At 50.7% G+C, this 57,671-nt stretch carries 41 protein-coding genes and 2 pseudogenes (2 of these 43 cut by a window edge); 20 read left to right on the plus strand and 23 right to left on the minus strand.

Annotated elements, in window-relative coordinates:
* Together feoB and AC2A06_RS10240 are read left to right on the plus strand one after the other, a co-directional pair.
* Positions 1-2,190, plus strand: partial view of a Fe(2+) transporter permease subunit FeoB gene (feoB, locus tag AC2A06_RS10235; protein ID WP_484380231.1) — the 3' portion only. It extends 123 nt beyond the left edge of the window; only the last 2,190 of its 2,313 coding nucleotides appear in the window; the start codon falls outside the window, past its left edge; it ends in the stop codon at positions 2,188-2,190.
* On the plus strand, positions 2,190-2,426 hold the full coding sequence (locus AC2A06_RS10240; RefSeq protein WP_023490083.1) for a FeoC-like transcriptional regulator: 237 nt from the start codon (positions 2,190-2,192) through the stop codon (positions 2,424-2,426). The genes feoB and AC2A06_RS10240 overlap by 1 nt, the downstream gene beginning before the upstream one ends.
* A 34-nt stretch (positions 2,427-2,460) precedes the next feature.
* Here AC2A06_RS10240 and bioH read toward each other — a convergent pair whose 3' ends face one another.
* Entirely contained in the window at positions 2,461-3,258 is a 798-nt protein-coding gene (gene bioH, locus AC2A06_RS10245; protein WP_484380189.1) for a pimeloyl-ACP methyl ester esterase BioH, read from the minus strand.
* A gap of 68 nt (positions 3,259-3,326) precedes the next feature.
* Between bioH and gntX the strand changes: the two genes are divergently transcribed.
* Together gntX and nfuA are read left to right on the plus strand one after the other, a co-directional pair.
* Entirely contained in the window at positions 3,327-4,010 is a 684-nt protein-coding gene (gene gntX / locus AC2A06_RS10250) for a DNA utilization protein GntX (protein ID WP_484380190.1), read from the plus strand.
* 58 nt (positions 4,011-4,068) lie between these two features.
* Positions 4,069-4,644, plus strand: coding sequence for a Fe-S biogenesis protein NfuA (nfuA, locus tag AC2A06_RS10255; RefSeq protein WP_473196560.1), 576 nt, complete (start codon positions 4,069-4,071; stop codon positions 4,642-4,644).
* Positions 4,645-4,700: 56 nt separating this feature from the next.
* On the opposite strand, the gene malQ is transcribed toward nfuA, so the two are convergent.
* Positions 4,701-6,782, minus strand: a complete 2,082-nt coding sequence (malQ, locus tag AC2A06_RS10260) for a 4-alpha-glucanotransferase (RefSeq protein ID WP_484380191.1) — start codon at positions 6,780-6,782, stop codon at positions 4,701-4,703.
* 9 nt (positions 6,783-6,791) lie between these two features.
* Complete coding sequence (gene malP / locus AC2A06_RS10265) at positions 6,792-9,197, minus strand: maltodextrin phosphorylase (protein WP_484380192.1); 2,406 nt, start codon at positions 9,195-9,197, stop codon at positions 6,792-6,794.
* Positions 9,198-9,698: 501 nt separating this feature from the next.
* Between malP and malT the strand changes: the two genes are divergently transcribed.
* A complete protein-coding gene (malT, locus tag AC2A06_RS10270) occupies positions 9,699-12,413 on the plus strand; it encodes an HTH-type transcriptional regulator MalT (RefSeq protein WP_484380193.1) in 2,715 nt (904 codons plus the stop codon).
* Between the two features lie 117 nt (positions 12,414-12,530).
* Here the strand turns inward: malT and AC2A06_RS10275 are convergent, their stop codons facing one another.
* The 5 genes from AC2A06_RS10275 to AC2A06_RS10295 all read right to left on the minus strand — a co-directional run bounded on the left by AC2A06_RS10275 (position 12,531) and on the right by AC2A06_RS10295 (position 19,028).
* Positions 12,531-13,568, minus strand: a complete 1,038-nt coding sequence (locus tag AC2A06_RS10275; RefSeq protein ID WP_484380194.1) for an Ldh family oxidoreductase — start codon at positions 13,566-13,568, stop codon at positions 12,531-12,533.
* A gap of 21 nt (positions 13,569-13,589) precedes the next feature.
* Positions 13,590-15,194 carry an APC family permease gene (locus AC2A06_RS10280; protein ID WP_484380195.1) on the minus strand — a complete coding sequence of 535 codons (1,605 nt, stop codon included), beginning with the start codon at positions 15,192-15,194 and terminating at the stop codon, positions 13,590-13,592.
* A gap of 25 nt (positions 15,195-15,219) precedes the next feature.
* The gene (locus AC2A06_RS10285; RefSeq protein WP_484380196.1) at positions 15,220-16,815 is read right to left on the minus strand and encodes an aldehyde dehydrogenase (NADP(+)); all 1,596 of its coding nucleotides are present in this window, start codon (positions 16,813-16,815) and stop codon (positions 15,220-15,222) included.
* Between the two features lie 39 nt (positions 16,816-16,854).
* On the minus strand, positions 16,855-17,778 hold the full coding sequence (locus AC2A06_RS10290) for a dihydrodipicolinate synthase family protein (protein ID WP_484380197.1): 924 nt from the start codon (positions 17,776-17,778) through the stop codon (positions 16,855-16,857).
* A 398-nt stretch (positions 17,779-18,176) separates the two neighbouring features.
* Positions 18,177-19,028 (minus strand): AraC family transcriptional regulator, encoded by an 852-nt coding sequence (locus tag AC2A06_RS10295; protein ID WP_473196554.1) that lies wholly within the window; start codon positions 19,026-19,028, stop codon positions 18,177-18,179.
* 177 nt (positions 19,029-19,205) lie between these two features.
* Between AC2A06_RS10295 and AC2A06_RS10300 the strand changes: the two genes are divergently transcribed.
* From AC2A06_RS10300 to AC2A06_RS10315, 4 genes are read left to right on the plus strand one after another with little or no spacing between them, the layout of a single operon-like run.
* The gene (locus AC2A06_RS10300; RefSeq protein ID WP_484380198.1) at positions 19,206-20,156 is read left to right on the plus strand and encodes a 4-hydroxyproline epimerase; all 951 of its coding nucleotides are present in this window, start codon (positions 19,206-19,208) and stop codon (positions 20,154-20,156) included.
* Complete coding sequence (locus tag AC2A06_RS10305; protein WP_484380199.1) at positions 20,153-21,301, plus strand: NAD(P)/FAD-dependent oxidoreductase; 1,149 nt, start codon at positions 20,153-20,155, stop codon at positions 21,299-21,301. The genes AC2A06_RS10300 and AC2A06_RS10305 overlap by 4 nt, the downstream gene beginning before the upstream one ends.
* 5 nt (positions 21,302-21,306) lie before the next feature.
* On the plus strand, positions 21,307-21,555 hold the full coding sequence (locus AC2A06_RS10310; RefSeq protein ID WP_484380232.1) for a 2Fe-2S iron-sulfur cluster-binding protein: 249 nt from the start codon (positions 21,307-21,309) through the stop codon (positions 21,553-21,555).
* On the plus strand, positions 21,552-22,841 hold the full coding sequence (locus AC2A06_RS10315) for an FAD-dependent oxidoreductase (protein WP_484380200.1): 1,290 nt from the start codon (positions 21,552-21,554) through the stop codon (positions 22,839-22,841). Before AC2A06_RS10310 ends, AC2A06_RS10315 begins: the two co-directional genes overlap by 4 nt.
* Here the strand turns inward: AC2A06_RS10315 and araD are convergent.
* A pseudogene (araD, locus tag AC2A06_RS10320) lies at positions 22,841-22,963 on the minus strand (L-ribulose-5-phosphate 4-epimerase); the annotation flags it as partial. The gene AC2A06_RS10315 and the pseudogene araD overlap by 1 nt on opposite strands.
* A gap of 277 nt (positions 22,964-23,240) precedes the next feature.
* On the opposite strand from araD, the gene glpE reads away from it, so the two are divergent.
* From glpE to glpD, 4 genes are all read left to right on the plus strand, one after another.
* Positions 23,241-23,567: a thiosulfate sulfurtransferase GlpE gene (gene glpE / locus AC2A06_RS10325; protein ID WP_484380201.1), complete on the plus strand. Its 327-nt coding sequence runs from the start codon at positions 23,241-23,243 to the stop codon at positions 23,565-23,567.
* 144 nt (positions 23,568-23,711) lie between these two features.
* On the plus strand, positions 23,712-24,548 hold the full coding sequence (gene glpG / locus AC2A06_RS10330) for a rhomboid family intramembrane serine protease GlpG (RefSeq protein ID WP_023489095.1): 837 nt from the start codon (positions 23,712-23,714) through the stop codon (positions 24,546-24,548).
* Positions 24,549-24,575: 27 nt separating this feature from the next.
* On the plus strand, positions 24,576-25,334 hold the full coding sequence (locus AC2A06_RS10335) for a DeoR/GlpR family transcriptional regulator (protein ID WP_037385481.1): 759 nt from the start codon (positions 24,576-24,578) through the stop codon (positions 25,332-25,334).
* A 197-nt stretch (positions 25,335-25,531) separates the two neighbouring features.
* Positions 25,532-27,040, plus strand: a complete 1,509-nt coding sequence (gene glpD, locus AC2A06_RS10340; RefSeq protein ID WP_484380202.1) for a glycerol-3-phosphate dehydrogenase — start codon at positions 25,532-25,534, stop codon at positions 27,038-27,040.
* Positions 27,041-27,097: 57 nt separating this feature from the next.
* Here the strand turns inward: glpD and glgP are convergent, their stop codons facing one another.
* The 6 genes from glgP to asd form a co-directional block, all read right to left on the minus strand.
* On the minus strand, positions 27,098-29,545 hold the full coding sequence (gene glgP, locus AC2A06_RS10345) for a glycogen phosphorylase (protein ID WP_484380203.1): 2,448 nt from the start codon (positions 29,543-29,545) through the stop codon (positions 27,098-27,100).
* A 24-nt stretch (positions 29,546-29,569) separates the two neighbouring features.
* Positions 29,570-31,003: a glycogen synthase GlgA gene (gene glgA, locus AC2A06_RS10350; protein ID WP_484380204.1), complete on the minus strand. Its 1,434-nt coding sequence runs from the start codon at positions 31,001-31,003 to the stop codon at positions 29,570-29,572.
* A 110-nt stretch (positions 31,004-31,113) separates the two neighbouring features.
* The gene (gene glgC, locus AC2A06_RS10355; RefSeq protein WP_484380205.1) at positions 31,114-32,391 is read right to left on the minus strand and encodes a glucose-1-phosphate adenylyltransferase; all 1,278 of its coding nucleotides are present in this window, start codon (positions 32,389-32,391) and stop codon (positions 31,114-31,116) included.
* Between the two features lie 12 nt (positions 32,392-32,403).
* A complete protein-coding gene (glgX, locus tag AC2A06_RS10360; RefSeq protein WP_484380206.1) occupies positions 32,404-34,407 on the minus strand; it encodes a glycogen debranching protein GlgX in 2,004 nt (667 codons plus the stop codon).
* Positions 34,407-36,590 (minus strand): 1,4-alpha-glucan branching protein GlgB, encoded by a 2,184-nt coding sequence (glgB, locus tag AC2A06_RS10365; protein WP_023489088.1) that lies wholly within the window; start codon positions 36,588-36,590, stop codon positions 34,407-34,409. Before glgB ends, glgX begins: the two co-directional genes overlap by 1 nt.
* Positions 36,591-37,013: 423 nt before the next feature.
* Positions 37,014-38,117 (minus strand): aspartate-semialdehyde dehydrogenase, encoded by a 1,104-nt coding sequence (asd, locus tag AC2A06_RS10370; RefSeq protein ID WP_484380207.1) that lies wholly within the window; start codon positions 38,115-38,117, stop codon positions 37,014-37,016.
* A gap of 385 nt (positions 38,118-38,502) precedes the next feature.
* Here asd and gntR point away from each other — a divergent pair, with 385 nt between their 5' ends.
* Entirely contained in the window at positions 38,503-39,498 is a 996-nt protein-coding gene (gene gntR, locus AC2A06_RS10375; protein WP_473196544.1) for a gluconate operon transcriptional repressor GntR, read from the plus strand.
* 44 nt (positions 39,499-39,542) lie between these two features.
* On the opposite strand, the gene AC2A06_RS10380 is transcribed toward gntR, so the two are convergent.
* Positions 39,543-40,238, minus strand: coding sequence for a pirin family protein (locus AC2A06_RS10380; RefSeq protein ID WP_484380208.1), 696 nt, complete (start codon positions 40,236-40,238; stop codon positions 39,543-39,545).
* A gap of 236 nt (positions 40,239-40,474) precedes the next feature.
* On the opposite strand from AC2A06_RS10380, the pseudogene AC2A06_RS10385 reads away from it, so the two are divergent.
* Together AC2A06_RS10385 and AC2A06_RS10390 are read left to right on the plus strand one after the other, a co-directional pair.
* Positions 40,475-40,912, plus strand: a pseudogene (locus AC2A06_RS10385) (type II toxin-antitoxin system HicB family antitoxin).
* A gap of 245 nt (positions 40,913-41,157) precedes the next feature.
* Positions 41,158-42,357 (plus strand): M20 metallopeptidase family protein, encoded by a 1,200-nt coding sequence (locus AC2A06_RS10390; RefSeq protein WP_484380209.1) that lies wholly within the window; start codon positions 41,158-41,160, stop codon positions 42,355-42,357.
* A 138-nt stretch (positions 42,358-42,495) separates the two neighbouring features.
* On the opposite strand, the gene AC2A06_RS10395 is transcribed toward AC2A06_RS10390, so the two are convergent.
* The 3 genes from AC2A06_RS10395 to AC2A06_RS10405 form a co-directional block, all read right to left on the minus strand.
* Positions 42,496-42,798, minus strand: a complete 303-nt coding sequence (locus AC2A06_RS10395) for a hypothetical protein (protein ID WP_484380210.1) — start codon at positions 42,796-42,798, stop codon at positions 42,496-42,498.
* A gap of 417 nt (positions 42,799-43,215) precedes the next feature.
* Positions 43,216-45,180 (minus strand): UvrD-helicase domain-containing protein, encoded by a 1,965-nt coding sequence (locus AC2A06_RS10400; RefSeq protein ID WP_484380211.1) that lies wholly within the window; start codon positions 45,178-45,180, stop codon positions 43,216-43,218.
* 830 nt (positions 45,181-46,010) lie between these two features.
* Complete coding sequence (locus AC2A06_RS10405; protein WP_484380212.1) at positions 46,011-47,210, minus strand: BaiN/RdsA family NAD(P)/FAD-dependent oxidoreductase; 1,200 nt, start codon at positions 47,208-47,210, stop codon at positions 46,011-46,013.
* A 269-nt stretch (positions 47,211-47,479) separates the two neighbouring features.
* Between AC2A06_RS10405 and pitA the strand changes: the two genes are divergently transcribed.
* On the plus strand, positions 47,480-48,985 hold the full coding sequence (gene pitA, locus AC2A06_RS10410; RefSeq protein ID WP_473196538.1) for an inorganic phosphate transporter PitA: 1,506 nt from the start codon (positions 47,480-47,482) through the stop codon (positions 48,983-48,985).
* A gap of 55 nt (positions 48,986-49,040) precedes the next feature.
* On the opposite strand, the gene uspB is transcribed toward pitA, so the two are convergent.
* The gene (gene uspB / locus AC2A06_RS10415) at positions 49,041-49,376 is read right to left on the minus strand and encodes a universal stress protein UspB (protein ID WP_037385425.1); all 336 of its coding nucleotides are present in this window, start codon (positions 49,374-49,376) and stop codon (positions 49,041-49,043) included.
* Between the two features lie 565 nt (positions 49,377-49,941).
* Between uspB and uspA the strand changes: the two genes are divergently transcribed.
* Together uspA and gdhA are read left to right on the plus strand one after the other, a co-directional pair.
* Positions 49,942-50,373 carry a universal stress protein UspA gene (gene uspA / locus AC2A06_RS10420; RefSeq protein WP_037385422.1) on the plus strand — a complete coding sequence of 144 codons (432 nt, stop codon included), beginning with the start codon at positions 49,942-49,944 and terminating at the stop codon, positions 50,371-50,373.
* 193 nt (positions 50,374-50,566) lie between these two features.
* Positions 50,567-51,910 carry an NADP-specific glutamate dehydrogenase gene (gdhA, locus tag AC2A06_RS10425; protein ID WP_484380213.1) on the plus strand — a complete coding sequence of 448 codons (1,344 nt, stop codon included), beginning with the start codon at positions 50,567-50,569 and terminating at the stop codon, positions 51,908-51,910.
* Between the two features lie 62 nt (positions 51,911-51,972).
* Here the strand turns inward: gdhA and AC2A06_RS10430 are convergent, their stop codons facing one another.
* The 3 genes from AC2A06_RS10430 to prlC all read right to left on the minus strand — a co-directional run bounded on the left by AC2A06_RS10430 (position 51,973) and on the right by prlC (position 56,800).
* Entirely contained in the window at positions 51,973-53,865 is a 1,893-nt protein-coding gene (locus AC2A06_RS10430; protein ID WP_484380214.1) for a bifunctional metallophosphatase/5'-nucleotidase, read from the minus strand.
* A 137-nt stretch (positions 53,866-54,002) separates the two neighbouring features.
* Positions 54,003-54,749 carry a 16S rRNA (guanine(1516)-N(2))-methyltransferase RsmJ gene (gene rsmJ / locus AC2A06_RS10435; protein ID WP_473196535.1) on the minus strand — a complete coding sequence of 249 codons (747 nt, stop codon included), beginning with the start codon at positions 54,747-54,749 and terminating at the stop codon, positions 54,003-54,005.
* Positions 54,750-54,757: 8 nt separating this feature from the next.
* Positions 54,758-56,800, minus strand: a complete 2,043-nt coding sequence (gene prlC, locus AC2A06_RS10440; protein ID WP_484380215.1) for an oligopeptidase A — start codon at positions 56,798-56,800, stop codon at positions 54,758-54,760.
* Positions 56,801-57,064: 264 nt separating this feature from the next.
* Here prlC and AC2A06_RS10445 point away from each other — a divergent pair, with 264 nt between their 5' ends.
* Positions 57,065-57,671, plus strand: the 5' portion of a protein-coding gene (locus AC2A06_RS10445) for a 23S rRNA (adenine(2030)-N(6))-methyltransferase RlmJ (protein ID WP_473196533.1). It continues 236 nt past the right edge of the window; only the first 607 of its 843 coding nucleotides appear in the window; its start codon is at positions 57,065-57,067; its stop codon lies off the right edge, out of view.

Here is a 57,671-nt window from a genome sequence, read left to right on the forward strand (position 1 = left end):
GAAGGTCAGTTCACCACTCCACAATCACAAGTGACGCTGGTTGACCTCCCCGGAACCTACTCGCTCACCACCATCTCAGCGCAAACCTCTCTGGATGAGCAGATTGCCTGCCACTATATCCTGGGCGGTGAAGCAGATTTGCTGATTAACGTGGTTGATGCCTCCAATCTGGAACGTAACCTCTACCTGACACTCCAACTGCTGGAACTGGGTATTCCTTGTATCGTCGCCTTGAACATGCAGGACATCGCCAAAAGTCAGAATATCGAAATCGACATCGACGCCCTTTCTGATCGCCTCGGCTGCCCGGTGGTCTCGCTGGTTTCCACCAAAGCCAATGGTATCGACAGCTTAAAGTGGACCATTGACCGTCATCAGTTTAACCAACTCAAACCACTGGTAAATTACCCGCCGCAGCTACAAGAAGAAATCGCCAAACTCACCGCTGCCATGCCACAGAATTTGCCAACGGAACAGCGCCGCTGGCTGGCACTGCAAATGCTAGAAGGTGACATCTACAGTGTTCAGTTGGCAGGTGATGCGGTGAACATGCTGCCGCAGGTCAAACTGACGTTACAACAACACCTTGATGACCCAGCGCTGGTGATTGCTGATGCCCGTTACCAATCCATCGCTACCATTTGCAATGCCGTCAGCAACGCTCAGCAAGCTCAGCCCAACCGCCTGACCGCCGCCTTGGATCGCGTGATCCTCAACCGCTGGCTAGGTGTGCCGATCTTCCTGCTGGTGATGTACCTGATGTTCCTGTTAGCGATTAATATCGGTGGCGCACTACAGCCGATTTTCGATCTCGGCTCAGCAGCGATCTTTATCCAGGGTATCCAATGGGTCGGCTACACGTTGCACTTCCCGGAATGGCTCACTATCTTCCTGGCACAAGGTGTGGGGGGCGGTATCAATACGGTTCTGCCACTGGTGCCACAAATCGGCATGATGTATCTGTTCCTGTCATTTCTGGAAGACTCCGGTTATATGGCGCGCGCGGCGTTTGTGATGGATCGCCTGATGCAATTACTTGGGCTCCCTGGCAAATCTTTCGTCCCACTGATTGTCGGCTTTGGTTGTAACGTGCCGTCGATCATGGGTACTCGCACGCTGGATGCCCAACGTGAACGGTTGATCACCATCATGATGGCACCGTTTATGTCATGTGGTGCACGCTTGGCAATCTTCGCCGTATTCGCTGCCGCCTTCTTCGGCCAACATGGTGCGAGTGTGGTGTTCTCACTCTATATGCTGGGAATTGCGGTTGCTATCCTCACCGGCTTGGTATTGAAATACACCATCATGCGCGGTGAAGCCTCACCCTTTGTGATGGAATTACCGGTCTATCATGTGCCACATTTAAAAAGCCTGCTGCTGCAAACCTGGCAACGCCTGAAAGGGTTTGTTCTACGCGCAGGAAAAGTGATCGTGATAGCCAGTATCCTGATTGGCGGCCTGAACAGCTTCTCATTCAATGGTAAACCGGTAGACAACATCAATGATTCCGCCCTGGCGTCCGTATCCAAAGTGCTCACGCCGCTGTTGCAGCCCATCGGGATTCACCCTGATAACTGGCAGGCTACCGTTGGCCTGGTTACCGGTGCAATGGCGAAAGAAGTGGTGGTTGGCACACTTAACACCTTGTATACCGCCGAACAGATCACTCAACAACCGTTTGATGCCGCCAGCTTTAACCTACTTGATGAACTGGGGGCCGCGGCCAAAGAAACTTGGCAGAGTATCAAGCAAACCTTCAGCCTCAGTGTACTCGCCAACCCCATCGAGGCCAGCAAAGGCGATGGGGAAATGGACAGCGGCTCAATGGGGGTGATGAGCAGCAAATTTGGTTCTGCAATCTCAGCCTACAGCTACCTGATCTTCGTGTTGCTGTATGTCCCTTGTGTTTCAGTGATGGGGGCCATTGCCCGTGAGTCTAGCCGTGGCTGGATGACCTTCTCCATTCTCTGGGGACTCAATGTGGCCTACTCACTGTCCACCCTGTTCTATCAAGTGGCAACCTTCAGCCAACATCCACAATACAGTATGGTGTCAATCCTGTTGGTGCTCCTGTTCAATGCACTGGTTCTGCTCGGTTTACGTAAAGCACGCAACCGCATCACCATTCGGCTACGCAGTGCAACCCCCGTGACATGCCACCAGCATCCACAAGGTGATTGTCATTAATGGCCAGCTTGCTACAAATTCGTGATGCGCTGGCCCTGCTGGGCAGTGCCCAGGCACAGCAACTGAGCCGCCAACTGGCGACACCGTTGCCACTGGTAGAGGCGATTCTGGAACGCTTGACTGCGATGGGCAAGGTGGAACGTATTGAACAAAGCAGTCAATCCTGCCTGAGCGGTAGTTGCCGAAACTGCCCCCAAGGCCAAGGTTGTAGCCTGGTGGTTTATCGTTTGAAATGAACATCGGGGGCATCTCATTGATACCCCAGTTCATTCAAGCGGCAGCAAATTGATAAATAATGCGGGCAAACTCCTCGGGGTGAGAAATAAAAGGGGCATGGGCCGCTTTGGGGATCACCACCGACGCCGAGTTTGGCCACAGTTCATCAAGCTGATGGGCCACTTTACGTGGGACCAGCCCGTCCAGAGCACCGTAAACGCGCAGTATGGGTAACGTTAAACTTATCAATTGCTGCCGCTGGTCTACAGTACGCAACATCTCCAATCCATTATCCAGGACTTCAACGCTCGGTATCGGTTGATTAAGCACCACCGTTTTCAACTGACGGGCATCCTGACGGGCACTCTCGGTACCCAAAGTCTGTAACGCCAGAAAACGCTCTACGGTCCGCTTGAAATCCTCGTTCAGCTGTTGCTGAAAGCGACTCAACACCTCGGGGAGGATCCCCGGCCACGGTGTTTGTGCGGTAAAACTTTGTGCGGTAAAACTTTGTGCGGTAAAACAAGGGGAAGAGGCGACGGTAATCAGCCCCATCACGCGTTCTGGCTGCATCCAGGCAACTTGCCCAGCCACCAGCCCACCGAGTGACCAGCCTAACCAGTAAGCCTGTGCGGGGGCTCGGGCCAATAAAATCTCGGCCATTTGTGGTAATGAAAGTGCCCCATACCCCTGGCTGCGACCATAACCGGGCAGGTCCACCAGATGCAGACGAAAATGCGGCGCTAATCGCGCTAGCGAGCAACCCCACACTTCCGCATTCAGTCCCCACCCGTGCAACAGCACAAGATCGCGATCGCCTTCACCTAATGTTTGCCAATACAACGCTGTCATCAATTATTGTCCTTACTACGCTTCGCCTTGCCACTTGCATGACGATGGATCTAACACAAGGGGGGACTATGCTACCAATCCACAGCCGCTGTTGGCTATGCCGACAACCATTACAGCTTAAGCAACAGGGTATATGCAGTTACTGCCTACGCTTATTACCCAGTAACCCCTGTTGTTGCCCCTGCTGCGGTCTGCCCAGTGGCGACCCACATCAGCCCTGTGGCCGTTGCCTACTGAAACCGCCTCCTTGGCAGTCTCTGGTTTTTGTGACTGATTACCGTCCTCCGCTCAGCTCGCTGATTAAGCGTTTCAAGTTCCAGCGCACACCCGCACTGGCGGCCACCTTGGCGCGTTTACTCCTGCTGCACTGGCTAAAGGCACGCCGCGAACACTCTCTGAACAAACCGGAGATCATTTTATCCGTCCCGTTGCAGAATAAGCGTTGCTGGCGGCGCGGTTACAACCAAAGTGACCTGCTGGCGCGGCCATTGGCGCACTGGCTAGGGTGTGAGTATCATCCTGCGGCCTTACGCCGAGTGAGAGCCACCTCACCACAACAGCAATTGATAGCACGCTTACGACGGCGTAATCTACGTGGAGCTTTTCGCTGCGATGAAAATCTGGCTGGGCGGCATGTGGCTTTGCTGGATGATGTCGTCACCACTGGTAGCACCGTGGCAGAAATCGCTACACTACTACAGAAACAAGGTGTGGCATCATTACAGATATGGTGTATTTGCCGCACATTGTAGTACCACAGCAATAGGCGTATTATACCCTACTATAGAAGTCAACTATTGAGCTAACACTATGATTCGTATAACCGATGCTGCACAGGAACACTTTGCCAAATTGCTGGCGAATCAAGAAGAAGGCACCCAAATCCGCGTATTTGTGATCAACCCAGGTACGCCAACGGCTGAATGTGGCGTTTCCTATTGTCCACCCGATGCGGTGGAAGCCACGGATACTGAACTCAAGTTCGACAAACTCTCTGCTTATGTTGACGAACTCAGTGCGCCCTATTTGGAAGAGGCTGAAATCGACTTCGTGACCGACCAACTCGGTTCACAACTGACGCTGAAAGCACCTAACGCCAAAATGCGTAAGGTGACTGATGACGCGCCCCTGATGGAACGCGTAGAGTATGTGCTGCAATCGCAGATCAACCCACAATTGGCGGGTCATGGCGGCCATGTGACGTTGATGGAAATTACTGACGACGGGCTGGCCATCCTGCAGTTTGGTGGGGGTTGCAATGGTTGTTCAATGGTTGATGTCACCTTGAAGGAAGGGATCGAGAAAGAGCTGCTACAGAGCTTCCCTGAACTCAAAGGTGTACGGGACCTGACCGAACATCAACGTGGTGAGCATTCATATTATTGATATTTAAGTCATCCCCCACTCATTTGACTGGGGGATGACTGATCAACCTGACAACGTTAAGCGACCGATACTTTCCTGCGTCGTTTATCTAAATCTTTCAATAAACGATTCACCTGCGGATCGGCAAACATCTCTTCCAGTGTATGGCTCAGTTTGCGCCGCCAGTTAGGATATTGATCACTGGTACCTGGAATATTCACCGGTTCCGCCATGTTCAACCAATCTTCCGGCTGTAGACCAAGCAACGCACTGGCACTGTCAGCCACATAACGCTGCAGACCACGGTTAAGTGTCGGGTTCATTGCCAGCAAGAGTGCCTTCTTGCTCACCTTTTGTGGCACACAACCGTAACGGTGCAGCCCATCCAGCAAGCCTTGCTTGGCGCGCTCTCGGTCAGCAAACAGTGTTTTAAGCACTTCGGCATCCGGGTAGAGCCCCAGTTTATTACCCAGCGTCAAATCACCACTTTGCCAATAACCACGCATTGTCGGCAGATCATGGGTGGTAATCGTCGCCATCGCCTGTACCGGGTAAGACTGCGGCGCACGGAACTGCTCTTCCTCATCATGCTCAAAATAGAGCACTTTGTAAGAGTAAATGCCGCTCTCACGCAATTTAGCGACAATCTCCACCGGTACCGTGCCAAGATCTTCACCAATCACCATACAGTGATGACGCTGGCTCTCTAACGCCAATAACGCCAGCAGATCGTCAACCGGATATTTTACATAGGCCCCCTGATCCGCCGTCTCACCGTAGGGGATCCACCATAAGCGCAACAACGCCATGACATGATCGATACGCAGAGCACCACAACTGGTCATGTTGGCACGGAGTAAGTCAATAAAAGGCTGATAGCCACGCGCCACCATGACGTGGGGATCCATCGGTGGTAACCCCCAATTCTGCCCCAGTGGACCAAGAATATCAGGCGGTGCCCCTACCGAAGCCTTCAGGCAATACAGATCCTGCTCACACCAGGTTTCAGATCCCCCTTCTGCCACCCCCACAGCCAGATCCCGATACAAGCCAATCGGCATTTCCCGTTGCTGGCTTTGACGGAAGCAGTCGCTAAACTGGCTGGCTGCCAGCCATTGCAACCACAGGTAGAACCTGACTTCATCCTCATGCTGTTGGCAGAATGCCAACACTGCCGGGCTGTTGCCTTGGCGATAGGCTTCAGGCCAGACCGGCCAGCCCCACATACTGCTGTCTTGCGCCAGAAGATGGGCATGCAGTGCATCAAAAGCCGCCTGCTGATAGAGGCTGCTGCCACCTTGCTCAACAAAATGGGCAAATGCCTGCTTCAGCGCATCCTCTTCCTGACGAGCCTGAAACAGTGGAAAAGCCAGCTTTAGCGCAGTCAGTTTCAATTGCATCACCGCGCTATAATCTACCCAGTCACTATTGCGCGCTTGCTCCAGTAACTGCTGTGTGGTGGCCTGATGCCACCACTGTTGGGCCCCTTCACTGCGTTTAAAGTCCTCTACTGCATTGACATCGATATACGCCACATTCAACCAGCGTCGGGAAGAAGGACTATAAGGGCTGGCACTTTCCGGGCTGGCTGGATAAAGAGCATGAATCGGGTTAAGCCCAACAAAGGCACCACCACGCTGCCCAACCTCATCGATCATCACGCGCAAATCGCCAAAATCACCGATGCCCCAATTACGTGCGGAACGCAACGTATAAAGTTGGACACAAGCCCCCCACAGCTTCTTGCCACTTAACAACACATCCGGTTCATAACAACGTTTCGGCGCGATAATCAGCCGGCAGGCCCATTGTTGTTCCCCCTGACTCAAGATGAGTTGATGATAGCCTAGTGGTAATTTGCCAGGCAGCGTCAAGGTTTTCCCCGCACTGGCGCGACCTTGTTGCTGGTGGCCATCTTCACAGTGCAACGTCCAGAGATATTCACCCTTGCCCGCTAGTGGCAAGGCCAACGGACTACCATGGTAAAAAATTTTAACATTCGGTAGTGGAGCCCCCTCGGGCTGCGATGGGTTGCCACGCATCGCAGCCAGCAACTTACGCTTGGTTTCCGGCGAAGTCGCCTGGCGTTTACCATGGGCATTCATGTAGTTGGCAGCAATTCCGGCCTGGGTGGCCGCCTGATCAATACCTTTACTCATTCGCTCTCCTTAACGCTTGGCCTGCCAAATGCGCTGCTGGTAGTCGCGAATCGAACGGTCAGAACTGAACATACCTACACGGGCTGTGTTAAGGATAGTACGTCGTATCCATTCACCGCTGTCACGATACAATTGATCCACCTGCTGTTGCGCCGTGCAGTAGCTAGCAAAATCGGCCAATACCAGATAAGGATCTCCCCCCGCCAACAAGCTGTGTAACATCATGTCAAAGGCGTGCTTATCACCATGGCTGAATGCGCCACTCGCCAACTCATCAAGCAGCGTTTTCAGGTGTTTATCTTTCTTATAATAACTACGCGGATCATAGCCTTTAGCCAGCAGGGCCTTCACCTGTTCCACCGTGTTACCAAAAATAAAGATATTATCCTCACCCACCTGCTGTGCGATCTCGACATTGGCACCATCCAGCGTACCGACGGTCAGGGCACCATTGAGTGCCAATTTCATATTACCGGTGCCTGAAGCCTCTTTACCCGCCGTAGAAATCTGTTCAGAAACGTCAGCGGCAGGGATCATCAATTCAGCGACAGAAACGCGATAGTCAGGAATAAAGACCACCTTCAGGCGTTCCTTGACGAGCGGATCGTTATTGATTTTTTCCGCTACCTGATTGATGGCGTAAATAATATTTTTCGCCAGGTCGTAACCCGGTGCCGCTTTGGCACCAAACAAAAACACCCGAGGCACGATATCCAATTGCGGGTTATCACGCAGTTGGCGATACAGCGAAAGGATATGTAGCAGGTTAAGATGTTGCCGCTTGTACTCGTGCAGGCGTTTGATCTGCACATCAAAGATGGCGTCCGGGTTGAGTGTCAGCCCCATCACCTGGTGAACATAGTTGGCCAACGCCACCTTGTTATCGCGCTTAATCTGCTGGTATTTGTCACAGAATGCGCCATCTTCGGCATATTTTTCCAACCCACGCAAAGCATCAAGGTCATTAGCCCACTCCACTTTCAAGGTGCTGTCGATAAGCTGTGACAACTGTGGGTTACACTGCTTGAGCCAGCGCCGTGGGGTGATGCCGTTAGTGACATTGTGGAACTTATTTGGCCATAGTTGGTGATATTCCGGGAACAGGTCTTTCACCACCAGGTCCGAGTGCAACTGTGCCACACCGTTAACCGCAAAGCCGCTGACAACACAGAGGTTAGCCATGCGTACCTGTTTGTTATGAACCACCGCCAGTTTGCCCCAAACCGTCTCATCACCCGGCCACTGCTTTTCCACCACCCGCTTAAAGTTGGCGTTGATCTGCATAATAATCGAGAAATGGCGCGGCAGCAGGCTGCGCACCAGTTTGGTGTCCCAACACTCCAGCGCCTCTGGCATCAATGTGTGGTTAGTATAAGCAAAGGTCTGGCTGGTAATCGCCCAAGCGGCATCCCAATCCAATTGGTGCTCATCGAGCAGAATTCGTAGCAGCTCAGGAATGGCGATGGTCGGATGGGTATCATTAAGCTGGATCACTTCGTACTTGGGTAAATCTTCGATCTTACGCCCAGCCTGATGGTGTTTACGCAGAATGTCAGCCACTGAGCAAGCGCATTGGAAATACTGCTGCATCAAGCGTAGGCGCTTACCCGCCTGGTGGTTATCATTCGGATAGAGCACTTGGGTCAGCTTGGCCGCTTCAACACCCTGTTTTTCCGCCTGCAGGAATTTACCCTCATTGAACGCTGCCAAATCAAACGGATGGGCATGGCTTGCCTGCCACAAACGTAGCGGCTGGGTGACGCCATTGCGGTAGCCGATCACCGGCAAATCCCAAGCCTCACCGCGCAGAGTGAATGCCGGATGCCATAACTCACGGCCATCGGCCAACTTCTCCAGCTTGCCACCGATACCCACATCCACTGACAACGCCGCATTATGGCGGAACCAGGGGTAACTCTCGCGCTGCCAATTATCCGGTGCCTCTTGTTGCCGCCCCTCTTTGAAGGATTGACGGAACAAACCATATTGGTAGTTCAAACCATAACCCGTAGCCGGTTGCTCAACGGTGGCCATTGAGTCGAGGAAACAGGCTGCTAAACGCCCCAAGCCACCATTCCCCAATGCCGGGTCAGTTTCCTGTTCCAATAGGTCCGCCAATTTCACATTCTGCTCTGCCAGTACGGTTTCTACAGTGTCATACCAACCAAGATTGATCAGATTATTGGCGGTCAGGCGGCCAATCAGAAATTCCATTGAGATGTAGTTCACATGGCGCAACGAAAGGCTGTTTTTACTCGGTGCTGGCTGTGCGCCCAATTGTTCGGCAAGAGCTGCACTCACAGCTTCCCACCATTGATGCTGAGTCATCTGCTGTGCGGAGATGAGGCCAAAACGCTGCCACTGACGAGTCAGCGCAGCCTGAAAAACACCCTTATTGAGCATAAGTTGTGGCATAAGAAAAACTCTCTATCGGATAAATGAGCCAATTTTTTCACTATCGTGCCGGGGAGAAGAGATAACAGCATCATCCCGCTTGAGGATTAGCTGGGGAGGAGGATTGGGGCGTAGCTGGAATTGTGATCTTGGACACTGTTTAACCCCCTTCTAGCGAAGCCATTAACTCATAAGAGTCATCAATGCACAGCAAAATAGCGGGCTGGTCTACGACATTAACCTATCCTTATTACCCTGTAATAGACAAGGGCATTACTACCTGTCTATACAACAAACTGCGATGGTGTCTACCTAAAAAATGTGATCAATAGCAATTAAACTCTAAGCCAAAACTTATCCTTGTTGCATTACGTTTGCTGATGTTCGAATTTAATAAGCTCTATTAATTACGAACCACAAAATAATTAGTGCAACTTCAGTAGTAAAACAGGATCATGTTACAAGGAGATGCTGTTAGCGACTCCTTCAGCGGCAGGGACCATACTTTACATCTGGAATATTATGCTGATTCCATCAAAACTGAGCCGCCCGGTACGGCTACAAAATACCGTGGTACGTGAACGTCTACTGGCGAAGTTAGCCGGTGCAGTGAACTATCGCCTGACGTTGGTCAATTGCCCCGCAGGATATGGTAAGACCACCTTAGTGGCACAGTGGGCCGCCGATAAATCTGATTTGGGTTGGTATTCTCTGGACGAGAGTGACAACCAGCCAGAGCGCTTTGCCAGTTATCTGATCGCCGCGCTACAGCAAGCGACTAACGGCCACTGCGTGAAAAGTGAAGCATTAAGCCAAAAACACCAGTACGCCAGTCTCTCCACACTCTTTTCACAACTGTTTATTGAGCTTTCTGATTGGCATCAACCTTTGTACCTGGTGATTGATGATTACCATCTGATCACCAATGACCTGATCCACGAAGCGATGCGTTTCTTCCTGCGCTACCAGCCAGAGAATCTGACGCTATTTTTGCTCACGCGCACCTTACCGCCAATTGGCATCGCCAACCTGCGCGTACGCGACCAATTATTAGAATTAAATACACAACAACTGGCGTTTACCCATCCGGAGGCCAAACAGTTCTTTGACTGCCGTCTGAGCTCACCTCTAGAACAAGATGACAGTAGCAGCCTGTGCGATGAAGTTGCTGGCTGGGCAACCGCACTACAGCTGATCGCCCTCTCGGCTCGCCAATCTCCCTCATCGGCTCAACAATCCGCCAAACGTCTGGCCCGGCTCAACGCTAGCCACCTTTCCGATTATCTGGCTGATGAAGTCCTGGATCGCGTTGATCCCCATTCCCGGGCATTTCTGTTGCGTTGTTCCGTATTGCGCTCAATGAACGACTCACTGATCGTTCGCCTGACGGGGGAAGATAATGGCCAACAGCGGCTGGAAGAGCTGGAGCGGCAAGGGTTATTTATCCATCGCATGGACGATACCGGTGAATGGTTCTGCTTCCACCCACTTTTCGCCTCATTCTTGCGTCAGCGCTGCCAGTGGGAATTGGCGCTGGAGTTACCAGACTTGCATCATGCCGCCGCCGAAGGCTGGCTGGCACTGGGTTACCCGGCAGAGGCCATTCACCATGCGTTGGCAGCCAGCGATGTCAGCATGTTACGCGACATCCTGTTGCAACATGCCTGGTCGCTGTTCCACCACAGTGAGCTGGCACTGTTAGAGGAGTGCTTGAACGCATTACCTTATGAACAACTGGTGCAGATACCCAAACTGGCGCTATTGCAAGCCTGGTTGGCACAAAGCCAACACCGTTACAACGAAGTCAACACCCAACTGGAGCGAGCTGAACAGGCCATGCGCCAGCAGCAACTCACCATTGACCAAACGTTGCATGCGGAGTTTGACGCACTGCGAGCCCAAGTAGCCATCAACGCCGGCAAACCGGAAGAAGCCGCGCGGTTAGCCAGCGAAGCCTTAAAATTCCTGCCACTGTCCAGTTATTACAGTCGCATCGTGACCACTTCGGTGACCGGTGAAGTTCACCATTGTAAAGGCGAGCTGGCGCGAGCGTTGCCGATAATGCAACAGACAGAACAGATGGCCCGTCGCCATCAAACTTATCATTATGCGCTGTGGGCTCTGTTACAACAGAGTGAGATTCTGATTGCCCAAGGTTTTCTGCAAGCCGCCTATGAAACCCAGGAAAAAGCCTTCGAACTGGTACATGAGCAGCATCTGGAACAACTGCCCATGCACGAGTTCCTACTGCGTATCCGCTCACAACTTCTCTGGTCATGGTCAAGATTGGGTGAAGCGGAAGAGGCTGCCCGTGAAGGATTGAAGATTTTAGCCAACTACCAACCCCAGCAACAGTTACAATGCTTGGCCATGCTGGCAAAATGCGCCTTGGCACGGGGCGATCTAGATAATGCCAACCGCTATTTGCAGCGTTGTGACGACCTGCAACAAGGCGCGCAGTACCACCGCGACTGGATCACCAATGCGGATAAACCACGCGTGATTTATTGGCAGATGACCGGTGATACCACTGCGGCGGCCCATTGGCTCCGCCATACCGAAAAACCCGGCATGGCGGACAACCACTTTATGCAGGGGCAATGGCGTAATATTGCCCGTGTGCAAATCCTGCTTGGTCAGTATGAAGAAGCAGAAGTGGTGCTCGACGAATTAAACGACAATGCTCGCCGCCTGCGCCTAGTAAGCGACCTCAACCGTAATTTACTGCTCAGCAATCAACTCTACTGGCAGATGGACCGCAAAAGCGATGCGTTACGGGTACTGATAGAAGCGCTTTCACTGGCTAATCGTACCGGGTTTATCAGCCACTTTGTTATCGAAGGGGAACCGATAGCCCAACAATTACGCCAATTGCTTCAGCTCAACACCTTACCGGAAATGGAACAACATCGTGCGCAACGTATTCTGCGCGATATTAACCAGCACCATCGCCACAAATTTGCCCATTTTGACGAAAACTTTGTCGATAAACTGCTGACGCATCCACAAGTACCGGAGCTGATCCGCACCAGCCCCCTGACCCAGCGTGAATGGCAAGTGTTGGGGCTGATTTACTCCGGTTACAGCAATGAACAAATCGCCAATGAACTGGATGTGGCTGCCACCACCATCAAGACCCATATCCGTAATCTGTATCAAAAGCTCGGGGTTGCCCACCGGCAAGAAGCGGTACAACAGGCACAACAATTGCTGAAAATGATGGGTTACGGCGCTTAGAACATCAGCATTTGAGCGCCTGGTTTGAGTCTGCTCAAATGCTGATGAGAAACGCCAAGTGTTTTTATCCTCGTCATCAATCTCAATAAAGCGGCGGCGCTGTTGAGCTTAAGTCTATTATTTAGCGTGTGAGGGTTGAATTAACCCTTTGATATCCTGATATAACGCCTGTGGGATCACCAAGCCCTGTTTCAGAGCCCGTTCACGCGCCAGGTAACGGCGCTGTCCGGGCAGCCTGGCCCCCTGGCTGACCATCTCGGCGAACATCTTTTCAGCTCGAGAAAAATGCTGCTCTTTTTCTGCCCCCAAAAAGCGCTCTGGATCAATGGCAATAATCAGTTCCCCACCACGTGGCGATGAGCGAGTCCCCTCATCAAAGGCCAGCGATTCAACGCTGGTCATATCGCCGATCAACGGACCGGCAATCAACTCAACCATGGCCGCTAACGCCGAGCCTTTATGGCCTCCAAAGGTCAGCATCGCCCCTTCCAGCACCGCAGCCGCATCCGTTGTTGCCTCGCCCTGAGCGGTGATCCCCCACCCTTCGGGGATCGGTTTCCCGGCTCGCCGATGCAGCTCAATCTCACCTCTTGCCACCATGCTGGTGGCCAAGTCAAAGATAAAAGGTGGATGGTTCGGCCGAGGCCAACCAAAAGCAATGGGATTCGTGCCAAACAGTGGACGATGACCACCCGCAGGGGTAACCCAAGCATGGCTGGGGGTAAATGCCAAAGCAACCAGACCCGCTTCAGTCAGGGGCTCAATGTCCATCCATAACGCAGAAAAATGGACACAATTATTGATCGCCAATACGCCAATGCCTAATTGGCGGGTCTGCTCAATCAATAAAGGAAGCGCTTGTCGATGCGCCAATAACGAGAATGCTCCCTGTGCATCCGCGCGTACCAACGCGGGTGTCTGGCGTGTAATCACCGGCATGGCATCCGCAGACACTTTGCCAGCCTTAAGCGAATGGACACAACCCAACAGCCGATAGAGACCATGCGAAGCACAACCGTCACGCTCACCCGCCGTGACATTTTCCGCCACCACCTGCGCATGCCGCTCGCTGAACCCATTCGATAACAGAGCTGAATAAGCTAATTGATGCACCTGCGCCACCGTCATCTGTACCGTACTTTCCCGATCTTTCATACACGCTGTCTCCATTGTTCATCAATCCTCATCGTCATGGGGCAAATTGACCTTCGGCAAACAAGTATGAGCCCCCCAATAAAACACCAGCAATGCGATCACCGCGACCATCAAGGTATCCCAAGGCTCAGGCACAATACCGCGCCCGCCAAAAGTCCCCAGGTAAGAAGCTGCCATCATCAGGGCATAAAAACCGATCAGCCAGAAAGACGAAAACACCTGTTGCTGAAAACTGACCTTATCTACCGGAACAAATTTCTTACACAGCACATACACCACAAACATGGCGATTTGCAGCCCTAAGAGCCAAGACACCGTGCCCCAGCCAGACCAGTAGACAATCAGGGCTGAAATAATAAATGACAGTGGAGCCAACACGGCGAACCCGCGTACATAGAAGGGGCGTTTCAGATCGGGGGCGTTGCGGCGCAGCCCTGCGGCCGTCACCGGGGCCAGCGCATAACTCAGTACCAGCGCGGCAGACACCACACCGATTAGGGTTTCCCACGAGGGGAAGGGAAGCGTCCAGAAAATCGACAGACCAAACGTCAGCCATAGAGCAGGGCGAGGGATGCCGGAGTCAGCATCAATCCGCGTGAAAACCTTAAATAAAGTCCCACTGCGGGCCCAACCGTACACCACTCGCGGTGTGGCATTCATGTAAATATTACCGGTACCACTGGGTGAGACCACCGCGTCACTCACCACTAAAAATGCCAACCACCCCACCCCGAGCATCAACGCAATATCGCGATAAGGCAGAGTGAAATGTTGCACTATCGAGCCCCAGCCATTGGCAAGTAACGCCGTAGGCACCCCACCAAGAAACGCCAGTTGCAACATCACATAGATAATTGTGGAAAGCACCACCGACAGGATCAGGGCGATCGGAATAGTACGCTGCGGATTTTCTACCTCACCGGCCACCGAAACAATGGGGGTCAGCCCCAGATAAGCAAAAATTATCCCACCCGCAGAGATCGCCGATTGCACCCCAGCAGCACCAAATGGCGCAATCCCTTGTACAGTGAGATTATCGGGGTTGAAAAAAGTAAACAGGACACCAATCACCAGTAGCGGCACCACAAACTTGAAAATACTGATGATGTTATTGGACTTGGCGAACGTTTTGACACTGTAATAGTTCAAGTAAAAGAAGAAGCAGAGCAGTGCCAACTGTACGCCCCATCCAAACAGGGTCGGGCTGCTGGAACCGACTTGTGTCAACGAGGGAAACCAGGCTGCCGCATATTGGCGCGCGGCGACCACTTCAATAGCGATCAGGCTGGAGAAGGCAATAAGGGTAATCGACCCCATTAAATACCCCATCAACTCGCCATGTGAAAAAACGGGGTAACGGATCACCCCGCCCGCCTTGGGCAAGGCCGCCCCCAGTTCACAATAGACAATCCCCAGAAGCAACACAGCCACCCCACCGATCAGCCAAGAGTAAATCCCGGCAGGTCCGGCAATGGCAGCCACATGGCTGGCTGCGAACAGCCAGCCGGAACCAAAAATGGCCCCCAGACCAATAAAGGTTAAATCGGTCAGCGTCAGCCGCTTTTTAAACCTTCCTTGAACAAGACCCTTACTCTGAATAGGTGTTTCGCATTGAGATAGTGACATTGATGTAACCCTCTATTGATGAGCTTCATAATGATTCGCGGGTATAAACGCCATTGACTAAACGCAATAAATTGAGTGGGTTGGTATCCTGCAAAGCATCCGGTAGCAGGATTTGAGGGTAATTTTGGAAGCAGACTGGGCGTAAAAAACGCTCAATCGCGAGTGTACCGACCGACGTCCCTCTGGCATCACTGGTGGCGGGATAAGGCCCACCATGAACCATCGCATCGCACACCTCGACGCCAGTCGGGTAACCATTGATGATTAATCGCCCGGCTTTATGCGCCAGTAGCTGTGTAAGTGAACGGGCTTGTGCAATTTCTGCCTCTTCACCAATCAGGGTGGCGGTCAGTTGTCCTTGCAGACCCTGTAAAGCCTGAAACAACTCGGCTTCATTGGCCGCTTCAACAACCACGGCAACCGGGCCAAAGACCTCTTCTTGCAACAGAGGAGACTGATCAAGCAACAAAGCAATATCCGCACGAAACAGTTGCGCCGATGCCTGCTCGGCAACACCACTCTGCCCAGCAATCCGCTCAATCCGCGGGTGCTGCTCTAAGGCGATGATACCCTGTTGAAAGCTCTGTAATGTCCCTGGGTTCAGCATGGTTTGCGCTGGGGAAGAAGTTACCTCTTGGCATAACTTATTGACAAAACGCTCAAAATTGCTGGACTGCACACCGATAATGACACCAGGCTTGGTGCAAAGCTGACCACATCCCAAGGTGAACGATGCCGCCAGATCCTGCGCAATCCGCTCGGCACCTGAACTCAACGCCTGCGGCATCACCACCACGGGGTTAATGCTCGACATCTCAGCAAAAACCGGGATCGGTTGCGGGCGACGCATCGCCAGATCAAACAACGCCCGGCCACCCGCCAGTGAACCGGTAAATCCAACCGCTTTGATTTCTGGATGTTGTACTAAATCAGCACCGATCTGACCGCCATACAGCATATTAAATACCCCAGCAGGCATAGCGTATTTGACTCTCGCCCGTTCAATGGCGCGCCCAACCCACTCTGCCGTCGCCATATGACCGCTATGTGCTTTAAACACCACCGGACAACCGGCTGCCAACGCTGCGGCGGTATCCCCCCCTGCGGTGGAAAAGGCCAGGGGAAAATTACTGGCACCGAATATCGCCACAGGCCCGATTGCTACGCGGTACTGGCGCAGGTCAGGGCGTGGCAGCGGTGTCCTGTGCGGCAATGCGCTATCAATGCGTGCGCCGTAAAAATCACCACGTCGCAATAGCGCTGCAAACAGCCGCATCTGCCCACTGGTTCTGGCACGTTCACCTTGGATCCTTGCTACAGGTAAGGCGGTCTCTGCCGCCACCAACGCAATAAACTCATCACCCAGTGCATCCAGCTCATCCGCAATACCCGCAAGAAAATCGGCTCTTTGTGCTGCATCGGTCTGACTATAGGCGGGGAAAGCCCGTGCAGCGGCTAACGCTGCACGATCCACTTCAGTGGCTGTCCCCTGATAAAAACGATATCCGCTAGGCTGGCCATTCGCCGCACAGAGACTGACCAGTTTACGTTCACCTTCAGCGACACGTTCACCGCCAATAAACTGCCGCCCGCTGTCTTGCTGCTCTGTAAAATGTGTCATTTACACTCCATTATTCAATTGGTTATTGAAAAAACACATTTAGAGTCCGACATCCGGCAATGTCGTTGGCCGGCAAGCCAGGGCTTTTTCAACCACTGACTTCACCTCAGCCAAGGTCTGACCTTCCAGAGGCAAACGTGGTGGCCGAGTGATGGCACTACCACGGCCGACCATTTCCTCACACAGTTTGATGCACTGCACCAGGTCAGGACGATAATCAAGGTGGAGCAATGGCATAAACCAGCGATAAAGTGCTAATGCCTCGTCAAAACGCCCCTGCTTTGCCAGGCGGAATAACGTTTCACCCTCGCGAGGGAAGACATTGGACATCCCAGAGACCCATCCGGCAGCCCCCACCGCGACACACTCCAGTACCACATCGTCCAGCCCCGCAAACAACACAAAGCGATCCCCCACGGCATTAGGAATATCAATGAAGGGGCGCGTGTTCCCAGAGGAATCCTTGAACGCCACGATGTTGTCACAATCGGCCATGGTCGTGAGTACATCGGGAGTGACATCGTTTTTGTAGATCAACGGGTTGTTGTAGAGCATGATCGGTAGGTCGGTTGAGGCGGCAATGGTACGAAAATAAGCAACGGTTTCACGGATCGTCGGGCTATACACCAACGGCGGCATCAGCATAATGCCATCCGCCTGCGCTTTACCGGCTTCCGCCACCATTTCACGCGCATTGGCGGTGGTCAGTTCCGCCACACCGGATAAGACCGGCACCTGACCAGCAGCGGCATCCACGGCAACTTCAATAACAGAACGTTTTTCTTGGGTCGTCATTGAGGTGTTTTCCCCCACGGTGCCATTGACCACCAAGCCTGAAACACCATCCTTCACCAAGTTTTTGATCACGCGATGTGTCGCGTCGAGATCCAAAGAGAAATCCGCTTTAAACTGAGTGCTTACCGCAGGAAAAACACCGTGCCAGTTCACTGTTTTATGGCTCATATTGTTACACCTATTCGTTAAGTCATGAGGTAAATGGATATACCTTTCATCCTTTAAGAAGCAGTGGTGTTGGCGGCTTCCACTCGCTTGCCGCCTACCTGCAACTTCATTGAACTTGGGCATAGAAGACCACCAGAAAAATGTTAATTTAATGTAAATCAATGGTGAACTTCTGCCCCATACTGACAATGAACCCGTCACTCCGCTTGAGGGTTTTCTCTGATTGCCATGATGAAATCAGCATAGTGATCTGGAATGCCGAAACGCGTAATGGCTATCACTGCCAGCATAAAGTGTGAGAAAAAGGGAGCGGAGCAACGAAAACAGCACAACAGTGGCTAGCCAGTTCAAGGGCGATCAACCAGTAAATGGGTGGGGATTGGATCTGTGGATCACCGCTACTTCAGCGATAATCGAAAACACCGTGGTGTGGTGCCAGTGAGTGCTTTAAATTGACGGCTAAAAGCACTGTGGTCAGTATAGCCACAATGCAGTGCAATCTCGGTGATCGGCATATCGGTTGCCAGCAATTCAGATGCTTTCTCCAAGCGGACTTTATGGATCATCTGCCGGGGAGTCAGGTGGAAAATACGTTTACAGTAACGTTCCAACTGTGCCACAGACAACCCCGTCAACTGAGTCAATTCACTCATCATTATCGGCTGGCTGTAATGTTGGCGGATATAATCATCCACGGCGACCAAGCGACGATAAGCCGGATGGTTGGCCTTGGCTTGTTGTAAATCGTAAGAAATCCCTGCCATACCGATGATCTTGCCCTGCACATCATAAAGCGGTAGTTTCTGAGTCAAACACCAGCCTGTTTCTCGACCCGCATACAAGTGCATTTCCAACTGATCCTGTATTCGCATCCCCTGCTGTAATACACGCTGATCCTGTTCGGTATAGCCAAAGCCCAGCTTGGATGGAAAGACTTCTGACGACGTTTTTCCTAGGAGTGAGGCAACAGTTTTAAAGCCACAACGTTTGGCAAGCGTCAAATTGGCAATCAGGTAACGAGCTTCACTGTCTTTGATAAAAAAAACCACATTCGAGATAGCGTTCAGCAAGGGCGTGATCAGGGCAATGGCATTGAGTACCGCGTTGATATCCTGCGGGCGCTGGAATACTAATCCCTCACATAGTGTGGCTAATTGGTCAACAGACAGTGTGGCCGAGGCGGCGACGGGTGATTCAGTGATGGTCTGATCTGCTGCAGCCGGAAAGTCTATTTCAAAGGTCTGGTCCATTAGTTAACCCTCTTTGACACACTATTTTTCAGGCTGTCACTGCCGCGTCATGGATCACCGCGCCAGAAATTGTGCTGATTTCTCTATGCAAAAAACAGAAAAGCGTCAAGCACTAACACCGCCTATCCCTCACTCTATCTTAGTAAAAATAACATTTCATTAACTTATAGGGCCGCTATGACTCCATCTTCTCAATTCACCATGATCCATGTGATTGATTCTCATACGGGAGGCGAACCAACTCGCTTGGTGGTCGATGGTTTTCCTGCATTAGGTACGGGAAGTGTCGCCGAACAACAAGCCATATTGGAGCGGGAGTTTGATCACTGGCGATGTACCAGCATTCTGGAGCCCCGTGGCAATGATGTCCTGGTCGGGGCGTTACTCTGCCCCCCCACCACCCCCGATGCCTGCGCTGGCGTTATTTTCTTCAATAATACCGGTTACTTAGGCATGTGCGGTCATGGCACCATCGGTGTCGTGACCTCGCTGGCTTATTTGGGCAGGATCAGTGCAGGACGGCATAAAATAGATACGCCAGTCGGTACAGTGGAGGCCGAGTTACATCAGGATGGCAGCGTTACCGTGCATAACGTGCCAGCCTACCGCTATCGCAAACAAGTGACCGTCGAGGTTCCTGGCTACGGAACCGTCTGTGGCGATATCGCTTGGGGGGGAAATTGGTTTTTTCTGATTAACGATCACCCGTTAGTGGTCGGCCCGCATAATCTTGAAGCCCTCACGCACTATAGTTGGGCGGTACGTCAGGCTCTGGAACAGTCGGGTATTCATGGAGAAAATGGCGTAATAATCGACCATATTGAGCTATTTTCCCCTGATCCCGAAGCCGATAGCCGTAATTTTGTTCTCTGTCCTGGCAAGGCGTATGACCGTTCCCCCTGTGGCACCGGAACCAGCGCCAAACTCGCCTGTCTGGCCGCCGATGGACGATTGAAACCTGGGGAGATTTGGCGGCAAAAAAGCGTGATCGGCAGTGAATTTCAGGCATCTTATAGCTTGGTAGGGGGAGCGATTATGCCTGTCATTCGTGGTCATGCCTATGTGTGCGGTGACACCCGCTTGCTGATCGATGGGCAGGACCCTTTCGCCTGGGGCATTACCGGATGAGTCACTCACGACTGACGCAGGCAGATGTGATCGTGGTGGGAGCAGGCATCATCGGTGCAAGTTGCGCCCATCAGTTAGCCCAGGCCGGTTACCGTATCCTGTTACTTGACAATCAGAGCCGCGCTGCAACAGCCGCAGGGATGGGGCATCTGGTCTGCATGGATGATAACCCGGCCGAGCTGGCGCTGAGCAGTTATTCTATTGCACAGTGGCGTCCACTCCTTGAGCAAATGCCCGATTCATGTGCTTGGCACGCTTGCGGCACACTGTGGATTGCCGCCCACCCTGAAGAGATGTCACTGGCAGAACAAAAACAGCAGCGCTTGGCCAGTGTTGGCATCCAGAGCGCACTGCTGAGCGCCCAACAGCTTCAACATATTGAACCGATGCTGCGTCAAGGCCTGACTGGGGGCTTACGTGTACCGAGCGAGGGTATTCTCTATGCCCCCAATGTCGCACAATGGTTAGTCCAACAAGGGAAAGAGCGAGTAACGCTACACCATGCAGAGGTGGTTCGCTTGGAAGAACAAAGCGTGGTGTTGGCTGATGGAGAAACCCTTAGCGCGCCAGCCATCATTCTAGCCAATGGCATTCACGCACAACATCTGCTGCCTGAGTTGCCTCTACAACCCAAAAAAGGCCAGTTGGCCATTACTGATCGCTACCCTCTGCGGGTGCATCATCAGCTTGTCGAATTAGGCTACGTGGCAAGCGCTCATGCCAACAGCGGAACTTCAGTGGCCTTTAATGTACAGCCGCGCCCTACCGGGCAACTGCTCATCGGATCTTCACGCCAATTTAACACCCTCGACTCCACCGTAGAGATGCCGGTCTTGCAAGCCATGCTGCAACGTGCGCTGCACTATCTACCGAGTTTGGCAGAGATGAACCTGATCCGCAGTTGGAGTGGATTTCGTGCAACATCCCCCGATAACCTGCCCCTGCTAGGTGCGCATCCCAGGTATAAAGGGCTTTGGTTGGCAGTGGGCCATGAAGGGTTAGGCGTCACCACAGCAACGGGCAGTGCACAAATCCTCACGGCGTTGATCCAGGGACATACGCCGCCGATTGATGCCACGCCCTATCTGGCAAGTCGTTTTTTATCCACACACATCCCCCTTGCAGTTATGGAGAATAACCGATGATAAACATGGCGCGTTCTATTCAGTTATCAATTGATGGCGAGCTGTTTTCCGTTCCTTGCGGTATCACGGTAGCGGTGGCATTAAGCCTCACTGATCAAGCTGGTTGCAGAGAATCGCTTACTGGGCAATGGCGTACCCCATTCTGTGGTATGGGGATCTGTCAGGAGTGCCGAGTGACCATTGACGGGTTACGCCGCCCCGCCTGCCAAACGCTGTGCCGCAACGATATGATGATCATGAGGACACACTCATGATGTCTTCCGCTTGCACGCTAAAAAACTGGCATTGCGACATTCTGATTATCGGCGCTGGCCCCGCAGGGATGGCGGCAGCCAACGCCGCTGCCACTAAACAGACGCCGATCCTGATCATTGATGATAACCCTCGCCCTGGCGGGCAAATCTGGCGTGATGGCCCAGTGATGCCAATCACTGCCAAGGCAAAGCGACATATCGAGATGATCAAACAAAACCAAAACATCACACTGCTTAGCAATACAAAGATCGTTGGGAGCAACGGCCCTCAGCGCCTAATTTATGAAGGTTCTGACGAATATGGCACCATCAGTTACCAACGACTGATCCTGTGTACCGGCGCTCGAGAACAGTTACTGCCTTTCCCCGGTTGGACCTTGCCAGGTGTCACAGGTGCAGGTGGATTGCAGGCGATGGTGAAAAATGGCCTACCCCTGCAACGACAGCGGGTCATGATTGCCGGTAGCGGCCCATTATTGTTGGCGGTAGCCAACAATGTGCAGCGAGTGGGTGGCCAGGTGGTCGGCATCGCCGAACAGGCCAAATGGTCGGCATTACTGGCCTTCAGTTGCCAATTATGGCGCTGGCCGAGCAAAGGATGGCAGGCATTGCGCCTATTTCAACGCCATTATCGGCCAGACAGCATGGTGCTGGAAGCATTAGGAGAACAACGCTTAGAGGCGGTGCGTATCAGGTTGGGCCAACGGGAAAAAACGGTCGCCTGCGATAGGCTTGCCTGTGGCTTTGGCTTGGTCCCGAATAGCGAATTAGCACAATTACTGGGTTGCCATTTAAACGCACAGAAGATAACCGTGGATCAATGGCAGCAGAGCAGCCAGCCAACTATTTATGCCGCAGGAGAGTGTACCGGTATAGGCGGCAGCGAATTAGCGCTGGTGGAAGGCACTATCGCCGGTTATGCCGCCATAGAACACTATTCCCGGGCAGCAACGCTGTTTCACTTACGCTACCGTTGGTTGCAGTTTGCAGACCATGTGGCCACCGCGTTCACCCTGAACCAGGCAGTCAAACAGTTGGCAACACCAGAGACCTTGCTCTGCCGCTGCGAAGATGTGCCACTCTCTATGCTGACGCCCCATGACAATTGGCAGCAGGCTAAACTCCACAGCCGATGTGGCATGGGGGCTTGTCAGGGAAAAATTTGTGCCACCGCCGCTCACACGCTACTGGGCTGGGCTCCACCCGCCCCCAGAGTGCCACTTTCTCCGGTGCGGATTGGAACATTAGTTGGAACATTAAGCAGCAAGACTCAACACTGCACGTAATAAGCATTGGGCCCATGCTGATAAACCACTATCCCTGACGTATACAACGGCTCTTGTTGCCCCAGCGTTTCGACCATCACCTGCCCGGTGGCCAATTCATACTCGCCACCCACTTCATTGGCAATCAAGCGCGCGGTCCGCTAGGCATCATCCATTGACGGGTTATCCAGGGCCACCTGCAACATCGGTAAGGTATTGGTCATCTTGTTCTCCTTGTCCTTATCGCCAAAACAGACCGGCTTTTTCAGCGTCACCAAGGAGTTGAAGTGCCGCTGGTTTAGGGGCTCGAGGGGGGCTAATTGTCGTTACCGATAACCATAGGTTTGCTCTGGTCTTAATAACAGCAAAATGGGGTACACTCTCCCAAAATTCCCCCGCACAATGAGGCACGTTAACATTATGCAGCAAGCTGAAACGATCAATATTGAGCAGGCCTATTCTCACCTGAAAGAGGGCAGTGCGACGCTGGTCGATATTCGAGACCCACAAAGTTTTGCCGTAAGCCATGTACCAGGCGCATTCCATCTTACCAATGACAGCCTGACAACCTTTATGCAGAACAATGAGTTCGAGCACCCGGTGATGGTCATGTGCTACCACGGTATTAGCAGCCGCGGTGCGGCACAGTACCTACGGCAACAAGGGTTTGAAGCCGTCTATAGCATTGATGGTGGTTTCGAAGCCTGGGCACGTCAGTTTCCGCAAGAGGTCACCGCCTCTTCATAACAGCTCATCTAAGCGGTGGATCAATTATCCCCCGCTTTTTATCCATTCCATTGCCTATCGGCAGGATTTCAACGCTATAATCATCCCTCAATACCACTGCTAGTCATATCCGTGGTCAATATTATCTACCGAGACGGAAAATCTATGGTTCGAGTGATCGCCGTATCCAACCCGCGTTTGGCACAAGCTTTTGTCGATTATATGGCTACACTTGGGGTGCAGCTTAGTGTCCAGGCTAGCGACGAAGCGGCCGAAATCTGGCTGGCAGATGAGACTCATCTGGAGCAAGTTCAGCACGAACTGCAACAGTTTCTGCACGATCCCCTCAACCAACGTTATCAGGCCGCCAGTTGGCAAACCGGCAACACCGACACCGGGTTGAACTACCAACAATTTTCCTATCTGCAAACCATCCGCAGCAAAGCGGGACCACTGACCCTCACGGTAATGGTATCGTGCATCCTGATCTACATTCTGATGCAGATATTGGGGGATAACACGGTGATGTTCTGGCTTTCCTGGCCGCAAAACAGCTCGCAATATAGTCAGCTATGGCGCTGGGTCAGCCATATTTTCCTGCATTTTTCATTACTGCATATTACGTTTAACCTGCTCTGGTGGTGGTATCTGGGTGGCCCAGTGGAAAAATTACTCGGTAGCGGTAAGTTATTTGTCATCACCGTGGTTTCAGCCCTTTTCAGTGGCTGGGCACAATCGCTATTTAGTGGGTTTCTCTTTGGCGGTCTTTCTGGTGTGGTTTACGCCCTGATAGGTTACGTCTGGTTAACCGGTGAGCGCGCACCAGAACGAGGCATCAATCTGCCACGGGGTCTAATGGTATTTTCCGTGCTCTGGCTGGTCATCGGCCATTTCGATGTTTTTGGCATATCGATTGCTAATGCAGCACACATCGCTGGTTTAGTGTTAGGGTTATTGATGGCATTCTGGGATACGCGACATCACACGCGCAATGAGCAATAACAGCCAGGTACATATTAGGGGATTATCATGAAGCAAACTCAGCGTCATGACGCAATTATCGAATTGGTGCGCTTACAGGGTTATGTCAGCACCGAAGAGTTGGTGGAGCATTTCGCCGTCAGTCCGCAAACCATTCGACGTGATTTAAATGACCTGGCTGATCAGAACAAGATACAGCGCCACCATGGTGGTGCTGCCTTCCCCTCCAGCTCAGTGAATACCGCCTATCATGACCGCAAGATCATGTACTCAGAAGAAAAAAACCGCATCGCTCAGCGCGTGGCTAGCCAGATCCCTGATGGCGCGACGCTGTTTATTGATATCGGCACCACGCCGGAAGCTGTCGCTCATGCATTGATGGGGCATAAAAATCTGCGCATCGTCACCAACAACTTGAATGTCGCCACCCTGCTCACCGCCAAAGAGGATTTCCGCCTGATCCTGGCTGGTGGCGAAGTGCGCACTCGAGATGGTGGCATTATGGGGGAAGCGACATTGGATTTTATTTCCCAATTCCGCCTCGACTACGGCATTCTTGGCATCAGCGGTATCGATATGGATGGCTCACTACTTGAATTCGATTACCATGAAGTACGCACCAAACGAGCCATTATCGAAAACTCCCGCTGTGTGATGTTAGTCACCGATCATTCCAAATTTGGCCGTAATGCGATGGTTAATCTTGGCAATATGAACCTGATTGACTACCTGTTTACCGACCAAAACCCGCCCCCTAGCGTGATGAAAATTATCGAGCAGTATGATGTACAACTAGAGATCTGCTAAGTTCGCCTCCTCTCCTATCACAGGAGAGGTTTCCCCCGCTCGCCTCTTCAATTGATGTGCATACCCGCCAAATTGTTAAATTTTTCGTTAAAACAGATTGCCCCGGTTAATTATTGGCTTAATTGTTGGTTTATGATTACAATAATGAGCAAAATAGAACATTAAAGAACTATTACGAACATTCTTGCGAGGTTAATGTGGAAACCAAAGACTTGATCGTTATTGGCGGCGGTATTAACGGTGCGGGCATCGCTGCAGATGCTGCTGGCCGTGGGCTCTCCGTTCTGCTACTGGAAGCACAAGACTTGGCCAGTGCAACCTCTTCAGCCAGTTCAAAACTGATCCATGGTGGCCTACGCTACCTGGAACATTACGAGTTCCGCCTGGTCAGCGAAGCACTGGCTGAGCGTGAAGTGCTGCTAAAGCTCGCCCCACATATCACCTTTCCCATGCGTTTCCGCTTGCCACATCAACCCCATTTGCGCCCAGCCTGGATGATTCGCACTGGCCTGTTCTTATATGATCATTTGGGTAAACGCACCAGCCTGCCAGGCAGCAAAGGCTTGCACTTTGGCGCTGATTCGGTTTTAAACGCAGAATTAAAGCGCGGTTTCGAATATTCCGACTGCTGGGTAGATGATGCCCGTCTGGTGGTCTTAAATGCCCAAGCTGTTACCGAACGGGGTGGTGAAGTGCGTACCCGCACTCAAGTCACCCGGGCTTGGCGGGAGAATGACCTGTGGGTGGTGGAAGCTACCGAGGTCAATAGCGGCAAGCGTCTTACCTGGCGAGCCAAGGGGTTGGTCAATGCCACCGGACCTTGGGTGAAACACTTCTTTGATGATGGGTTGAAGCTGAAATCCCCCTACGGTATTCGCCTGATTAAGGGCAGCCATATCGTGGTCCCCAAGGTGCATGATCAACCACAAGCCTATATTTTACAGAACGAAGACCACCGTATTGTGTTTGTGATCCCGTGGATGGATGAGTTTTCTATCATTGGCACCACCGATGTGGAGTACCACGGCGATCCCCAAGAAGTCCAGATCGATGAGAACGAGATCGACTATCTGCTCAAGGTCTATAACCACCACTTCAAAAAACAGTTGGGTCGTAACGATATCGTCTGGACTTATTCCGGTGTCCGCCCGCTGTGCGATGATGAATCAGACTCACCACAAGCAGTAACCCGCGATTACACCTTGGATATTGATGATGTTCAAGGCAAGGCCCCGCTACTTTCGGTATTTGGTGGCAAACTCACCACCTACCGCAAGCTGGCGGAACATGCGCTGGAAAAACTGGCGCATTATTACCCAGGGTGTGGGCCAGCATGGACCAAAAACGGTTTGCTGCCAGGGGGCGACATCGCGGGCAGCCGTGATCACTATGCGGCCAAACTGCGCCAACAGTACCCCTGGTTAACGGAATCACTGGCTCGCCGCTACGCCCGAACTTATGGCAGTCACAGTCAACAGATCCTGGCCAACGCTAGCAATCTGAGTGATTTAGGTGAACACTTTGGGCACGAGCTCTATGAAGCTGAATTGCGTTATCTGGTTGATCAGGAGTGGGTTAGTGAGCTGGATGATGCTATTTGGCGGCGGACCAAACTGGGAATGTGGCTCAGCGAAGCGCAACAAGCACGGGTTAAAACCTGGCTAACCGCACAGGCTGAAGCGAAAATAGCGTCACAGGTAAGTTAATCAACAGAGTATCAGGGCCGGTTACCCGGCCCTTTTCACCATTACAACTTTATCGGCTTACAATTTTATCGGCTTGATGTTCCAGATCTCATCCGCGTACTCTTGAATGGTACGGTCAGAAGAGAAATAGCCCATATTGGCAATATTAAGCACCGCACTGCGTGTCCAGTCATCTTGGTTAAGATATAACTGATCCACTTTATCCTGCGTATCCACATAGCTGCGATAATCTGCCAGCAATTGATAGTGATCCCCCAGATTGACCAGTGAATCAAACAAACTGCTATACCGTTTCGGCTCATCAGGGCTGAATACACCGGTAGCGATTTGCGTTAGCGCCAGATGCAACTCCTCATCCTGTTCAAAATATTGACGCGGGTTGTAACCATTACGACGCAAATCTTCTACTTGTTCGGCGGTATTACCAAAGATAAAGATATTCTCTTGCCCGACATGCTCGAGCATTTCAACGTTAGCGCCATCCAAAGTACCAATCGTCAAAGCACCGTTCAGAGCAAACTTCATATTACTGGTGCCTGAAGCTTCAGTCCCTGCCAGTGAAATCTGTTCTGACAGATCAGCCGCCGGAATAATCATCTGTGCCAAACTGACCCCATAGTTGGGGATAAACACCACTTTCAAATCATCATGGACCCGCGGGTCATTGTTGATCACTTTAGCGACATCATTAATCAAACGAATAATCTGTTTGGCGGCATAGTAAGCCGAGGCCGCCTTACCCGCAAAAATCACCACACGAGGTACCGGCTTGGTTTCAGGATCCTGCAGCAAACGGTTATAGCGAGTAATCACATGTAATACATTAAGCAACTGCCGCTTATATTCGTGAATACGTTTGATCTGCACATCGAACAAGGCATCCGGATTCACCACCACATTGAGCTTTTTGGCAATATAACTGGCCAGCCGCTCTTTGTTCTGCCGCTTAGCTGTTTGCACCGCCAGCAAGAAACTCGGGTAGTCCACATCCTGCTTAAGCTCGGCCAGTTGGCTAAGATCGGTACGCCATTGATGACCGATACTGTCATCCAATACTTTCGACAGTGGTCGGTTGGCTAATCCTAACCAGCGACGCGGCGTCACCCCGTTGGTTTTATTGCAGAAACGACCCGGGAAAATCTGCGCAAAATCAGCAAACAGAGATTGCACCATCAACTCCGAATGCAGTGCTGATACGCCATTCACCTTATGGCTTGCTACCACCGCCAACCATGCCATGCGAACCCGTCGGCCACCGGTTTCATCAATCAGAGAGACCCGTGCCAGTAAGTCATTATCACCCGGCACCTGCTGTTGAACTTGCTTGAGAAAATGGTCGTTAATCTCGAAAATAAGCTGCAAATGACGTGGCAGGATCTTACCCAGCATCTCTATCGGCCAGGTCTCCAGGGCTTCACTCATCAACGTATGGTTGGTGTAAGAGAATACTTTTTCCACCAGCGCCCAAGCATCCAGCCAACTGAATTTATGCTCGTCGATCAGTAAACGCATCAATTCAGGAATGGACAAAACGGGGTGGGTATCATTCAGGTGAATGGCAACCTTGTCAGCCAGATTGGCAAAGGTTTTGTGCATTATCCAGTGACGATGAAGAATGTCCTGCACTGTCGCTGAAACCAGGAAATATTCTTGCCGCAGACGTAGCTCACGCCCAGAATAAGTGGAATCATCAGGATAGAGCACGCGCGATACGTTCTCTGAATGGTTTTTATCCTCCACCGCAGCAAAGTAGTCACCCTGGTTGAATTTACCCAGGTTGATTTCGTTACTGGCCTGTGCACTCCATAAACGGAGTGTGTTAGTGGCGTCAGTATCAAAACCAGGGATCACCTGATCATAAGCGATAGCAATGATCTCTTCGGTTTCTACCCAGCGGGCCTTGGTTCCCTCCTGCTGAATACGCCCACCGAAACGCACCTTATAGCGGGTATTGTGGCGCGGGAATTCCCACGGGTTACCGTATTCCAACCAGTAGTCCGGCGACTCCATCTGCTGGCCGTTGACAATATTCTGTTTGAACATGCCATATTCATAGCGGATGCCATAGCCTCTTCCTGGCAGGGCCAACGTCGCCAACGAATCCAGGAAACAGGCAGCTAAACGGCCCAAGCCCCCATTGCCCAAGCCAGGATCATTTTCCTCTTCAAGCAATTCACTCAAGCTCAGGCCCATTTCATCGAGCGCATCCTCAAGATCCCGATAAATTCCCATGGATAACAGGGCATTCGATAACGTCCGGCCAAGCAGAAACTCCATCGACAGGTAATAAACCTGCCGGACATCTTGCGAAAGCTGGGCGCGACTCGCGCGTAACCAGCGTTCCACCATCCTGTCTCGTACCGCAAACAGCACGGCATTAAGCCAGTCGTGCTGAGTCGCGATAGCCGGATCCTTACCAACAATAAACATCAGTTTATAGGCAATGGAATGTTTCAGCGCTTCAACACTGACCGTGGGTGAGGTGTAACTAAACGGTGAAGTCATAGTAATTCAATCCCAAGTACGCGATTACAATAAGCGTTGATAAAGCGACAGATAATCCCTTGCCGCTACGTGCCAACCAAAATCCAGATTCATAGCGTGGCGCTGTATTCGCCGCCAATGTTTCGGCCGGCTCCATAACACCAGCGCACGCCGAATAGCATTGCTCAAGGCGACAGCATCACAATCATCAAAAACAAACCCACTGGCGCTACCGTCTGCCAGATTCTCCAGCGCGCAATCCACCACGGTGTCCGCCAACCCCCCCGTGCGGCGCACCAACGGCAAGGCACCATATTGCAAACCATAAAGTTGTGTTAACCCACAAGGCTCAAAACGGCTGGGCACCAGGATCACATCTGCACCACCGATAATACGGTGTGAAAAAGCTTCATGATAGCCAATCTGCACACCCACCTGATCAGGATAATCGGCGGCGGCATCGAGAAACGCCTGCTGCAAAACGGCATCACCGGCCCCCAGCAACGCCAACTGCCCACCCTGCGCCAACAACGTAGGCAACGCTTCCAGCACCAGATCCAACCCTTTCTGATTGGTCAGGCGACTCACCACGGCAAACAGGGGCAACGACTCATCCACCTGTAGCCCCATCGCTTTTTGCAGATGCAGTTTGTTTTTGATCTTATTCTTCAGATGGTCTGCATCGTAACGCGCCGTCAGATTGGCATCACGGGCCGGGTCCCAGATTTTGTCATCAACGCCATTGAGAATACCGCTAAGCCGCCCTTGACGCTGGCGCTCCTGCAGTAATCCTTCCATGCCGTAACCAAATTCAGGCCGTGTAATTTCACGTGCGTAGGTTGGACTGACGGTGGTGACATGGTCGGCGTAGTATAGGCCCGCCTTCAGAAATGAAATCTGCCCGTGGAACTCCAACCCGTAGATATTGAAAAACGCCGAAGGTAACCACAACTCTTGCAGATGTTGGGCAGCGAACAGCCCCTGATAGGCCAGATTATGAACCGTAAAAATAGAACGAGCCGGGTGACCATTGGCTGCCAGGTAGGCACAGGCCAATCCAGCATGCCAGTCATGAGCGTGTACCACTTGTGGCCGCCAATAACGATCCAACCCTTTCGCCAGTTCACAAGCCATCCACCCCAATAAAGCAAAACGGCGGTGGTTATCTGGATATGCACTCATTGATTGGTCATGGTATGGGCTACCCGAACGGTTATACAGCCAAGGTGCATCAATCAGGTAAACGCCGATACCCTGATAAATACCGTAACGTAGGCTGACTAAACCAGCAAAAGAGTCGACCTGGGTCACCAATACCGTATCTGGAATCCCATTGCACACATCAGGAAACGCCGGTAACAACAACCGAACATCCCCCCCCTCGGCAATTTGTGCTGCCGGTAATGCCCCCACCACATCGGCAAGGCCGCCGGTTTTTAGCAACGGGAATATTTCAGAACATACATGTAAAACCTGCATTCTCACTCCTGAAAGCGGCAAAACTCCTTTGCACCGATAGCTGCCGCCTCTATCCATGCCCACTATTCGACAACATCAGTTCGATAAAATCAGTTCGATAAAATCAGTCGTTACAGCTTTGACAACATTTCGCGCGTGACCAGCACAATGCCCTCTGCCGAACGATAAAAACGCTGGCTATCTTCCTCTGCGTTTTCACCAATCACCATTCCTTCCGGAATATGGCAGGCGCGATCAATAATGCAGCGACGCAAGCGACACGAACGACCAACATTCACATCCGGCAATAGCACTGAGGAGTCGATAGTACAGAAGGAATTGACCCTCACCCGCGAGAAAAGCACCGATTGCACCACCACCGAACCCGAAACAATACAACCGCCAGCCACCAGCGAGTTCATGGTCATTCCGTGACTCCCGGAGCGGTCCTGAACAAATTTCGCCGGCGGTAGCGGCTCCATATAGGTGCGGATCGGCCAGGAGCGGTCATACATATCCAATTCCGGTGTCACCGAAGCCAGATCCAGGTTGGCTCGCCAGTAGGCTTCCAGCGTACCGACATCACGCCAGTAAGGTGGCAGTTCGTCATTGGAGGTGACGCAGGAAAGGGTAAATGGGTGAGCCCAAGCTGCGCCCTGCGCAGTAATTTTAGGGATCAGATCCTTGCCGAAATCATGGCTGGAATCTGGCAGCAACATATCCTCTTCCAACAGTTGGTATAAATAGTCGGCGTTGAAAATGTAGATCCCCATACTGGCCAACGACATCTCAGGGTTGTCGGGCATCGCGGGCGGATTCGCCGGTTTTTCCAGAAAATCCAAAATCCGGTCATGACTATCTACCTTCATGATACCAAATTCACTGGCTTCTTTACGTGGCACCGGAATACAGGCCACGGTACATTGCGCCCCTTTCTGCACATGGTCGAACAACATGCGCGAATAATCCATTTTATAAATATGGTCACCGGCCAAAATCACCACATATTCCGCCTGATAGCGGCGGATAATATCCAGATTCTGGCAAACTGCATCCGCCGTTCCCCGATACCAATGCTCAGTACTCAGACGTTGTTGGGCGGGTAATAGGTCAACAAACTCATTCATCTCCTCATTGAGGAACGACCAGCCACGCTGAATATGCTGTACCAGCGTATGCGAATGATATTGGGTAATAACCCCCATGCGGCGAATCCCTGAATTCAGGCAGTTCGACATGGCAAAATCGATAATGCGGAATTTACCGCCAAAATGCACTGCGGGCTTAGCGCGCTTAGCGGTTAAATCTTTTAAACGTGAACCCCGTCCCCCGGCCAGAATCAGGGCAACCGCTTTATTAGGTAGTTGCCGTGCTAACAACAAAGAATCTTTATTTTCAAACGTGACCACAACTGACTCCTTTTAATTTTTCCTTGCCAGCACACAAAGAGAATGCGCAACCTGGCACCAAGAGGGTAAATCAACCAATGAATATTCCTGCGTGAAAGGGGGAACTGGCTGCCAATCCCCCTCAGGGAGTGTCATCTCCACAGCTTGCGCTGTCGCGTTAATCAGCAGCAACCAATGTTGTGAAAGGAGGATCTGTATATGCTGCCCGTCCAGGTCTTCCCACTCTTGCACCGTCAGTGGTTGGCCTTGTGCGTTTAACCACTGTACGTTACCGTCCCCCTCCTGCCACCAGGTTCCCCCCTGTAAAGCGGGGATCTGCTGGCGCAAGCGGATCAAGGCTGCGGTGTATTCAGTAAGAGAATCATCTGCTTTGGCCCAATCGAGCCAAGTGATAGCGTTATCCTGACAATACGCATTGTTATTCCCCTGCTGACTATGACCATGCTCATCGCCCGCCAACAGCATCGGTGTTCCCTGGGCCAGCAACAACGTGGCAAGCAGCACGCGTTGGCTATTTCTACGGCGCTGTAAAACAGCTTGGTCGGCAATCAGTCCTTCGACACCATTGCCTTCAACCCCATGATTATTACTAAAGTTATAGTCATGACCATCACGGTTGTTCTCACCATTAAGTTGATTATGCTTGTGGTTAAAACTCACCGCATCGCGCAGCGTAAAACCATCATGAGCCGCCAGCAGATTGATGCAGGCATAAGGCGCGCGCCCACGCAGATCAAATATGTCGCTGGAAGCGGCAAAACGTTGGGCAAACTGCCCCAGTGGCCGATCGTTTTTCAACCAGAAGCTGCGAATATCATCACGAAAATGGTCATTCCACTCGGCAAACCGACCAGGAAACGCCCCAAGCTGATACCCTTCCGGCCCGATATCCCAAGGTTCAGCAATCAACTTACAACGACCCAGCGTATCGTCTGCCAGCATCGCCTGAAACAGTGGTGCATCCCGCTCAAACTCAGGGATACGCCCCAACACCGTACCGAGATCAAAGCGAAAACCATCCACATGACATTCACGCACCCAAAAACGCAGGCAATCCATCACCCAGGCCACACCGGCAGGCTGATCCAAACGCAACGTATTGCCGCAACCCGTGACGTTCTCGAAATCGCCATCGGCGGTGAGCCAGTAATAACTCAGGTTATCAATGCCGCGAAACGACAAGGTGGGCCCATAAGCATCCAGTTCTGCACTATGGTTAAACACCACATCCAGAATCACTTCTATCCCGGCTGTGTGCAGTGCTTTTACCGCATCGCGAAATTCACGCAGCGGCGTCATCTTGCTGTTCAAACTGCAATAACGATTGTTTGGTGCGTAAGGCGCCAGCACGTTATATCCCCAGTAGTTGGTCAGCTCCATGCGTTGTAGACGGGGTTCCGTGGTGTGCTGCTGTATCGGCAACAGTTCAAGCGCGGTGATCCCCAATCGCTTGAAGTAGTTGATCATTACCGGGTGACCCAAGGCGGCAAAACTGCCGCGCAACTCTTCTGGGATCTGCGGATGCAATAACGTCAACCCTCTGACATGGGCTTCATAAAGCACCGTCTTGCTCCAAGGCGTGACGGGTAGACGATCATCTTGCCAGTCATAACTTTCGTCGATCACGATGCACTTTGGCATCAACGCAGCACTATCGTGTGGGTCGGGCAGATCATGACCGCCATGCAGATAGGGGTGATCAGCGACAGGTCCTTCTACTGATCGGGCGGCGGGGTCAAGCAACAGCTTGTTGGCATTAAACCGCAACCCTTGTTGCGGTTTAAATGGCCCATGAACCCGGTAGCCATAACGTAGCCCCGGCCTCCCCCCTGGCAGATACCCATGCCAAATATCCCCGCTGCGCGCGGGCAGTGGTATCCGCGTCTCACGATGCTGCTCATCGAACAGACAAAGCTCAACCCCTGTGGCATGGGCGGAAAACAAGGTAAAATTGATGCCATTACCGTCATAATAAGCCCCTAAGGGCGCAGCAAGACCCGGCATCAGATCCATCATTAAGACTCCCGCCTCAGGTAAACAGTCGCCAATGGCGGCACCATCACCATGATCGAGTGCTCACGACCATGGCTGTTGACCGGTTCTGAGACCACTCTCCCCTGATTACCGGTATTGCTACCGTGATAATGATAAGAGTCGGTATTCAGGATCTCCTGATATTCCCCTGGACGGGAAATACCGATGCGATAGTGATGACGAGGGACCGGTGTAAAATTACTGATGGCGATCAGCTCGTTCCCCTGCGAGTCATAGCGCGCAAAGGCAAATACCGAATTTTCATGATCATCCACCACCAGCCATTCAAAACCCGCTGGCTGATAATCTTGTTGATACAATGGCGGATTGTGCTGATAGCAATGGTTTAGGTCACGCACCAACCGTTGAACACCATGGTGCCAACTGTCGTCCCCTTCCAGCAGATGCCAATCCAGGCTGCTATCAAAATTCCATTCACGCCCCTGAGCAAATTCACTCCCCATAAACAGCAGTTTCTTGCCGGGGTGTGCCCACATAAAACCGTAATAGGCCCGCAAGTTAGCAAACTTCTGCCAGGCATCCCCCGGCATCCGATCGAGGATCGAACCCTTACCATGCACCACTTCATCATGGGAGATCGGCAACACAAAGTTTTCGGTATAAGCGTAAAGCATGCCGAAAGTCATCATGTTGTGATGGTATTTACGATGTACCGGGTCAAGCTTCATATAGCTCAACGTATCGTGCATCCAGCCCAGATCCCATTTGTAATGGAACCCCAGACCGTTAGCCTCCGGTGGTAGTGTGACACCGGGATAATCCGTTGACTCTTCCGCCAAGGTCACCGCCCCTGGGCGCTCTTTACCCAACGTCTGGTTGGTGTAACGCAGGAAAGAGATCGCTTCCAGATTCTCTTTACCGCCAAAGTAGTTCGGCACCCACTCACCGTCTGCACGGCTGTAGTCACGATAAATCATCGATGCCACCGCATCGACGCGCAAAGCATCAATGCCAAAGCGTTCCAGCCAATAAAATGCATTACCAGACAGATAGTTACGCACTTCATGACGACCATAGTTGTAAATCAGGGTGTTCCAGTCCTGATGAAACCCTTCGCGCGGGTCGGCATATTCGTACAGTGCAGTACCGTCAAAATTCGCCAAGCCGTGGGTATCAGAAGGGAAATGCCCAGGAACCCAATCAAGGATCACATTAATCCCCGCCTCATGGGCCGCCGCCACAAAAGCTTTAAACTCCGATGGCGTACCGAAACGCCGGGTGGGCGCGTATAAACCAAGAGGCTGATAGCCCCAACTCCCATCGAATGGGTGTTCGTTGATCGGCAACAGCTCAATATGGGTGAACCCCATCGCTTTAACATAAGGGATTAACTGCTCAGCCAATTCTTGATAGCTGAGCCAGAAATTATTATCGGAGTGACGACGCCAGGAGCCGAGATGAACTTCATAAATAGAGATAGGGCGGTCAAAATTGTTGGCTCTGCCCCGCTCAGGGCTATTTTCCACCACCGAAGGCAACGGCGAAATCAAAGAAGCGGTGTCTGGCCGCATCTGCGCCTCAAAAGCATAAGGGTCGGATTTCAGCTGAACATTACCGTAACAGTCAATAAGCTCATATTTATACAGTTGCCCAACCCTGACATCGGGTAAAAAAAGCTCCCAAATGCCATTTTCCCTGCGTAAGCGCATCGGGTGTCGGCGGCCATCCCAGAAGTTAAACTCCCCGACTACCGAAACTCGCTGTGCATTCGGCGCCCAGACCGCGAAACTGACACCTTCAACCTCATCCAACTGGTCTGGATGTGCCCCCAAACGTTCATAAGGCCGCAAATGGGTTCCTTCAGCCAACAGCCAACTGTCAATATCCTGCAACAAGGTGCCAAAACGATAGGGATCTTCGACAATTTGCTGATGATCATGCCAACTGACTTCAAACTGATAACGGAAAGGGTTTTTACGGCGCGGCACGATAGCACTGAAAAAACCGCGTTCATCTTCACAATTAAGTTGAACTAAACGTTTACCTGTTTTGCTCTCTATCAGCCACACGGCGCTAGCATCAGGAAACAGGGCACAAACTTGCAACCCATTCGCAGTAACATGCATACCAAGTAGTGAAAAAGGGTCGGCATAGTGACCAGAAATGATCTGATTAATCAGGTCACGTTCGGGAAGTACAGACATGTTATTCTTCCTTTATTTAACAGCATGACTTTTTGGGAGCTACGTTTAAAAAGCAGCCAATACGTCTATCATGCAATTCATTTGCTACTTAAAGCGTGATTTCGGTCGGTTATTGATAAATCCATTCACGGCCAAATCATAGTTTCGCTTTTTATGCTTATTTTTCGGACAAAACTTCAACATTATTTTAGAAGTCATCTGCCAACCCGTTAAGCATAGACAATATCCGCCAAAAATATTGCCGCCAGATGAAGGAATTTTTTTGTGTGGGAAATTCACGCTGTGAGCCGCGCTTGGGAAGCGACCAGCCCAACGTCATACGCGCTATCACGAATGGGAAAGTGGGAAAAAAGAGTTTAGAGGGTTGAAAGAACACAACCCTCGTAAAATTGATTATTATCTACCCAGTGGTACTCAATACCGTTATAGCAAAATGCGCAGCATACGGCGCAACGGCTCCGCCGCCCCCCACAACAGCTGGTCACCAACGGTAAACGCCGAAAGGTACTCCGGCCCCATGTTCAGTTTGCGCAGTCGGCCAACCGGTGTATTCAGTGTGCCCGTCACCGCTGCAGGTGTCAGTTCACGCATCGTCAGTTCGCGATCATTCGGGACCACCCGAACCCAGTCGTTATGGTTCGCCAGCAATTGCTCAATTTCAGCCAGCGGGACATCTTTCTTCAGTTTCAGCGTAAATGCCTGGCTATGGCAACGCAGTGCACCAACGCGCACACACAGACCATCAACCGGGATAATGCTAGAGGTATTGAGGATTTTGTTGGTTTCCGCCTGACCTTTCCACTCTTCACGGCTCTGACCATTCTCCAGTTGCTTATCAATCCACGGGATCAAGCTGCCCGCCAAAGGCACACCAAAATTATCGGTCGGTAATTTGCCGGAGCGAGTTGCCTCCGTCACCTTGCGTTCAATATCCAGGATTGCTGAGGCTGGGTTCTGCAGCTCTTTTGCCACATCTGCGTGTAACATCCCCATCTGAGTCAATAGTTCACGCATATGCCGCGCCCCACCACCCGATGCCGCCTGATAAGTCGCCACCGAGACCCAATCCACCAGATTATTGGCAAACAGGCCGCCCAACGACATCAGCATCAGGCTGACCGTACAGTTTCCCCCCACAAAGGTTTTGATACCTTGATTCAACCCTTGTTGAATCACCTCATGGTTAACGGGGTCAAGAATGATAATGGCATCATCTTTCATCCGCAGTGAAGAAGCCGCATCGACCCAGTAGCCTTGCCAGCCGATTGCACGCAGTTCCGGGTAGACTTGATTGGTATAATCCCCCCCCTGGCAAGTAATAATAATGTCGAGTGCACTTAATGCCTCCACATCATAGGCATCTTGCAGCGTACCCTGTTGACCACCGAATGCCGGAGCGGCATCACCATGCTGTGAAGTGGAGAAAAATACCGGGCGAATAGCATCAAAATCGTGCTCTTGCATCATGCGCTGCATAAGTACGGAACCCACCATGCCGCGCCAACCAACGAAACCAACGTTTTTCATATTTACAGTCCTGCCTTGGAGGATGACTATGCTCAACCCCTGTCAGGGAAAAGCAAAAAATAGAATGATACCCAGCGTTATCCAAACAGCAGGAAGCATGCCAGCCCGTACTTTGCACTGCATGCGCTGGCCGCGAACAACTCTGTGAATAAAATTTACTGTCATTCACCTTACAAAATGTTGGCGCAGGCGCAAAGTGAATTTATTCGATAAACCCGCGCTTCCAAGTAATGCTGCTAATGATCATCCCCAGCTTAACCCTGTCCAAGAGTCATGACTCCCAAAAAGGAGACCAGCTTTTATGCCGTCTGCGACATCCACGTACCGATAGACCATTTTTTTTGCTAAACTGATACCCCACTTACGTTTAGCCAGTCCATTGATAATGAAGAAAAAACGGCCAGTGCTTCAAGATGTTGCAGATCAGGTTGGTGTGACCAAAATGACGGTGAGCCGTTATTTGCGTCATCCCGATCAGGTTTCTGCCGCTTTGCAGCAAAAAATTGCCCGCGCATTGGACCAACTTGGCTATATTCCCAACCGAGCGCCAGATATTCTTTCCAACGCCACCAGCCGTGCGATTGGTGTATTGCTCCCCTCATTAACCAACCAGGTATTTGCTGAAGTGTTACGTGGCATCGAGAGCGTGACTGATGCACATAACTACCAGACCATGCTGGCACACTACGGCTATTTACCTGAGCGGGAAGAAGAGCGCCTGACCTCGTTGTTTTCTTATAATATTGATGGCCTGATTCTATCTGAACGCCACCATACCGCCCGGACCCTAAAGATGATCGAGGTCGCAGGCGTCCCAGTGGTGGAATTGATGGACTGCGTCTCACCTTGCATCGATCTGGCAGTAGGGTTCAATAACTTTGAAGCGGCACGCCAGATGACGCAGCAAATCATCGTCCGCGGTCATCGTCATGTGGTGTACTTCGGCGCACGTCAAGATGAACGGACTATCATCAAGCAACAAGGCTACGAGCAAGCGATGCGTGAATCTGGCCTTGAAGCCTACAGCATCATGAGTGATCGTTCCTCTTCTTACTCTGCTGGGGGTGAGATGCTACGGGAAGCACAGCGGGACTATCCGCAAATCGACAGTATTTTTTGTACCAATGATGACCTGGCTATCGGTGCCGCATTTGAATGCCAACGTCAGGGGTTGTCAATTCCACAAGATATGGCGATTGCCGGTTTCCATGGGCATGACATCGGTCAGGTGATGATGCCCAAACTGGCCAGTGTACTGACGCCCCGTGAGCAAATGGGAAAAATTGCCGCGGAGCGCCTGTTAGCCCGGTTGCGAGGAGAGAGCGTTTCCCCCCGCATGGTGGATGTGGGTTTCACGGTGGCTCCTGGTGGTAGCATCTAAGCTCAACGCCAGGCTATTACTTCAATGCGCTCACGCACCGACCACTAAACGGGTGGCAAATCAAACAACAGGATCTCACTGTCTTCAGCGGCATCAATCGACAATGTTGTTTCGTCCCATATTGCAAACGCATCGCTGGTAGCGGCTTGCTGGCCGTTAATCGATACATTGCCATACACTACCTGGACCCAAACACGTCGTTCAGCCGGCATTGAATAGGCTGACTGCTGATCTTTTTTCAGCCGCCAGCGCGACAATGTCATATCCTGGAAGACTTTCAGTGAACCCTCGCGCGCATCCGGCGACAGAATTAATTGTCGCCCCTGAGGTTCATCGAACAGGCGCTGTTCATAACGTGGCTGCAACCCCATCTGATTAGGAATAATCCAGATCTGGTAGAGATGCAACGGGTTGTCAGGGCTGGCATTGTACTCCGAGTGGCGGATACCGGTACCCGCGCTCATCACCTGAAACTCGCCAGCATGAATCTGCTCTTTGTTACCCATACTATCCTGATGTTCTACCGTACCGCTCAGTACGTAAGTCAGGATCTCCATATCATTATGGGGGTGAGTGCCAAACCCCTGGCCTGCGTCGATCACATCCTCATTGATCACTCGTAACGCTGAAAACCCCATAAAATTTGGGTCATAATAGTTAGCAAATGAAAAGGTGTGCCAACTGTCCAGCCAACCATGATTAGCATGACCGCGATCTGCGCCTTTACGTAAATAAATCATATTCAATTCTCCGCAACATTTTCTATAGAATAGCGCTGGAATTGAAATATAAAAGTGCAAAAAGCGCACAGATACATTCAAAAAATTAGATATAGTTTTGATGGGAAATATTAACCGTTTGTTAACCAACAATGAAGTGGCGAGAGCTATCTCAAAGTTTGTAGAGAATAAGGATTGTTGACAATAAAGTTAGTCGAATGGCGGGGATCTGATCCCCGCCAACTTTGGAGGTTGATATGTTATTTTCAGTAGGTGTAGAAACACCAAAAGATGAAAAAACCGCATACGGTATGATTGCTCCGGCATTTTCTGCTTATGATTATGGATGTTTCTCGGCTGCTGATTCTCAGGAAGATATCGCAGTCATGGCAAGAGAAGCTATCTTGCTGACGGTAGAGGATATGATATTAAGCGGAAAACATTCAGTTAGCGATATTAAGGATGGGGGGTTTATGCTCTATTCTGCTAATCCTGAGTATCTTGATTACGATACATGGTTTGTTATAGATGTTGATTTATCCTCTTTTGAAGGAAAATAACAGCGTATTAATATTGCACTTCCTGACGTACTCATTAAGCGCATTGATTACTATATTCGCGATAATCAAGCTACTTACCGTGATCGGAGTCACTTCTTAGCGGAAGCAGCAAGGCATGAGCTCAATGTGAAATAGCTGAACAAAAAAAAGCCAGCACTTGGGCTGGCTAAGTAAACACGGGAAGCAATGTGAGCAATGCCTTGCATTCAGGAAGACAGTATCAGACAGTGATATTGTCTCTGAACACCAAAGATAGTAATGATTATCATTTGTATTTGCAAGCGATTTTATTGGCTATGGCGTAAAAATTTGTCCTGTTGAACGACCCCGGTTTTAGAGAAAAAGAAACCCCGTTCGGGGAGATTAATCAGGTATAGACCATGATGACACTTGACTGGAAAGCAACAGAAAAAAGGGTAATTGGTTGGCGCCGTGACTTGCATCGTCACCCAGAACTCTCTCACCAGGAACACTGGACAACCGGTTATCTGATCGAACAACTGGCCACTTTCGATGGCATAGATATTACGACACCGGCCCCCACAGGCGTCGTCGCTTATCTGCGTGGCAAACACCCTGGGCCAACCATTGCCTTGCGGGCTGATATCGATGCCTTACCCGTAGTAGAACAAAACCACCGTGATTTTGACTCACAACAACCTGGTGTCATGCACGCCTGCGGCCACGATGGGCACAGCGCCATGCTACTGGGTGCCGCAGCGCTGCTTTCGCAACTGAGAGACCAACTTGCTGGTGAGGTGATCTTTATCTTCCAACGTGGGGAGGAGATGTCACCGGGGGGTGCCAAAGAGCTGGTAGATTCTGGCTGTTTGGACCAAGCTCAGATGTTCTTTGCCCTGCATCTGCAGCCAAATCTACCCAGTGGCCAGATCGAGATTAAACCGGGCATTGCCACTGCCAACCGCGATACTTTTCATATTGAAATTACAGGCAGAGGGGGACATAGCTCGATGCCACAGCTCTCTATCGACCCGATTGTCGCCTCAGCTGCGGTAGTGGGTGCTTTGCAGAGCATCGTCGCGCGTGAAATAGACCCGCGTGACGCCGCCGTCGTTTCTCTGTGTAGCCTGTTATGTGGTGATGGCTCTACGGCTCGCCTACCCGATAGCGCCAGCCTGTGTGGAACGACCCGCAGTTTCACGCCGCAGGTCCGCGAGCATCTGCGCACTGCAATGACCCGTATTTGTCATTCCACCGCACAGGCTTATCGCTGTAAGTGCGATATCCGCTTCGATGAGTGGGATTACAGCGCCATCAATAACGATCCGCAACTTTGCGAGTTGGCAGGTCGTGCAGCTCGCCTGGCATTGGGGGCAGAGGCATTTCACCTAGCCGCCTTACCCATGTCAGTAGGAGAGGATTTTTCAGAATATCAGCAGATTGCCCCAGTCTGTTTTGCCTGGCTCGGTGTCGGCGAAGCGGGAGCTAATAATGCGGCACTACATAATGCCTGCTTCTCACCTGACGAACGGGCGCTAATTGCCGGGGTACGTTACTATCTACAATTGGCACAGCAAACCGGTAATCTGACCGCAGCCGCTGTTGATGAAATACCATGACCATGCCGTCGTCACTCACGCTACCGAGAAATGACAACACAACGATTGCTGTTTACGCAAGACGATGGCTTTGGTTGCTACTCGAATAATTGATATTCTTGACTTTTAATTGCGCCATCAAGATCTATCGCTAGCGGCCTAAGACTCAACCAAAGCACTCAAATAACTCAACGCATTTTGGCTATAACTCTCCCCCGACTCCAGTTTCTTAATCAACCCCTTCTCCTCCAGCTTCATACCTACACGATGTAACTCCTGATGCTGCGGCAGTACATCAGCGAAGGCATTAATCAAGATGATCAGTGGCATGATTTTTTCTGCGCAGGTACCCACTGCTCCTGGCTGGTCGCCCCTAGCAGGACAAGGAAGATGGTCTGCATTATGGTGCTGACATCCCTCTAACAAATTAATTGCCTGTTGAATTTCATGACCCCATGGCATCACAGCACTCCTCGTCTAAACGTAATTGAACATAATCAATAATAGACCCTGTTCAATAGTAAATCGTTTCTGAGATCATTTTTTGATTTAAGTCACATTGCACCAATATCAGCATATGCAAATAGACCGCAATGATGAGAAGCCCGCAGCATGATCAGCCATGTGACCGTGAGGAAGCAACAAACCTGCCGGGGTACCCATTCAGCAAGATCGTCTTGTCGTTGCTGCCAGTATCGATGTTGAAGTCTGATTCGCTAACATATTAAAAATTAGCGATACCATACATCGGAAAAATGACGTTGGAATGTAGAACACCCCAGATAGAGCATTTTAAAATACATAAATTTTATCTGCTGCTTACGTCGCTTTGGTCCCTAGTCGCCTTGGGGTGTCATCCATAAACGTTATAGGTCAAAACTATGCCAGCGTTAAATCGCTGTTGACAGCCTGTAATGTTGAGGCTTTATTGCTGCTCTCTGCAATAATCGGTTGTGGCCACTGGCCCAGACCGACCATCACCGGATCAATAACCTGCCAGGAAACACCCTGCTGCTGTGTTATCTGCTCGCGGATCGCATCGGCTTGTTCTTGCTTACCCTGGCGTTCCAATTGACGGGCAGCCTCTTGCCATTCATCCAAACTTGAAGACTCTTCGCGCAGCTCCTCAGCCTTGGTACGGTGAGAAAGTGCCAGTAATGACCACAGCGGATGCTGTATACGTTGCTCCACCAGATAAACATTGTGGGTAGCTCGAGTAATGGCAACGTACAATGCATTGATAAAGAATTTGTAAATTTCCGCTGAGCGATCCTGTTTGTCACGTGGGCGCGCATAACGCCGCGCTTCTCCTTCAAGGTCCTCAACAGAGACACCCTGACAGATATCATCGAACACCTTGCTGGCTTCGCTCACTAAGTTAAATAAAATCACCGTTTCATATTCCAACCCTTTGGCTTCTTGAACCGAGAACACCAGCGGAGTTTTAAACCAGCGCCTGGCCAGCTCTTTTTGCTCTGGGTGCATCACCACAACGGCCACGTTAGCTGAACGTGCCGTTTTTTCGTTTAACTCCTTCTTTACACTGTTTTTATCTTCTAACAGGGAGACAAAGCCCTCAGTCTGACCACCACTTTTGACAACATAATGACTCTCTCTGTCAATGGCACCGAACCGGGTTTGTTTAAGCTGCAGTAGACGATTAGCCAGGTTGGTGACATGTGGCGCGTTACGGTAGTTCGCTTGTAAAATCCGGATACCCGCATCACTCCCCTGGTGATGCTGGAAGAACAGACTTTTGAGTTTGCTCCAAGAGAAAAAATTGGGATGAACCACCTGATTGGCATCACCACAGAGCAGAAACTGGTTAGCAGTACGTAATGTTTTTAGTATCAGAAACAACTGGATAGGCGTCATATCCTGAATTTCATCGATAAAGATAAAATCGTAGCTCGGCGTTGCACGTGATAAGTATTGGTGGCTGAGCAGGTTGGTATCGTACTGCCGAGATTGTTTCAACCAAGCAACATAGCGTTCAAACAGCACATAGACTTCGCCCCGGGCCTCTACAGGATAAAGAGATTGCTTGATCCCCAATGCCAGATAGGCTTCACGACTCAAAGGCCCCTGTTCTGATACCGAGGCACCAATCACACCACGAAACTCTTCAAACAGGGTATGAGCCGACCCCAAAGAGGCCGTTACTTTATTGCGCGGCAACCAGGAATTAAACGCATTGAAGGTCACCTCTTTTCCCTCTGGAACACTCAGCATCTCCAGAAACTCACGCAAGGAGAAAAAATCCACCTGTTGCAATTCATTTTCTTCGCCACTGGCCCGGTAAAGTGTCTGCGCCTTCTCAACCAGAAAAGAAGAGAGGCTGAGATAAAGGATCTCCCCCGTCGCCTGCTTCATTTTCTCCAGCACCAATGCCGTTTTACCACTACCTGCGGAACCCACAATCACCAAAGGTAGAGGATGTTCAAACAACGCTTGCTGATCATCATCAAACGACAACATTTTATCTAGCCGATAGAATCGGCCCGGTGTCACATTGATGTAAGCCATCGGTTCAGGCTCCACCTCGTCGGGATTCAGTACTGGCTGCAGGCGCTCTTCATCAATCACCACCTGTTGGCGAATAAAGCGTGAGGTGTGGTAGGCGTGATTGGGGAGGTACTCCAGCACCAGGCAAACCGTCTCATGGTTGTAGCGGTAAAACGAAAAAAGTAATCGGTCGCGTATATTGAGCCGCGCACGATAGAGATTGGTATCAATTTTTCGCACGTCAGCCTGGGTAAAATTATCTGCCGTGATAGCCTGCACAAACTTGTCATATCCGGGGATTTGGTTCGGATTGAGGTTATGGTACAGATAAATTTTCATGGCAGTTATTCCCAAGAGCGAAAAAGAAAAAAAGAATAATTCTACGAATTGAGCCAATAGGGATATCGGTCGAAAAGACGACTTACACAGAGATAAATTTTAATTTTCGATGATATTAACTTCGTGAAAGGAAACCCGATATCGCATCAACCTTAATGGCGCCATTAATAACTCAGCCAAATCATTCTTATGAAATATTAGCCATTATCTATTTTTAAGTGAAAAATAATACCCACGAAATAAAATGAGAAAATAAAGAAAATGCGACAGTGACAATTTAATTTCAAACTAAAATCAGAATAAAAACATAGTAAAACCAATAAAAACAGCATTTAAATTCAAAAAAATAAAAAAATCATTATAGGATATAGAAGGGCATATTTATCAATTCAGCCGACATAATATATTAGATGATCCCCTATAAATTTTTACTTAATCACGAATAGAATTACGTAAAACACTAATCCATCTTTCTATTAGTGATGGGTAAATTATCAATCAAATTGACTCATTGATAAGCAGAGATAACATTAATGATGGGCTGGTAAAACTTAATATTAACTTAACAAACCAGAGGGGAATATCGGAATTTACTCTATAAAAGGTCGCAATAGTTGAGTTTTATTCAGAAATCTTTGTCTGCATAACTCATCTATCGTAATTTTTGGTTAAATATTGACTGCCCCTGAGCAGCGTTAACAACCAGGGGACTCTCGATAAATTGATGGAATAAAAGTCACCATAATCTGGGTTTTATGAGCGTTGATTTAGGTTAGCTTCAGCCAAATGAGAATCATCAACCCGTGAGGTTAACCATAAAGAAAACGTTATTATCTCTGCCCAGCAGCCAAAGCCTGTGCACAAGCCCAGGCAGAACTCCAGGCCCATTGGAAGTTATAGCCCCCTAGCCACCCTGTTACATCAACCACTTCACCGATAAAATAGAGCCCGGGCACCTTGTTTGCCTCCATGGTTTTGGAAGACAACTCCTTGGTATCTACGCCGCCTAATGTCACTTCCGCAGTACGATAACCTTCCGTTCCATTGGGTTGTATGCGCCAATTTTGCAGGTTTTCAATCACGGCTGTCTGCTGTGCCGGAGTCAGTTGTTTTAATGTGACATCCGGCAATTGCCCCAGTGTTTGCAGAAACTCCACCAGACGCTTGGGCAGATGCAGCGCCAGTGTATTTTTCAGGCTCTGGTTGGGATGGGCTTGTCGTTGTTCATGCAAAACCGCCACCAGATCCAGTGTAGGAAGTAAGTTAACACTCACATACTCACCGGGTTGCCAATAGCTGGAAACTTGCAAGACGGCGGGACCAGAAAGCCCCCGATGGGTAAACAGAATGCTTTCACGAAACTGGGTGCCATTGTCTGCCGTGATCAGCGCAGGCAGCGAGACGCCGGAAAGCACTTGAGATTGCTCCAGTAGCGGTTTATGCAAGGTAAAGGGGACCAACCCAGCTCGGGTAGGGAGTACGTTTAAACCAAACTGTTCAGCCAGTTGGTAACCGAATGGCGACGCCCCTAACCCTGGCATCGAAAGTCCCCCGGTGGCCACAACAAGTGAGTGAGTGCTCACACTACCATTATTGGTTGCCAGCTCAAACCCGCTCTCTCCCTGTTTAATACTCAGGACTTCACTGCGTAAGCGGATCGTCACCTGACCGAGTTCACACTCTTTTAGCAGCAGATCAACAACCTGCTGTGCAGAATCATCGCAAAACAGTTGCCCCAGTGTTTTTTCATGGTAAGCAATGCCATAGCGATTAATCAGATCGATAAAATCCCACTGGGTATAACGTGCCAATGCGGATTTACAAAAATGGGGATTATTTGAAAGATAGGCAGCGGGCTCCGTATACATATTGGTAAAATTGCATCGCCCTCCACCGGACATCAGGATCTTGCGGCCTGGTTTTTTGCCGTTATCCAGCAGCAGCACCCGGCGACCCAGTTGCCCGGCCTGAGCAGCACAAAACATGCCTGCGGCTCCCGCGCCAATGATTACCACATCAAATTGTTCCACCGAAGCCTCTTTTGTTGTTTCACTGCCAGCACCGCGCTAACTCAATGGGATCGATTGTAAAGGTATCGATAGAGCAAGCCAACGGAAGAACAAGAAAATGTTACCCCAGGTAAAAAGCGGTAACATACTGAAATTATTTGATTACTCTAAGGCATTGAGACCTTTTGTCATCGTCACGTCAAAAAAACGTCATATTTCCCTTTTCCCAGAGACCCATTGTCACTGATAATGCGCGGCGATCAAGTCCACAAACCTGGCGTGACACTTATATGCTACATTTGTTCTCTGGCCTGGATTTTCATACCAGCCTAATGTTAATTATTGCCTTGTTGTTCGTATTGTTTTACGAAGCCATCAATGGTTTTCACGATACGGCCAACGCGGTTGCTACTGTCATTTATACTCGCGCTATGCGTTCGCAATTTGCGGTCGTTATGGCTGGTGTATTCAACTTTCTTGGGGTTATGCTCGGCGGTTTGAGCGTTGCCTATGCCATTGTTCACCTGTTGCCAACCGATCTGTTGCTGAACGTCAGTTCAACACAAGGCTTAGCCATGGTTTTTTCCATGTTACTGGCAGCGATTATCTGGAATCTCGGCACCTGGTATTTTGGCTTGCCCGCTTCCAGTTCCCATACCTTGATTGGCGCGATTATTGGTGTTGGTTTAACCAATGCACTCGTCACTAGCACTTCCGTCGTGGACGCACTGAATGTGCCGAAAATGATCGCCATCTTCCTGTCGCTGATCTTATCCCCACTGGTGGGTATGATGGTTGCTGGCTTGATGGTATTTATACTGCGCCATTACTGGAGTAATACCAAAAAACGCCAACGCATTCATATGACACCGGCTGAACGTGAAAAGGTCGATGGCAAACGTAAGCCGCCATTCTGGACACGTATCGCCCTGATCATGTCCGCTATTGGTGTCAGTTTTTCACACGGTGCTAACGATGGTCAAAAAGGTATCGGGTTGATTATGCTGGTGCTGATTGGCGTTGCCCCGGCCGGTTTTGTGCTCAATATGAGCGCAACGGGTTATGACATTACCCGTACACGGGATGCTGTCGTTCACCTGCAGCAATTCTACCAGCAGCATGGTGAGTCGCTGACTCATGTGATCGGACAAGCCCCCTTGGCACCCACTGCTGAGAATACACTACCCACAGAGAATCAACCGGTTCAGTTCCACTGTGACAGTGCACGCGCGCTGATCGCCATAGACCGTTCTCTGGCCCTGTTGGACAATCTGCAAAGTTACGACCAACTGACGGTAGAACAACGCAGTCATCTGCGCCGTCTGTTAATGTGCGTTACCGATACGGCAGGAAAAATAGCCAAGCTGCCGGAAATCTCTGCGGATGATCAACGGTTCCTCAAAAAACTACGTTCCGATTTATTGCAAACCGTCGAGTATGCACCAACCTGGATTATCGTGGCGGTCGCCTTGGCGCTGTCCATTGGTACCATGATAGGTTGGAGACGAGTGGCAACCACGATTGGCGAAAAAATTGGCAAGAAAGGCATGACTTATGCCCAAGGGGTATCAGCTCAGATGACTGCTGCACTGTCAATTGGTGTTGCCAGCTACACCGGTATGCCCGTATCCACTACCCATGTGCTCTCTTCCGCTGTTGCGGGCACCATGATCGTTGACGGTGGTGGCGTACAGAGTAAAACCGTGAAGAGCATTCTACTGGCCTGGGTACTGACCCTACCGGTGTCGCTGCTACTTTCCGGGGGCCTTTACTGGCTAGCACTGAAACTGATTTAACGCTAAACGGCGGTCATATTGACCGCCATTTTTTTGCTTGAATCAACCTAATGAGCTAATAGTAGACCGCCATCGTCGACAGGCTAACAATCACCAATCCCCCCAGCGACAACGTCAGCAAAAATTGACCACGTACCCGCTGACAGCGGCGAATAAATTCAGGATCATGATGCTCAATATAACGCTGAGAAAAAATATAGCTCACCAGCCGTATCTGTTTGCGGGGTTGTCCATGGGACGTAAAAAAGCCGCTACCATCAACATATTGGTATAGTAATGGGTCGCAGCCGCGTAAAACAAATAACAGCGCACGCAGAGAAGATAAATACCGAGCCAGGTTAACCACGCATATCACACACAGAGCCCAAAACAGCGCAACGGTACTAATCATGATGACCTCCTCAAGGCGTACTAACCCGACCAACCGCCGAGCCAACAGCCCTACTTCTTACCCAATGCTGTCGGAGCCTGTGGCTCCCATCCTCCTAGCATATTTTTTACCCCTGAATTTCCCCCTTCAATAACCGCCACAGAAGCCTAGCTGTGGATAATATTGAATTGACGCCTCTGTCAGCTTAAGGAGAAATGATCTAGCTAATCGCTATATTCACTATTGTAGAATATGGCATGCAAATGAACACGCGTGTTGTATCAAATTTATTAAAATTGTTAAAATTCTTAACGCCAAATTTAACAATGCAGTAATATTAAACCGACCTATCATGAAAACATTGACACTAACGCGGTTAAATACCGATAACGTTTTTTAACCCAGTTCATCCAAGCTACACTGTTTTTTTGCATTAGCGACTAACCCATTGATGCAATGCATTGTGATCACCTCAACATATCACGATGTTATCTGGATGGTATGATGCAGGAGAGATGAAAGCACCAAGCTGAAACACTGAATGCCTGCACACTTTAATCGGCATATATAGAGAGGGAGTTTTTTTATGGCTTACAAACACATACTGATCGCGGTTGACCTGTCCCCAGAAAGCAAAATCCTGGTTGAGAAGGCGGTATCAATGGCTCGGCCATACAATGCCAAAGTCTCCCTGATCCACGTTGATGTTAACTATTCCGACCTGTATACCGGCCTAATTGATGTCAATCTTGGCGATATGCAACAACGCATTTCTGAAGAAACCCATCGAGCATTAAGCGAACTATCGCAAAATGCCGGCTACCCGATTACCGAAACCCTCAGTGGTAGCGGTGACTTGGCACAGGTCTTGGTTGATGCAATCAAAAAGTACGATATGGATTTGGTACTCTGTGGGCACCATCAGGATTTTTGGAGCAAACTGATGTCTTCCGCCCGCCAACTCATCAATACGGTACACATCGATATGCTGATTGTGCCATTGCGTGAAGAAGAATAAAGTAAGTAAGCACTCACAACCTCGTTATACCCACGCCCGCCTAATGCGGGCGTTTTTCATCATATTTTCTTCATTTATTGCTTGTTAATCAGCCTCCTCTCAGTGCTATAGTCGGTATAGACACAACATCCTCCCCCAACTGTGAGATATATCATTAAAAGAGGGGAACCAAAATGCTAAACAGGAGCTATCCATGGAACAGGCTGTATCGCTAGAATCCTTTCTAAAATCTTTACAACGTCATAACTCGCATCAACCAGAATATCTGCAGGCAGTTCGTGAAGTATTTACCTCCTTGTGGCCATTTATCGAACGCAATCCACATTATCGTGACTACGCATTGCTCGAACGTTTGGTGGAGCCTGAGCGCATCATTCAGTTCCGCGTCAGTTGGATTGACGATCAGGGGCAGGTTCGCGTTAACCGCGCTTATCGTATCCAGTTCAACTCCGCTATTGGGCCATACAAAGGGGGGATGCGTTTCCACCCTTCAGTCAACACCTCCATTCTGAAATTCCTGGGTTTTGAGCAAACCTTCAAGAATGCCCTCACCACACTACCAATGGGTGGTGGCAAAGGTGGTTCAGACTTTGATCCGAAGGGTAAAAGCCAGGGCGAAATCATGCGTTTTTGCCAGGCCTTAATGACCGAACTTTACCGTCACCTGGGCCCAGATACTGACGTACCCGCCGGGGACATCGGCGTAGGTGGTCGCGAAGTGGGCTTTATGGCAGGCATGATGAAAAAGCTTTCCAACAACACCGGTTGTGTATTTACCGGTAAAGGATTGTCGTTTGGCGGCAGTCTGATTCGCCCTGAGGCCACCGGTTATGGTCTGGTGTACTTTACCGATTCGATGTTAAAGCGCCATGGTTTGGGTTTTGAAGGGATGCGAGTTGCGGTTTCCGGCTCGGGTAACGTTGCGCAATACACCATTGAAAAAGCCTTGGAGCTGAATGCTCGGGTGATCACTGTTTCAGATTCTGGCGGTACTGTAGTTGATGAAGCTGGTTTTACTAGAGAAAAACTGGCACATCTGACCGAAATCAAAAACCAGCGCTATGGCCGGGTGGCTGACTATGCGCGCGAGCGTGGCCTGACCTATCTGGAAGGCCAACAGCCTTGGCATGTACCGGTAGATATCGCACTGCCATGTGCTACTCAGAACGAACTGGATCTTGATGCAGCACAAATATTGATTCGTAACGGGGTCAAAGCGGTTGCTGAAGGTGCCAATATGCCAACCACCATCCAAGCTACCGATGCCTTCCTTGAGGCCGGTGTTCTGTTCGCGCCAGGTAAAGCAGCCAATGCCGGTGGTGTCGCCACTTCTGGGCTGGAAATGGCACAAAATGCCGCACGCCTGAGTTGGAGAGCCGAAAAAGTGGATATTCGTTTGAAACAAATCATGGCGGATATCCACCAATCCTGTGTCAATTACGGTGGTGAAGGCAAACAAACACACTATGTGCATGGTGCCAATATCGCTGGTTTTGTCAAAGTGGCTGACGCCATGTTGGCTCAGGGTGTACTTTAATCCAGAGTGATACTTTTTATCGTCCCTATGCCGGCGTCTTACGCCGGCATATCTCAAGTATCTTAGTTAATTGCCTCAATAATCGTGGCTCGATCACTTAACCGCTGTTTGATAACCGGATCGCTCTCCATTTGTGCCTGCTCCTTCAGCGCCCTAATCTGTTGCTGTTTGCTTTGCGGATCACTAAACAACAAGGCTTTGACATTAATAGAGGCGACATTGGTATAACGCCCATCATCGCTGGTCGGCACACTGATTTTGCCCGTATTCAGCAGGTTTTCCACTATCTGGCGTTCACGCTCATAACCTTCCAGGCCCAGCAGTTTCCAGCGCTGCATCGTTTTACCCTGATATTGCCCTGTTTTCACTTCACTTAAATAACGCAGGGTCAAATTGCGCACGGTCCCGGCTTCTTCGCCATACTCAGCTTTGGTGTCTGAAAGTATCGGAAACTCCATCCCTGCCAATACTCCATCTTTCTGCGTCAAATGCCCCATGCGATAGCTGTTCATGCCCAAGCGAATGGGTAAGGTATCCGTCACTGGCGTACCATCGTTCAACTTCAGGTCGGTGATGCGTTGCCCGGCTGGCTTGCGCAAATCGATGGTGTAAGTCACACCATCAAAAAAGTCATTGGTGGAATATTTGGAAGCTCGCCGTTGCGGGTTGAAACTGTAGGTGACATCCCCATCCTGCAACTGGTTGAAGTAGTCTGCAGCCCACTCCATGTAGGCCTTCAACTCTTTGCCGGTAAGCTGATAAACCGTAATTTCTCCGCCAGCATATTGGTAGTTAAAGGCGATATCCTTGGCCGTAATCGTACCCACATTCAGCCTTGGTTGGTCATTATCTATCTGTAACGCGATCACTTCCGCCTTAGGTGCGTAGTAACGGAGCGCTTCCTGATACAGCGCACTGATACCGGTATCCTGCACATGTACCTGAGGGATCCCCTTCACCGCATCGGGCGGAACCAGATCCTGCCCCGTTAATTGGGCAATGGGTCGGTTGGCATTGGCTCGCAGGATGGTATGGAACGGTTGATAGATCTGTTCCAGCTTTTTGTCAGAAGCCATCCCTTTGATGGGGTAGGTATAGCTGTCTTTATTGATCAACACATACTGACCATTTTGCGGCTCAAATTGCAGGTCGATACGCGATAATGCGCGGCCATATTTATCCGGCTCGGTAATGATCACGCCATTAATCACCGCTTTATCTATCTTGACGTGCATATGCCCAGCAACAATTGCCGCCAGTTCCGGGTTGGCGCGTGCAATATCGCCCACTCCCGTTCCAGGCCGCTGGTTCTCATTATCGATCCCCATATGGGCCACCAGCACAATAGCGTCCACCTGACCGTCAAGCTGCTGAATCACCTGTTTTACCGCCTGTACCGGATCGGTAAATTTCAGGCCATCGATGTGATCAGTCCCCTTGGCAAACTCGGCTGTCATGGGTGTGTCCATCCCGATAATGCCGATCTTCACCCCTTGGCGTTCCACTATCTTATAAGCGGGTAAATAGGGTTTGCCGCTTTCCCAGAAGATATTGCCCGCCAACGCCGTCCCATTGAACTGGTTCAACGAGGTCTCTAATACTTTCAGGCCAAAATCAAACTCGTGATTGCCCATCACCCACACATCGTAGTTCAACGCATTGAAGCCCAACATCATCGGGCTGGTTTTATCATTCTTGAAGGTTTCAACAAAGTTGCCCTGAATGGTGTCCCCAGCATCCACCAAAATCACATTCGGCTGTTGGCCACGGATTTGATGCACTAGCGTGGCAATTTGGCTTAGGCTACCCGCCAAATTTTCAGTATCAGAAGCGTAATCCCAAGGTACAAAAGTACCATGCAGATCAGAGGTACCCAGGATAGTGATATTAATAGGTTCGGCTGCAATAACCGAACCACTCAAACCAAGCAGTAAGGGAAGTAGTCTCTTTTTCATAGTAAAATCTCATTTTATTTTATTGTAATTCAATGAGATTATGCAGCAAGCGCTCAGGGGTTACTAGTCACCTTGTAGACCCCATAGAGAAAGTGTGACACCGTTCAATCATAATTATTATGAATATATTGACCCTGTTATATAGGCATATAAATATCAAAACGGTGATTTTTGGTAGTCGTGGTGGCATGCGCAGGCACATCTGCCAGCGGTGGTGCATAGTCAGGGCGCTTCACCACAATCCGTTTGGTTGCCAACCGACGAGCCGGTTCAAGCAATTCATCCGCATCAGCGTCGCTGCCCACCAATGACTGGAAAACTCGCATCTCTTTTTTCACCAGCGCACTCTTCTGCTTATGCGGATACATCGGGTCGAGGTACACCACTTGCGGGGGAGGTTGCAAATCGGCCAAGGCCGTCAGGCTCGAAGCATGCAGCAGCGTCATCCGTTCACGCAGCCAAGGGCCAATCTCTGGGTCCTGATAGCCCCGCTGCAAACCATCATCCAGCAGTGCAGCAACCACGGGATTACGCTCCAGCATCCGTACCTGGCAACCCAGTGACGCTAGAACAAATGCGTCACGCCCCAACCCGGCAGTGGCATCCACCACGCTGGGGAGATAACTGCCCTTGATGCCCACCGCTTTAGCGACCGCCTCACCGCGCCCGCCACCAAAACGCCGCCGATGCGCCATCGGGCCGTTGATAAAATCAACGTAGATCGCCCCAAGTTTTGGCTCATCGCGCTTACGTAACTCTAACCGCTCTGGCGTCAATACCAGCGCCAGCAACGCATTTTCGTCACTGGTCAATTGCCAACGCTCAGCCAACATAGATAAGGCGCCGGGGTCGGCGCCTGCTTCACAGCATAAAAACACGCTCACGGGGCGAGTTATCCTTTAATACCATAATGGCGCAACATCGCATCCAGCTCTGGCGCGCGGCCACGGAAGCGCTTGAATAACGTCATCGGCTCTTCAGAGCCCCCACGGGACAAGATATTATCCAGGAAGGATTTACCGGTTTCAGCATTGAAAATGCCTTCTTCTTCAAAACGCGAGTAAGCATCTGCCGACAACACTTCCGCCCATAAATAGCTGTAATAACCGGCCGCATAGCCCCCAGCAAAAATATGGCTGAACGCATGTGGGAAGCGACCCCAACTAGGTGAAGGCACCACCGCAACCATTTTCTTGACCTCAGCCAACGTTGGCAGGATCTGAGCCCCTTTTTCCGGGCTGTATTCGAAATGCATACGGAAATCAAACAGACCAAATTCCAACTGGCGCAGGATAAACAGCGCTGCCTGGTAGTTTTTCGCTGCCAGCATCTTGTTCAATAACGCTTCGGGTAAAGGTTCGCCGGTTTCAAAGTGACCAGAGATAAACGCCAACGCTTCCGGTTCCCAGCACCAGTTTTCCATAAATTGGCTTGGCAACTCCACCGCGTCCCAAGGCACGCCATTGATACCAGAAACACCCGCAGTATCGATCTGCGTCAACATATGATGTAAGCCATGACCAAACTCATGGAACAAGGTGGTGACTTCGTTATGAGTAAACAGCGCAGGTTGGTCACCTAGCGGGCGGTTAAAGTTACAAGTGAGGTAGGCCACCGGTTTTTGCTGTTCGCCATTGGCTTTACCCAAGCTGGCCACGCAATCGTCCATCCAGGCACCGCCGCGCTTGTGCTCACGAGCATACAAATCGAGATAGAAACTACCCCGCAGTTCACCCGCCGCATCAAACAGATCAAAGAAGCGCACTTCAGGATGCCAGGTATCCACATCCTTACGCTCTTTAGCAGTGATTCCGTAAATACGCTTCACCACTTCAAACAACCCTTCTAATGCACGCTGCTCCGGGAAGTAGGGCCGCAATTGTTCATCATTGATCGAAAACAGATGCTGTTTCTGTTTTTCACCGTAATAAGTGATATCCCAAGCTTCAAGCTGCTCCACACCATAGTGCTGTTTGGCAAAAGCACGTAGTTGGGCTAATTCTTGTTCTGCCTGTGGGCGCGCACGCTTCGCCAGGTCGTTCAAAAAATCGAGTACCTGTTGCGGGTTCTCGGCCATTTTGGTCGCCAATGACTTATCAGCATAACTGCCAAAACCTAACAGTTGGGCCAATTCATGGCGCAGAGCCAGCATTTCTGCCATCACTTCGCTGTTATCCCACTGGCCTGCATTTGGCCCCTGATCAGAGGCTCGGGTAGCAAAGGCACGATAAATTTCTTCACGCAGTGCCTGGTTATCCGCATAAGTCATCACCGGGAGATAACTTGGCATATCCAACGTCAACAGCCAGCCGGTCTGCTCTTTAGCCTGTGCCATCGCCTGCGCTTGGGCCAAGGCACTTTCTGGCAAACCACTCAACTGATTCACATCTGTAATCAGCTTGCTCCACCCCATGGTGGCATCCAGCACATTATTACTGTAGGTCGAACCCAGCTCAGACAGCCGAGCAACTATCTCACCATAACGCTGTTGTTTTTCCGCTGGCAGGCCAATACCTGATAACTCAAAATCACGCAGTGCATTTTCCACGGCTTTACGCTGTGGCTGGGTCAGCTTGGCAAAACCTTCCCCCTGCTTCAGATTGCAATAAGCCTGATACAACCCCGCATGCTGCCCCACCCAAGTGCCATACTCAGAAAGCAAGGGCAGCGCCTTCTCGTAGGCTTCGCGTAATTCTGGGCTGTTTTTCACTGAGTTCAGATGGCCTATTGGCGACCAGATACGGGCCAGACGATCATCAGATTCAGCCAGCGGCTGGCACAGATTTTCCCAGGTAAATGGGCCCGGTTGCGCCACCACAGACTCGACGGCAGCACGGCAGTCATTTAAGGCAGATTGCACTGCAGGCACAATATCTTCAGGGCGGATAGCCGAAAACGGAGGTAGGGAAAACGGTGTCAGCAACGGATTAGTCATAAGGAAAGTCCTGATTATGGTTGTTGACCCGAGGCAGAGTTCAGGTCAAATAATGTTAATTAACATGGTGCCAAGTGGCATGAAAATCAATGGCGCACCTGATAAAACCTGCCACCCAGTCTAACGATGAACACTATCTGGCGGTTAGGTCGCGTAACAAGTCAACGTCGTTCACTTTTTCTTGACCAGAAAGTTTATACTGTAGCCATTATCGGCCTTTATTACATTTTGCTCCACCAGGAGCGCAAGGAATAACCAGACGCCATGTTAAGTTACCGCCATAGTTTTCACGCTGGCAATCACGCCGACGTGCTCAAGCACACCGTGCAAAGCCTGATCATTGAGTCGCTGAAAGAAAAAGAGAAACCGCTACTCTATCTGGATACTCACTCCGGTGCTGGGCGCTATCAGTTAAGTGGCGAGCATGCCGAGCGCACCGGGGAATACCTGGACGGTATCGGTCTGGTGTGGCAGCGTGATGATCTGCCAACAGAAATGGCGGCCTATATGAGCGCCGTGCATAATTTTAATCGTTCCGGCACCTTGCGCTATTACCCCGGCTCCCCGTTGATTGCCCGCCAGTTACTGCGGCCACATGATAAAATTCATCTGACCGAATTGCACTCAACAGATTACCCGCTACTACGCAGCGAGTTCCAGAAAGACGAACGCGCCAAAGTGCTGCGTGCCGACGGTTATCAACAACTGAAATCACAACTGCCCCCCCTGTCTCGCCGTGGTTTCATCTTGATGGACCCACCTTATGAGCTCAAAACCGATTACCAAAACGTGGTAAGCGGTATTCAGGAAGGTTATAAACGTTTTGCCACCGGTACCTATGCATTGTGGTATCCGGTAGTACTGCGTCAGC

The organism is Serratia sp. HNCC26DJ244 (genome assembly GCF_057180565.1).

What these genes read in the sequence shown, in the direction of transcription:
- AC2A06_RS10240 (WP_023490083.1), top strand. Translation starts at nt 2,190, where the DNA reads ATGGCCAGCTTGCTACAAATTCGTGATGCGCTGGCCCTGCTGGGCAGT.
- bioH (WP_484380189.1), bottom strand. Translation starts at nt 3,258, where the DNA reads ATGACAGCGTTGTATTGGCAAACATTAGGTGAAGGCGATCGCGATCTT.
- gntX (WP_484380190.1), top strand. Translation starts at nt 3,327, where the DNA reads ATGCTACCAATCCACAGCCGCTGTTGGCTATGCCGACAACCATTACAG.
- nfuA (WP_473196560.1), top strand. Translation starts at nt 4,069, where the DNA reads ATGATTCGTATAACCGATGCTGCACAGGAACACTTTGCCAAATTGCTG.
- malQ (WP_484380191.1), bottom strand. Translation starts at nt 6,782, where the DNA reads ATGAGTAAAGGTATTGATCAGGCGGCCACCCAGGCCGGAATTGCTGCC.
- malP (WP_484380192.1), bottom strand. Translation starts at nt 9,197, where the DNA reads ATGCCACAACTTATGCTCAATAAGGGTGTTTTTCAGGCTGCGCTGACT.
- malT (WP_484380193.1), top strand. Translation starts at nt 9,699, where the DNA reads ATGCTGATTCCATCAAAACTGAGCCGCCCGGTACGGCTACAAAATACC.
- AC2A06_RS10275 (WP_484380194.1), bottom strand. Translation starts at nt 13,568, where the DNA reads ATGAAAGATCGGGAAAGTACGGTACAGATGACGGTGGCGCAGGTGCAT.
- AC2A06_RS10280 (WP_484380195.1), bottom strand. Translation starts at nt 15,194, where the DNA reads ATGTCACTATCTCAATGCGAAACACCTATTCAGAGTAAGGGTCTTGTT.
- AC2A06_RS10285 (WP_484380196.1), bottom strand. Translation starts at nt 16,815, where the DNA reads ATGACACATTTTACAGAGCAGCAAGACAGCGGGCGGCAGTTTATTGGC.
- AC2A06_RS10290 (WP_484380197.1), bottom strand. Translation starts at nt 17,778, where the DNA reads ATGAGCCATAAAACAGTGAACTGGCACGGTGTTTTTCCTGCGGTAAGC.
- AC2A06_RS10295 (WP_473196554.1), bottom strand. Translation starts at nt 19,028, where the DNA reads ATGGACCAGACCTTTGAAATAGACTTTCCGGCTGCAGCAGATCAGACC.
- AC2A06_RS10300 (WP_484380198.1), top strand. Translation starts at nt 19,206, where the DNA reads ATGACTCCATCTTCTCAATTCACCATGATCCATGTGATTGATTCTCAT.
- AC2A06_RS10305 (WP_484380199.1), top strand. Translation starts at nt 20,153, where the DNA reads ATGAGTCACTCACGACTGACGCAGGCAGATGTGATCGTGGTGGGAGCA.
- AC2A06_RS10310 (WP_484380232.1), top strand. Translation starts at nt 21,307, where the DNA reads ATGGCGCGTTCTATTCAGTTATCAATTGATGGCGAGCTGTTTTCCGTT.
- AC2A06_RS10315 (WP_484380200.1), top strand. Translation starts at nt 21,552, where the DNA reads ATGATGTCTTCCGCTTGCACGCTAAAAAACTGGCATTGCGACATTCTG.
- glpE (WP_484380201.1), top strand. Translation starts at nt 23,241, where the DNA reads ATGCAGCAAGCTGAAACGATCAATATTGAGCAGGCCTATTCTCACCTG.
- glpG (WP_023489095.1), top strand. Translation starts at nt 23,712, where the DNA reads ATGGTTCGAGTGATCGCCGTATCCAACCCGCGTTTGGCACAAGCTTTT.
- AC2A06_RS10335 (WP_037385481.1), top strand. Translation starts at nt 24,576, where the DNA reads ATGAAGCAAACTCAGCGTCATGACGCAATTATCGAATTGGTGCGCTTA.
- glgP (WP_484380203.1), bottom strand. Translation starts at nt 29,545, where the DNA reads ATGACTTCACCGTTTAGTTACACCTCACCCACGGTCAGTGTTGAAGCG.
- glgA (WP_484380204.1), bottom strand. Translation starts at nt 31,003, where the DNA reads ATGCAGGTTTTACATGTATGTTCTGAAATATTCCCGTTGCTAAAAACC.
- glgX (WP_484380206.1), bottom strand. Translation starts at nt 34,407, where the DNA reads ATGATGGATCTGATGCCGGGTCTTGCTGCGCCCTTAGGGGCTTATTAT.
- glgB (WP_023489088.1), bottom strand. Translation starts at nt 36,590, where the DNA reads ATGTCTGTACTTCCCGAACGTGACCTGATTAATCAGATCATTTCTGGT.
- asd (WP_484380207.1), bottom strand. Translation starts at nt 38,117, where the DNA reads ATGAAAAACGTTGGTTTCGTTGGTTGGCGCGGCATGGTGGGTTCCGTA.
- gntR (WP_473196544.1), top strand. Translation starts at nt 38,503, where the DNA reads ATGAAGAAAAAACGGCCAGTGCTTCAAGATGTTGCAGATCAGGTTGGT.
- AC2A06_RS10380 (WP_484380208.1), bottom strand. Translation starts at nt 40,238, where the DNA reads ATGATTTATTTACGTAAAGGCGCAGATCGCGGTCATGCTAATCATGGT.
- AC2A06_RS10390 (WP_484380209.1), top strand. Translation starts at nt 41,158, where the DNA reads ATGATGACACTTGACTGGAAAGCAACAGAAAAAAGGGTAATTGGTTGG.
- AC2A06_RS10395 (WP_484380210.1), bottom strand. Translation starts at nt 42,798, where the DNA reads ATGCCATGGGGTCATGAAATTCAACAGGCAATTAATTTGTTAGAGGGA.
- AC2A06_RS10400 (WP_484380211.1), bottom strand. Translation starts at nt 45,180, where the DNA reads ATGAAAATTTATCTGTACCATAACCTCAATCCGAACCAAATCCCCGGA.
- pitA (WP_473196538.1), top strand. Translation starts at nt 47,480, where the DNA reads ATGCTACATTTGTTCTCTGGCCTGGATTTTCATACCAGCCTAATGTTA.
- uspB (WP_037385425.1), bottom strand. Translation starts at nt 49,376, where the DNA reads ATGATTAGTACCGTTGCGCTGTTTTGGGCTCTGTGTGTGATATGCGTG.
- uspA (WP_037385422.1), top strand. Translation starts at nt 49,942, where the DNA reads ATGGCTTACAAACACATACTGATCGCGGTTGACCTGTCCCCAGAAAGC.
- gdhA (WP_484380213.1), top strand. Translation starts at nt 50,567, where the DNA reads ATGGAACAGGCTGTATCGCTAGAATCCTTTCTAAAATCTTTACAACGT.
- AC2A06_RS10430 (WP_484380214.1), bottom strand. Translation starts at nt 53,865, where the DNA reads ATGAAAAAGAGACTACTTCCCTTACTGCTTGGTTTGAGTGGTTCGGTT.
- prlC (WP_484380215.1), bottom strand. Translation starts at nt 56,800, where the DNA reads ATGACTAATCCGTTGCTGACACCGTTTTCCCTACCTCCGTTTTCGGCT.